39 protein-coding genes, 1 tRNA gene and 1 pseudogene (1 of these 41 cut by a window edge) are annotated in these 57,671 nt (G+C 40.6%); 21 read left to right on the top strand and 20 right to left on the bottom strand.

All coding sequences use genetic code 11. The annotated features are described in order from the left end of the window. The 16 genes from EHW67_RS02210 to EHW67_RS02135 form a co-directional block, all read left to right on the top strand. On the top strand, window positions 1-209 hold the end of the coding sequence (locus EHW67_RS02210) for an SDR family NAD(P)-dependent oxidoreductase (RefSeq protein WP_126160706.1). 568 nt of this gene lie to the left of the window's left edge; 209 of the gene's 777 nt are visible here — the last part of the coding sequence; its start codon lies off the left edge, out of view; the stop codon is at window positions 207-209. Between the two features lie 203 nt (window positions 210-412). Beyond that, the gene (locus tag EHW67_RS02205) at window positions 413-2,575 is read left to right on the top strand and encodes an alpha-L-fucosidase (RefSeq protein WP_449371723.1); all 2,163 of its coding nucleotides are present in this window, start codon (window positions 413-415) and stop codon (window positions 2,573-2,575) included. A gap of 37 nt (window positions 2,576-2,612) precedes the next feature. Continuing rightward, window positions 2,613-4,967, top strand: coding sequence for a PDZ domain-containing protein (locus EHW67_RS02200; protein ID WP_126160704.1), 2,355 nt, complete (start codon window positions 2,613-2,615; stop codon window positions 4,965-4,967). A gap of 13 nt (window positions 4,968-4,980) precedes the next feature. Continuing rightward, window positions 4,981-6,564 carry a sulfatase family protein gene (locus EHW67_RS02195; RefSeq protein ID WP_126160703.1) on the top strand — a complete coding sequence of 528 codons (1,584 nt, stop codon included), beginning with the start codon at window positions 4,981-4,983 and terminating at the stop codon, window positions 6,562-6,564. Between the two features lie 148 nt (window positions 6,565-6,712). Next, window positions 6,713-7,573 (top strand): fumarylacetoacetate hydrolase family protein, encoded by an 861-nt coding sequence (locus EHW67_RS02190; RefSeq protein ID WP_126160702.1) that lies wholly within the window; start codon window positions 6,713-6,715, stop codon window positions 7,571-7,573. A gap of 28 nt (window positions 7,574-7,601) precedes the next feature. Beyond that, window positions 7,602-9,755 carry a TIM-barrel domain-containing protein gene (locus tag EHW67_RS02185; RefSeq protein ID WP_126160701.1) on the top strand — a complete coding sequence of 718 codons (2,154 nt, stop codon included), beginning with the start codon at window positions 7,602-7,604 and terminating at the stop codon, window positions 9,753-9,755. 66 nt (window positions 9,756-9,821) lie between these two features. Beyond that, entirely contained in the window at window positions 9,822-11,222 is a 1,401-nt protein-coding gene (locus EHW67_RS02180) for a sialate O-acetylesterase (protein WP_126160700.1), read from the top strand. A 10-nt stretch (window positions 11,223-11,232) separates the two neighbouring features. Beyond that, entirely contained in the window at window positions 11,233-13,599 is a 2,367-nt protein-coding gene (locus tag EHW67_RS02175) for a glycoside hydrolase family 95 protein (RefSeq protein ID WP_126160699.1), read from the top strand. A 45-nt stretch (window positions 13,600-13,644) separates the two neighbouring features. After that, window positions 13,645-14,985: an alpha-L-fucosidase gene (locus EHW67_RS02170; RefSeq protein WP_126160698.1), complete on the top strand. Its 1,341-nt coding sequence runs from the start codon at window positions 13,645-13,647 to the stop codon at window positions 14,983-14,985. A gap of 26 nt (window positions 14,986-15,011) precedes the next feature. After that, window positions 15,012-16,571: a sulfatase gene (locus tag EHW67_RS02165; protein ID WP_126160697.1), complete on the top strand. Its 1,560-nt coding sequence runs from the start codon at window positions 15,012-15,014 to the stop codon at window positions 16,569-16,571. A gap of 7 nt (window positions 16,572-16,578) precedes the next feature. Continuing rightward, window positions 16,579-18,951, top strand: coding sequence for an alpha-L-fucosidase (locus EHW67_RS20630; RefSeq protein ID WP_238389820.1), 2,373 nt, complete (start codon window positions 16,579-16,581; stop codon window positions 18,949-18,951). Between the two features lie 21 nt (window positions 18,952-18,972). Beyond that, window positions 18,973-19,755 carry an L-fucose dehydrogenase gene (locus tag EHW67_RS02155; RefSeq protein WP_126160696.1) on the top strand — a complete coding sequence of 261 codons (783 nt, stop codon included), beginning with the start codon at window positions 18,973-18,975 and terminating at the stop codon, window positions 19,753-19,755. A 51-nt stretch (window positions 19,756-19,806) separates the two neighbouring features. Beyond that, entirely contained in the window at window positions 19,807-21,117 is a 1,311-nt protein-coding gene (fucP, locus tag EHW67_RS02150; RefSeq protein WP_126160695.1) for an L-fucose:H+ symporter permease, read from the top strand. A gap of 36 nt (window positions 21,118-21,153) precedes the next feature. After that, window positions 21,154-21,483 (top strand): L-rhamnose mutarotase, encoded by a 330-nt coding sequence (locus EHW67_RS02145; RefSeq protein ID WP_126160694.1) that lies wholly within the window; start codon window positions 21,154-21,156, stop codon window positions 21,481-21,483. A gap of 32 nt (window positions 21,484-21,515) precedes the next feature. Further along, window positions 21,516-22,796, top strand: coding sequence for a DUF6786 family protein (locus EHW67_RS02140; protein ID WP_202911894.1), 1,281 nt, complete (start codon window positions 21,516-21,518; stop codon window positions 22,794-22,796). An 86-nt stretch (window positions 22,797-22,882) separates the two neighbouring features. After that, window positions 22,883-24,043 carry an alpha-hydroxy acid oxidase gene (locus EHW67_RS02135; RefSeq protein WP_126160693.1) on the top strand — a complete coding sequence of 387 codons (1,161 nt, stop codon included), beginning with the start codon at window positions 22,883-22,885 and terminating at the stop codon, window positions 24,041-24,043. A 651-nt stretch (window positions 24,044-24,694) separates the two neighbouring features. On the opposite strand, the gene EHW67_RS02130 is transcribed toward EHW67_RS02135, so the two are convergent. From EHW67_RS02130 to EHW67_RS02040, 19 genes are all read right to left on the bottom strand, one after another. Then, a complete protein-coding gene (locus EHW67_RS02130; RefSeq protein ID WP_126160692.1) occupies window positions 24,695-25,708 on the bottom strand; it encodes a LacI family DNA-binding transcriptional regulator in 1,014 nt (337 codons plus the stop codon). Between the two features lie 269 nt (window positions 25,709-25,977). Continuing rightward, on the bottom strand, window positions 25,978-27,462 hold the full coding sequence (locus tag EHW67_RS02125) for a sodium:solute symporter (RefSeq protein ID WP_126160691.1): 1,485 nt from the start codon (window positions 27,460-27,462) through the stop codon (window positions 25,978-25,980). A 234-nt stretch (window positions 27,463-27,696) separates the two neighbouring features. Then, window positions 27,697-28,641 (bottom strand): dihydrodipicolinate synthase family protein, encoded by a 945-nt coding sequence (locus tag EHW67_RS02120; RefSeq protein WP_126160690.1) that lies wholly within the window; start codon window positions 28,639-28,641, stop codon window positions 27,697-27,699. 274 nt (window positions 28,642-28,915) lie between these two features. Further along, a complete protein-coding gene (locus EHW67_RS02115) occupies window positions 28,916-30,928 on the bottom strand; it encodes an FG-GAP repeat domain-containing protein (RefSeq protein ID WP_202911893.1) in 2,013 nt (670 codons plus the stop codon). Window positions 30,929-31,047: 119 nt separating this feature from the next. Continuing rightward, complete coding sequence (locus EHW67_RS02110; RefSeq protein WP_126160689.1) at window positions 31,048-31,662, bottom strand: YhcH/YjgK/YiaL family protein; 615 nt, start codon at window positions 31,660-31,662, stop codon at window positions 31,048-31,050. A 622-nt stretch (window positions 31,663-32,284) separates the two neighbouring features. Then, window positions 32,285-33,418 carry a sialidase family protein gene (locus tag EHW67_RS02105; RefSeq protein ID WP_126160688.1) on the bottom strand — a complete coding sequence of 378 codons (1,134 nt, stop codon included), beginning with the start codon at window positions 33,416-33,418 and terminating at the stop codon, window positions 32,285-32,287. Window positions 33,419-33,565: 147 nt separating this feature from the next. After that, window positions 33,566-34,984 (bottom strand): sulfatase, encoded by a 1,419-nt coding sequence (locus EHW67_RS02100; RefSeq protein WP_158285053.1) that lies wholly within the window; start codon window positions 34,982-34,984, stop codon window positions 33,566-33,568. 32 nt (window positions 34,985-35,016) lie between these two features. Then, a complete protein-coding gene (locus EHW67_RS02095; protein WP_126160686.1) occupies window positions 35,017-36,663 on the bottom strand; it encodes a RagB/SusD family nutrient uptake outer membrane protein in 1,647 nt (548 codons plus the stop codon). Window positions 36,664-36,680: 17 nt separating this feature from the next. Further along, the gene (locus EHW67_RS02090; protein ID WP_126160685.1) at window positions 36,681-40,010 is read right to left on the bottom strand and encodes a TonB-dependent receptor; all 3,330 of its coding nucleotides are present in this window, start codon (window positions 40,008-40,010) and stop codon (window positions 36,681-36,683) included. Between the two features lie 119 nt (window positions 40,011-40,129). Beyond that, the gene (locus EHW67_RS02085) at window positions 40,130-41,311 is read right to left on the bottom strand and encodes a FecR family protein (protein WP_126160684.1); all 1,182 of its coding nucleotides are present in this window, start codon (window positions 41,309-41,311) and stop codon (window positions 40,130-40,132) included. A gap of 469 nt (window positions 41,312-41,780) precedes the next feature. Continuing rightward, the gene (locus EHW67_RS02080; protein WP_126160683.1) at window positions 41,781-42,302 is read right to left on the bottom strand and encodes a sigma-70 family RNA polymerase sigma factor; all 522 of its coding nucleotides are present in this window, start codon (window positions 42,300-42,302) and stop codon (window positions 41,781-41,783) included. Window positions 42,303-42,477: 175 nt separating this feature from the next. Then, entirely contained in the window at window positions 42,478-42,717 is a 240-nt protein-coding gene (locus EHW67_RS02075) for a hypothetical protein (protein WP_126160682.1), read from the bottom strand. Window positions 42,718-42,892: 175 nt separating this feature from the next. Further along, window positions 42,893-44,275: a sulfatase family protein gene (locus EHW67_RS02070; RefSeq protein WP_202911892.1), complete on the bottom strand. Its 1,383-nt coding sequence runs from the start codon at window positions 44,273-44,275 to the stop codon at window positions 42,893-42,895. Between the two features lie 113 nt (window positions 44,276-44,388). Continuing rightward, window positions 44,389-45,567: a glycoside hydrolase family protein gene (locus tag EHW67_RS02065; RefSeq protein ID WP_126160680.1), complete on the bottom strand. Its 1,179-nt coding sequence runs from the start codon at window positions 45,565-45,567 to the stop codon at window positions 44,389-44,391. Between the two features lie 368 nt (window positions 45,568-45,935). After that, window positions 45,936-47,153 (bottom strand): exo-alpha-sialidase, encoded by a 1,218-nt coding sequence (locus EHW67_RS02060; protein ID WP_126160679.1) that lies wholly within the window; start codon window positions 47,151-47,153, stop codon window positions 45,936-45,938. Window positions 47,154-47,306: 153 nt separating this feature from the next. Then, window positions 47,307-48,467, bottom strand: coding sequence for a sialidase family protein (locus EHW67_RS02055; protein WP_202911891.1), 1,161 nt, complete (start codon window positions 48,465-48,467; stop codon window positions 47,307-47,309). A 64-nt stretch (window positions 48,468-48,531) separates the two neighbouring features. Then, the gene (locus EHW67_RS02050; RefSeq protein ID WP_126160678.1) at window positions 48,532-49,710 is read right to left on the bottom strand and encodes a sialidase family protein; all 1,179 of its coding nucleotides are present in this window, start codon (window positions 49,708-49,710) and stop codon (window positions 48,532-48,534) included. A gap of 87 nt (window positions 49,711-49,797) precedes the next feature. Further along, a complete protein-coding gene (locus EHW67_RS02045; RefSeq protein WP_126160677.1) occupies window positions 49,798-51,579 on the bottom strand; it encodes an L-fucose isomerase in 1,782 nt (593 codons plus the stop codon). A 49-nt stretch (window positions 51,580-51,628) separates the two neighbouring features. Beyond that, window positions 51,629-53,329 carry a ribulokinase gene (locus EHW67_RS02040; protein ID WP_126160676.1) on the bottom strand — a complete coding sequence of 567 codons (1,701 nt, stop codon included), beginning with the start codon at window positions 53,327-53,329 and terminating at the stop codon, window positions 51,629-51,631. A gap of 291 nt (window positions 53,330-53,620) precedes the next feature. On the opposite strand from EHW67_RS02040, the gene EHW67_RS02035 reads away from it, so the two are divergent. Then, window positions 53,621-53,692: transfer RNA gene (locus EHW67_RS02035), tRNA-Arg, on the top strand. A gap of 405 nt (window positions 53,693-54,097) precedes the next feature. Here the strand turns inward: EHW67_RS02035 and EHW67_RS02030 are convergent. After that, a complete protein-coding gene (locus EHW67_RS02030; RefSeq protein WP_126160675.1) occupies window positions 54,098-54,556 on the bottom strand; it encodes an Lrp/AsnC family transcriptional regulator in 459 nt (152 codons plus the stop codon). A gap of 152 nt (window positions 54,557-54,708) precedes the next feature. Between EHW67_RS02030 and EHW67_RS02025 the strand changes: the two are divergent. From EHW67_RS02025 to EHW67_RS02010, 4 genes and pseudogenes are all read left to right on the top strand, one after another. Then, window positions 54,709-55,836, top strand: a pseudogene (locus tag EHW67_RS02025) (histidine decarboxylase); the annotation flags it as partial. Between the two features lie 530 nt (window positions 55,837-56,366). Then, window positions 56,367-56,726 carry a hypothetical protein gene (locus EHW67_RS02020; RefSeq protein WP_126160673.1) on the top strand — a complete coding sequence of 120 codons (360 nt, stop codon included), beginning with the start codon at window positions 56,367-56,369 and terminating at the stop codon, window positions 56,724-56,726. A 205-nt stretch (window positions 56,727-56,931) separates the two neighbouring features. Then, window positions 56,932-57,114 (top strand): adenylosuccinate synthetase, encoded by a 183-nt coding sequence (locus EHW67_RS02015; RefSeq protein WP_126160672.1) that lies wholly within the window; start codon window positions 56,932-56,934, stop codon window positions 57,112-57,114. 179 nt (window positions 57,115-57,293) lie between these two features. Beyond that, window positions 57,294-57,620 carry a DUF6660 family protein gene (locus EHW67_RS02010; RefSeq protein ID WP_126160671.1) on the top strand — a complete coding sequence of 109 codons (327 nt, stop codon included), beginning with the start codon at window positions 57,294-57,296 and terminating at the stop codon, window positions 57,618-57,620. Window positions 57,621-57,671 lie beyond the last annotated feature (51 nt).

The raw sequence follows: 57,671 nt of genomic DNA, 5'->3' as shown, positions 1-57,671 counted from the left end.
CTCCGTTTGTAGATGGGTTTATTAAGGCCAATTACCCTGGTAAAGAGGCCGAAATGTTTGATAAACTCTCCAAATCCCAGCCTATTGGCAGAATGGGGAAACCTGAAGAGGTGGCTAATTTGGCAGTTTACCTTTGTTCGGATGAAGCCTCATTTATAACGGGTACCGATTTTCCTATTGATGGGGGGTATATTAAATTGAACGGATAAGTTTAATTTAGACATTTGCCCATTTAGTTATAAAGAATATGGTTCCTAAGTGTGAAGCTGGGAGCCATATTCCAATCCTTTTCCTAGGGATGGGTGTGATTTTAAAAAGTAACCATTGCTTGATGAGTAAAATATTTTGTTGCCTAGCTTTAACTGCGCTTGTTGTTGCATGTTCACATAAGACGGAGCCCAATGCCTTGGTGATGCCCGTAGACAATACCATTGTTGTGGATGAGGCCGATACCAAGGATACCATATTGCTAAAAGCTGCCCATGTGGTTCCTACCGACAACCAATTGGATGCCCTAAAGAACGAGTTCATTGCTTTTATCCACTTTGGCCCCAATACTTTCACAAGGATGGAGTGGGGCAATGGTATGGAAGATCCCAAAATATTTGACCTTCAAAACTTGGATACAGATCAATGGTGTAGTGCCATGAAGGATGCGGGAATGAAAATGGTGATTTTTACAGCTAAGCATCATGACGGCTTTGTACTGTGGCAGAGCAGGTACACCCAACATGGGGTAATGTCCTCACCTTTTAAGGATGGTAAAGGCGATGTGCTAAAGGAATTGTCCGAATCCTGTAAAAAATATGGCCTTAAGTTGGGAGTCTATCTATCTCCGGCAGATTTATATCAGATAGAGAATAAGGAGGGGTTGTATGGAAATTTAAGCGAGTATACGGAGCGGACCATTCCAAGAGCTATAGAAGGTAGGCCATTTGAGAATAAAACCACCTTTACCTTTAGAGTTGACGACTACAACGAGTATTTCCTAAACCAATTGTTTGAGTTGTTAACGGAGTATGGACCCATCCACGAAGTATGGTTTGATGGCGCACATCCGAAAAGAAAGGGCGGGCAAACCTATAATTATCTGGCATGGAAGAAACTTATTAAGGCATTGGCCCCAAAAGCGGTCATCTTCGGGAAAGAGGATATTAGATGGTGTGGCAATGAAGCTGGACAAACTAGGGATACGGAATGGAATGTAATTCCATATACCGAAAACCCAATGGAAATGAATAGTTTTCCCGACTTAACAAACGAATCGCTTGGAAGTAGGGAAGATTTATATGAAGGAAAGTATCTACATTATCAACAGGCAGAGACAAATACCTCTATTCGTGAGGGTTGGTTTTATAGGGATGATGAAGACCAAAAAGTGCGTAGTGCAGATGATGTATTTGATATCTATGAGCGGTCCGTAGGCGGAAATTCTACGTTTCTGTTGAATATTCCCCCTAATAGGGAAGGTAAATTTTCACCTACAGATGTATCGGTATTGCAAGATGTAGGTAAACGTATTAACGAGACCTATAAGGCTAACTTGTTATCTACTGCACAGGGCCCAAAAGAAGTATTGGACAATGACCTAAGTACTTTTAAGCTTTTAGGTGATGATACCAATGAAATTGTTCTTGAGGCCCCCAAGCCAATTACCTTTAATAGATTGGCCATACAGGAGGCTATAGGGACCCATGGTGAACGCGTGGAAAAACACGCCTTGGATATTTGGGTAGATAATGCTTGGCAAGAAATTGCTTCGGCTACCAATATTGGTTATAAGCGTATTTTGCGTTTTCCGGAAGTAACAGCCAAAAAAGTACGTATAAGAATTTTGGAATCCCGTTTTTATCCTGCGATAGCCAAAATATCGGCACATTTTTATGCCTCAAGGCCTCCTCAACTTAGCATTGAAAGGTCGGTTGATGGAGAAGTTAGCATTATGCCCAAAAAAGATACTTTTGGGTGGAAGCCCCATGGGGAAGATATTGCCGGAAATATAAATGCTGGATACAGCATTAGGTATACTACAGATGGCAGTGAGCCAACAGCTGCCTCGGCCACCTATGATAGGCCTTTCGTAATTTCTTCTGGAGAAGTGAAGGCAGTGGCGGAAGTGAATGGGAAATTGGGCAGTATTGCATCGCAAATGTTCGGAATTGTTAAGAGAGACTGGAAAGCCGCTGGGGAAGATAGTGTGATGGGCGAGCATGTTTCCCAAAATGCCTTTGATGGCGATGCCAATACCTACTGGAGCTCTAAAGCAAAGGGAAAAAATCATTTTATAACTATAGATCTAGGGAAGGAATATACTATTAAAGGTTTTGCCTATACCCCTCAAACCGATACTTCGGAGGGTATGATTGAGGCGGGTATAGTCTTAGCTAGTCCCAATGGAAAAAATTGGTCGCCAATAGGTGATTTCCGATTTGGGAATTTAATCAATGATCCCACGACCAGGACCCATATGTTCCGCCAAACAGTGAACACAAGATATGTGAGGGTGGAATCCAAAGAGATTGCCGGGAATGGAAAAACAGCCGCCATTGCCGAGTTGGATTTTTTAGTGGAATAATAGGCGGTACAGGTTATTGATAACTACAACATTGAAAATGAAAAAAGTACTTCTTAACATATTGACGGCCCTATTGTTAATAGGCTGTGGTTCTAAGGTTTCTGATATATACGTTACCTCTAATATTGGTAATTCGGATTATGGGGATAAGGAACTGGTTTTTGGCTCTATAGAGGAAGCATTCCAAGCCTTGGCCGATCTTAGAAATGAGGGGCGCAAAAATAATATCAACATTCATTTGGAGGAAGGTGAGCATAGGATAAGTAAGCCAATAAGGATTAAACCGGAATTGGGACCCTTAAAGTTGCTGGGGGAAGGGTCTTCACAGACTGTGGTAAAGGGATCTTTTGTGTTGCAGGCCCAATGGAAGAAATATAACGATCATATCTTGGTGGCCCAATTGCCGAAGGGCCGTAATTTTGATCAGCTTTTTGTAAACGGGGAACAGCAAATTTTAGCCCGTTATCCCAATTATGATGAGGATGCGGGGCACTGGCAAGGCCACGCCGCAGATGCTATTTCTGCAGAAAGAGTAAAAACCTGGGCCAAGCCTGTAGGGGCCATAGTGCATGCCATGCACCGCGGTGAATGGGGTGGGTTTCATTATGTGGCCACAGGAGTTGATGAGCAGGGCGAACTCCTTTTGTCTGGTGGTCACCAGAACAATCGCCCTTCAAAAATGCACCCAAAGTACCGTATGGTAGAAAATGTGTTTGAGGAATTGGACGCTCCGGGAGAGTGGTTTTTGGATGCCGATAACAAATTGTTCTACTGGCCAAGTCCTGGAATGGATATGAAAACAGCCCAATTGGAAGGGGTGAATCAAAAACATTTGTTGGAAGTAGTGGGAACGGAGCAAAGTCCGGTCAAAGATGTTGAAATAAGCGGAATTCGTTTTGAGCATGCCCAACGTACTTTTATGGAAGAGTATGAGCCATTGTTAAGAAGTGATTGGACCCTTTATAGAGGGGCTGCCATTTTGCTGGAAGGCACACAAAAAGTTAGTATCAGGAATTGTGAACTCACCAATTTGGGTGGCAATGCAATATTGGTCAGCAATTTTAATAGGGAGGTAACCATAGCGGACAACCATATTCATGACTGTGGGGCATCGGGTATTAGTTTTGTAGGAAGTCCCGAAGCTGTGAGATCACCCGCCTTTCAATATGGGGAATTTGTCCCCTTGGCGGAAATGGATACCGTTCGCGGACCAAAATCAAATAAATACCCCAGCAACTCCATAGCCGACAACAACCTGATATATCGCATAGGAAGGGTAGAAAAACAAACGGCAGGGGTGCAGATTGCCATGGCTATGGATATTACGGTAAGCCATAACAGTATTTATGAGGTGCCCAGAGCTGGCATTAATATAGGTGATGGCACCTGGGGGGGACATATTATTGAATACAATGACGTATTTAGTACGGTCTTGGAATCTGGAGATCACGGTGCTTTTAATTCTTGGGGCAGGGATAGATTCTGGCACCCCAATAGAGGGGAATTGGAAAAGCTGGTCGCAGAAGACCCCGATATGCCCAAATGGGATGCCATACATACCACTGTTATTAGAAATAATAGGTTTCGTTGCGACCACGGTTGGGATATAGACCTGGATGATGGTTCCTCCAATTATCACATTTACAACAATGTGTGTTTAAACGGAGGGATTAAACTGCGTGAAGGTTTTTATCGTACCGTGGAAAACAATATTATGATCAATAATGGCTTTCATCCCCATGTATGGTTCAAGAATAGTGGGGACGTTTTTAGGCAGAATATAGTATTTACCCAACATAAGGATATTAGGTTGCAGGACTGGGGTAAGGAAGTGGATTATAACCTTTTTCCCGATGAGGAAACCCTGTTGCAGACCCAGAAAAAAGGAGTGGATCTCCATAGTGTTTTTGGTGATGCAATGTTCGTAGATGCGGAATCTGGGGACTATACGGTTAAAAAAGGCTCAGCCGCCACTAAGATCGGCTTTAAGAATATTGACATGGACAGCTTTGGTGTAACCAATAGCAGTCTAAGGACCAAAGCAAAGACACCTTCTATTCCACCTTTGTTTTTTGGTAATAAAAATGGGGAGGACCTTGTGTTTAAATGGCTGGGGGCAGAGTTAAAAAGCATTACCACTATGGCCGAAAGGTCGGCTTCAGGCTTAAATAAGACTGCGGGTGTATTGTTGGTGTCTTTGGAGACCCCTAGTATTATTGGGAATTCTCCGCTTCAATTGGGCGATGTTATTATAGCTTCCGAAGGTAAGGAGGTAAATACCGTGGAGGATTTAATTAAATCCTATCAAAATAATAATTGGAAGGGAAAATTAAACTTGGTTGTTGTTAGGAACCAAAAAGAAAAGCAGGTTACAGTAATAACAAAAAAATAAAAAGGATAGCGAAATGAAGGGAAGGTATGCGTTTGTTTTAAGTGCCATTATAATTGTAGGCGGATTGTATTCATTTGGTTTCAAAGAAGCTGAGGTAAAGGAAAAACGCCCCAATATTATTTATGTTTTGGCCGATGATCTGGGTTATGGTGATATTTCCATTTACAACCCTGGAGGGAAAATAAAAACACCTAATTTGGATGCCTTGGGAGCGGCCGGAATGATATTCACGGACGCCCATACCTCTTCGGCGGTCTGTACGCCTACCCGATATGGGATTATTACCGGAAGATACAATTGGAGGAGTCCGCTAAAAAGTTCTGTGCTTACCGGTAAATCCAAAGCCTTAATCCCGAAAGGTAGGACTACTGTAGCTTCCTTGCTTAAAAAGGAAGGCTACGAAACCGCATTTATTGGCAAATGGCATTTGGGGTGGGATTGGGCCCTAAAAGATCCGAGCAAGGATTCTGGCGAAGGTTGGAATGCAAAGGATTTTGAGAATATAGATTTTTCCAAAAAAGTCAAGAATTCGCCAAAAACCCTTGGTTTTAAGTATTCTTACGGACATTGTGGGTCCTTGGATATGGCGCCCTATGTATATGTGGAAAATGAAATGCCCACAATGGTACCGGATACAGTTACCGAAAGTAAGGATAAATACGGTTGGTGGCGAAAAGGCCCTACCGCCGATGATTTTGTTTTTGATGATGTTACGCCCAACTTCTTTAGAAAATCCTTTAGTTATATAAAAGAAAAGTCCAAGGGCAAATCACCCTTCTTTCTATATCTACCCTTGCCGTCCCCACACACCCCTATCCTCCCAACAGAAGAATGGCAAGGGAAAAGTAATCTAAATCCTTATGGCGATTTTATGATGATGATAGATGACTATATGGGACAGTTGTTGGCCGTTGTAAAGGAAGCAGGTATAGAAGAGAATACCATGATAATCTTTACCAGTGATAATGGTTGTTCCCCAGCAGCCAATATTGTTGATATGAAGTCCAAAGGCCATAACCCAAATGGTATTTTTAGGGGTCACAAGGCCGATATATTTGAAGGAGGGCATAGGGTTCCTTTTATGGTGAAATGGCCTGCCAAGATTAAGGCGGGTAGCCAATCGGACAGGACCATATGTACCACAGATCTGTTGGCAACCTGTGCAGATATAGTGGATGTTGAATTGGCGGATGACGAAGGGGAAGATAGTTTTTCCTTTTTACCCCTGTTGACAGATTCCAAGACAGAAGAGTATAAGCGGGAAGCAACGGTGCATCACTCCATAAATGGGAGTTTCGCTATAAGGAAAGGGAATTGGAAAATGATCTTTTGCCCGGGCTCCGGCGGTTGGAGCGCTCCCAAACCAAATTCAAAAAAGATTGCCGATCTGCCAAAGTTTCAATTGTATGACCTGAGTAAGGATCCCAAAGAAGAACATAATCTATACGGTCAGTTCCATGAAGTAGAAAGTGATCTTACCAGATTAATGGTTTCCTATATTGAAAATGGAAGGAGTACCGTAGGGGAAAAGCAAAAGAACGATCCGGAAGGATATGGCAGCAAACTCTGGAAACAATTGGAAGTGTTCAATAATTGATGGGTTAATTTAAAAATTCGTTAATTTGGAGGATTTTATCAGTCCAATTCCATAATGAGGACAGGCGTAGCCTTGGATTCTAATTATAGAAAGGCCGTCTCTAGTAAAATAAACAATCAATAAATAAGCAATAATTAAATATAAAATCATGAAATTAATACGATTTGGCGAAATAGGTAAGGAAAAACCGGGTGTTCAATTAGAAAATGGTTCCCGCTTGGATGTATCTGGCTTTGGCAGGGATTACGATGAAGATTTTTTTGGAACGGACGGATTGGAGCAACTAAAAAAATGGCTTGCAGAAAATGAAGACAGTTGTCCTGTTGTGAACGATAGCGTAAGGTTGGGAGCACCTTTGGTACGACCGTCAAAAATAGTATGCGTAGGGCTTAACTACGCCAAACATGCGGCGGAAAGTGGTATGGCCGTTCCTAAGGAACCGGTATTGTTCTTTAAGGCAACCTCTGCCATTGTTGGTCCCAATGACGATGTTGTTATTCCTAAGGGAAGTGAGAAGACCGATTGGGAAGTGGAATTGGCGGTAGTTATAGGAAAAAAGGCCTCTTATGTAAGTGAGGAAGATGCCTTGGATCATGTTGCCGGATATGTTTTGCACAATGATTATAGTGAAAGGGCTTTCCAGATAGAACGTGAAGGACAATGGGTAAAGGGAAAGAGTTGTGATACTTTTGCTCCTGTAGGACCTTTTATTGCTACAAAAGAAGAAATAAAAGACCCCAATAACCTTCACCTTTGGTTAAAACTAAATGGGGAAACGGTACAGGATAGCTCAACCTCCGATTTTATTTTTAACGTACAAGAGGTAGTAAGTTATATCAGTCAGTTCATGACCTTGTTGCCAGGGGATATTATCTCTACTGGTACACCATTTGGGGTGGGATTAGGTTTTAATCCACCTAAATATTTAAAAGCAGGTGATGTAGTAGAATTGGGGATCGAAGGATTGGGGAGCTCCAAGCAAACTGCAAAGGCCTACAGCGGTAAATAGTTAAATCAAATTTAAAGTTGCCAGCAACATGAATTTTAAATTCCATGTAATTATTTTGTGCCTTATATCCACCTTATATATCCATACAGGATATGGTCAGGAATTGGAATGGGTTGAAATAGAAAATGGAATTTGGAAAAGCAGTGTTGGCCAACCAGAGGATATTAGTTTGTTAAAGGCAGTTGATGTGAAGCCCAAAGAGGAAGCTCTTCGTCAATTGCCTTTGGCAAATTTCCCAATAGATAAGGCTAAGATTAAAACCAAGCTCATTGACGGGAAGACCTATTTGCAATTCCCTTTATCACGGGAAGAGCAAATCTATGGTTTGGGGCTCAATTTTAAGACGGTACACCAAAGAGGGCGCATAATGCAATTGCATGTGGATCATTATGGTGGCAGGGATAATGGGCGTACCCATGCCCCTGTTCCGTTCTATGTTTCCTCCAAAGGGTATGGAGTGCTAATTGATGCGGCAAGGTATATTACCGTTTATGCCGGGACAGCTGTCCGGGTAAATGCTGATGACAAGCCCGTACTACGCGATAGGAATACCGATAGGCAATGGCAGGCCCAACCTTATTCCGATGCCGTTGAAATCCTAGTACCGGCCAAAGGAACCGATATTTATGTGTTTGGGGGATCTTCGCCCATGGAAGCAGTACAGCGCTATAATTTATTTAATGGCGGGGGTTATCTTCCTCCAAAATGGGGACTGGGATTTACCCAGAGAGTCCCTACGCTATATAGTCAGTACGATATTATAAGGGAAGCCAAAGAATTTGAAGATCACAATTTTCCATTGGATTTTATTGGGGTAGAACCGGGATGGCACAGTATGTCCTATCCCTGTACCTTTGAATGGGACAAAACAAGGTTTCCAGATCCGAAAAAATTTAACCAAGAACTGCTTGGTCAGGGAATCCGTACCAATTTATGGTTTAATCCCTATGTATCTCCAGTAGGGTCATTATATCCCAAAATAAAGGACCTTTCAGGGTCCCATACCGTTTGGAACGGGATTGTTCCCGATTTGATGCTTCAGGAAACACGTGATATCTTAAAAGATCATTTTGTGGAAAACCATTTAAACATAGGGGTCAGCGGTTATAAAATAGATGAGGTTGACGGTTATGATTCATGGTTATGGCCAGATGTTGCTACCTTTCCTTCAGGTTATAGCGGGGAACAAATGAGGCAGGTCTATGGCTTGTTGGTCCAGGATATGACCTCAAAATGGTTTAAGGAAAGGAATCAGAGAACCTACGGTCTGGTAAGGGCTTCCAATGCAGGTGCCAGTGCACTGCCCTACGTACTTTATAACGATTACTACAGTCATAAAGATTTTATAACAGCCTTGGTAAACAGTAGCTTTATTGGGGTATTATGGACCCCTGAGGTACGGGCTTCCAAAACTGCCGAGGAATGGTTGCGTAGAATGCAATCGGTTTGTTTTTCGCCAATGGCCATGCTCAATGCATGGGCAGACGGTACCAAGCCCTGGTCCTTTCCCGAAGTGGAAGAGGCCGTTAGGGACGTGGCCAATTTAAGGATGCAATTATTGCCGTATATCTATACCACCTTTTCACAATATCATTTTAAAGGCTTGCCTCCCTTTAGGGCCATGAATCTGGTAGAAGGCTTTTCTTATGATGGTAATAAGTCCGAAGGTAAACTGGACTCTACCAACAATCCCTATAAGCTGGCAGTTAAAAGTGAAATTAAAGATCAGTACATGATGGGCGACAATATTTTGGTGGCCCCCATGTTTGAAGGGGAAAAAGAACGGAAAGTTATCCTACCACAAGGAAAGTGGTTCGATTTTTACGATGGCAGTTTCGTTGGCGAAAATGAAGTGATTACCGTAAGACCGGGATTGGAAAAAATACCTTTGTATGTTAGGGATGGCGGAATAATTCCCATGAGACCTGTTCAAAGACAGGCTCCAGAATTGGGAGAGAAAGTAGATTTGATTATCCGTCACTATGGGCACAAGGAGGGTGAATATATCCTATATGATGACGATGGCTTAAGCTTTGATTTTGAAAAGGGCCAATATTCAATGGTCGATATTAAAGTGAAAAAGGACAAAAAAGGAAATCTAAGAGGTACTATAGGCCGTCCTGAAAAGGGCAAGCCTTATAGCTACAACAAAAAAGTTAGTTGGGAATTTAAAACAAAGTAAGATCCAACGGCAAAAGGGTGTGCCTATAAAATGCTTTGAGGCTTAAAAACTATAAAATTTATTTAGATGAAAAAATTATTGGGATTATTGCTCTTTCTGTCCGTTGTCAATTCTTATGGAGAAATTTGGCTTCCTTCCATACTTTCCGATAATATGGTGCTGCAACAAGAATCAGATGTTACCATTTGGGGGTGGACTACCGCTACCAGTGAGGAGATTACAGTTTATGGGACTTGGAACAATGAAAAAGTGACCACCAAGGCTTTTCAAGGGGTATGGTCCCTACAATTGCCAACACCCAAGGCCGGAGGCACCTATACCGTGGTGGTGGAAGGTCACGAAAAATTGGAGCTCAAAAATGTTCTTATTGGTGAAGTTTGGTTGGGATCTGGGCAAAGTAATATGCAGTGGACCCCAAAAAATGGATTGGATAATGTTGAAGAGGAAATAGAAAATGCAAACTATCCAGAGATACGCTTTTTTCAAGTAGCACAGCAGATATCCGATACTCCCCAGGATCAACTAAAAGGAAAATGGGAGGTCTGTACACCTGAAACCATGAAGAAGTTTAGTTCTGTGGCTTATTTTTTTGGTAGGGAATTACACCAAAACTTAAAAGTCCCTGTAGGTGTTATTAATTCCAGTTGGGGAGGTACGCCAGTGGAAGTCTGGTTGAAAAAAGAATTGATTACCGAAAATGTGGAATTAAAAGAAGCTGCTAAAAAACTCAACGAAGTTGCCTGGTGGCCTACTAATGCTGGTCTGGCCTATAATGCCATGATACACCCAATAACCAAATTTGATATAGCCGGTTTTATTTGGTACCAAGGAGAGTCTAACAGAGTGAATCCTAAATCTTATTTTACGTCTTTTCCCTTAATGATCAAATCATGGCGAGAAGAATGGGGCAAGGATCTGCCCTTCTATTTTGTGCAGATAGCCCCGTATAAATATGACGATCCCTTTGGTACCGATGCGGCCCATGTCAGGGACGCGCAGTTGTATACTATGAAAAATGTAGCCAACACGGGTATGGTAGTCACCAATGACATTGGGAATTTAGAAAATATACACCCTACGAACAAGCAAGATGTAGGGCATCGATTGGGGCTATGGGCCTTGGGTAAAACTTATGGAAAAGAGGGGCTGCAATATTCAGGACCAGTCTACGAGTCCATGGAAATAAAGAATAAAAAAATAGTACTTCAATTTAATCATGCCGACAAGGGATTAATGAAAGAGGGAAAGGAATTGCGCGAATTTTATATTGCAGGAGAAGATCAGGTATTTTACCCTGCTAAGGCCAAAATTAGTGGTAGTACGGTGGTGGTTTCCTCCTCCAAGGTTAAAAAACCAGTAGCGGTTAGGTTTGCCTTTACCAATGGTGCCCTGCCAAATCTATACAATGTGGAAGGTTTGCCGGTATCCGCTTTTAGAACAGATGATTGGGAGTTAAAACAGCAATAAAAATTTGGAAATGAAGCAGGTCAGGATATTTATAATAGCACTTCTTGGACTAACATTTTTTGGTTGTCAGCAACAACAAAGGACACGGATATCCAATGAGCTATGGTATGCACAACCAGCCAGCAAATGGATGGAGGCCTTGCCTGTAGGTAATGGCCGCTTGGGGGCTATGGTCTTTGGCGACCCACAAAACGAACGGATACAGCTCAATGAAGATTCTATGTGGCCCGGAGGTCCGGATTGGGGCAATTCCAGGGGCAGTGTGGAGGATCTGGAGCATTTTAGGGCATTATTGAGAGAAGGCAAGGCCCATGAGGTTGATGCCCAATACATGGACAGGTTTTCTTATAAGACCGTGATAAGGTCGCATCAGACAATGGGAGACTTATTTATCGATTTTAAAGAAGATAAAAAGGTTGAAGATTACAAAAGATCATTGGACTTAAACAATGCCTTGGTAGAAGTTGATTATACCAGTAAGGGTGATAATTATTCCGAAAAAGTTTTTGCTTCCAAAGTAGACGACGTTCTGGTAATTAATTTGAGCACAACGGCCAAAGGAGGAATGGATTTTGATCTAAGGTTGGACCGTCCGGAAGATCACGGTCATAAAACTATAACCACCTCCAACCCCTCTGATTCGGAGATCAGTATGATGGGAATGGTAACCCAATATGGAGGAAAAAAAGATGCCCAACCATTGGAGATAGATTATGGCGTTAAATTTGAGACCAGGCTAAAGGTTGTAAATGCAACTGGTCAAGTCAGGGCCGTGAATGGGTCCCTATCCTTGGAGGGAGTCAAGGAGGCCACAATTTATATTGTATGTAATACTTCCTATTATTCGGATGATTATGTTGCCAAAAATGACAAAAGTTTAAAAAGCCTGGAAGGTCAAAGCTTTTCTGGAATTTTGGAAAAACATATTGCGGATTATTCCGCCTTGTATGACCGGGTTTCCTTTGAGCTAGGAGGCAATGAATTGGACTCCCTTCCTACAGATGCTAGATTAAAAAGAATAAAAGATGGTGATGAGGATGCTGATTTGGCAGTAAAATTATTTCAATACGGCCGTTATTTGTTGATATCCTCTTCCCGGCCAGGTACCAATCCGGCCAATCTTCAGGGTATTTGGAATCAGCATATTGAGGCTCCCTGGAATGCGGATTATCATCTTAATATCAACCTGCAAATGAATTATTGGCCAGCGGAAGTGGCCAACCTCTCTGAACTTCATATGCCTCTATTCGATTTTGGGGACCGTTTGCTGGAACGGGGAAAAATTACTGCAAAGGAACAATACGGTATTGATCGTGGAGCCGTAATGCATCACGCTACGGATCTGTGGGCTGCGCCATGGATGCGTGCCGATATGCCCTATTGGGGGGCTTGGATCCATGGTGGCGGGTGGTTGGCACAGCACTATTGGGAACATTATAGGTTTACCCATGACAAGTTGTTTCTACAAGAGCGTGCCTATCCCTATTTAAAATCAATAAGCGAGTTCTATTTGGACTGGCTTCAGAAGGACGAAAATAGTGGGAAATGGATCTCCTATCCAGAAATGTCGCCCGAAAACTCCTATTTGTCGGCAGACGGAAATCCGGCGGCCATGTCCTTTGGGGCTGCCATGGGACATCAGATTATAGCTGAAGTTTTTGAAAATACCTTGGAGGCTGCCAAAGTTTTGGGGATAAATGATGGCTTTGTTAAGGAGGTGAACACTAAATTGGAAGATCTTTATCCGGGAGTTCTTATTGGGAAGGATGGTAGGATCTTGGAGTGGAACCAGGACTATGAAGAACCGGAAAAAGGACATCGGCATATGTCACATCTTTACGCTTTGCACCCAGGTGATGCCATAACCTCCAAGGACAAGGAAGCTCTTGCTGCAGCTCAAAAGACGATCGATTTCCGACTGCAGCACGGGGGAGCCGGAACAGGATGGAGCAGGGCTTGGATGATCAACTTCAATGCCCGGTTACTGGATGCCAAATCTGCACAAGAGAATATCAATAAATTGATGCAGATTTCCATAGCGGATAATTTATTTGATGAGCATCCTCCATTTCAAATAGACGGTAATTTTGGGTATACCGCAGGGGTGGCTGAGCTTTTGCTACAGTCACATGAAGGTTTTCTTAGGCTGTTGCCTGCCTTACCGGCAAACTGGGGGTCTGGAGCCATCAATGGTTTGGTTGCCCGTGGAAATATAACCGTGGATTTGGAATGGAAGGACGGTAATTTGGAAAAAGTAGGGTTGCTGGCTAAAAACGATACAGAGGTACCATTGGTGTATGGGGATATCAATACCGAGATACACTTGAAAAAGGACCAAAAGACCTGGCTGAATGCCAAATTGGAAAAAGTTGATTAACACCTGGATGCAAACATTATTTTTAATTAATACATATTTATCTACATGAAAAAACTGCTTACCTCAATTTTTCTTTTGACCATCTCCGTAAGTCTGGCCCAAGATCAGCCGGCGGACAGCATTATGCACAATGAACAGAAAATGCAATGGTTCAAAGATGCCAAATTGGGTGTGTTTATCCATTGGGGGCTGTATGCCGTTAATGGTATAGATGAATCTTGGTCTTTTTACAATGGTTATATCTCACATGAGGATTATTTAAAGCAGACCAAGGGATTCACGGCTAAAAAATATGATCCACAGGCTTGGGCAGATTTAATAGAACGCAGCGGAGCCAAATATTCCGTAATTACTTCAAAGCACCATGACGGATTTGCCCTATGGGATACTAAGTATGGGGATTTTAATGCCGTGGAAGCGGCAGCTGCCAAGCAGGATGTGCTAAGCCCCTTTGTATCGGCCTTACGCCAACGAAAATTAAAGGTAGGAATCTATTTTTCATTACCAGATTGGTCCTATGCAGACTATACGCATTTTACCAGGGACTCCGTTAGGTACAAGGCGGCTGATGAACCCAAAAGATGGAACAAATATTTAAAATATTACCAAGGCCAGTTAAAGGAGCTTTCAGACAGATATAACCCAGACCTATATTGGTTTGATGGGGATTGGGAACACAGTTCTCAAGAGTGGCAAGCTCCTAAAGTAAGGGAGATGCTCTTGGATAGGAACCCCAATACAATTCTTAATTCCCGATTAAATGATCAGGGGGATTACGCCACTCCGGAACAAGGAATGCCCATCACTAGACCTGAGAACAAGTACTGGGAGTTGTGTCTTACCATGAACGACTCTTGGGGGTATCAAAAAAATGATCACAACTATAAGACAACCGATCAAGTCATTGGCATTTTTGCCGATGTAATTGGAAATGGAGGCAATCTTTTACTTGATATAGGTCCAAAGGGCGATGGTAGTATTCCTGAGGAACAGGTAGCGGTGCTGGAAGGGCTGGGACGTTGGACCAATAAACACAAGGAAGCCATCTACGGAACCCGCTCCGGAATACCGAAAGAGCATTTCTACGGCCCTACTACCCTGTCCAAAGACAAGAAGATCCTCTATCTTTTTGTAAAGGGCAATCCCAATGGAGAAGTGGTTGTACGCGGACTAAAAAATAGGATCAATCGCATATGGGTCGTTGGTGAGGGGACCAAGTTATCGCACCAGGTCATAGGCAAAGTGTTCTGGAGCCACTATCCAGGAATAAACTATATAAAAGTACCGGACCATGTACTGGATGAAAACATGACGGTATTGGCCGTTTTACTAGATGGAGAGGTAGATCTCTACCGCGAGGATGGAGCAGTAATAGAGAGTAATTAAATTAACCCATGAATAAAGGTACAACTATGAAAAATATTATGTTGAGGTTGGCATTTCTGGCCTTGTTGTTTACTGGCTGTAAAGAAAAGGAGGGGCCCAAGAATGACGGGCCGTCCACTCCCCCAAACATAGTATTGTTTTTTGTGGATGACATGGGATGGCAAGATACCTCGGTTCCTTTTTGGACACAAAGAACTACTTATAACGACCTTTATCAGACCCCAAATATGGAGCGTTTGGCAAAGGAGGGGATGAAATTTACCCAAGCATACGCTACCGCTGTTTGTTCGCCCACACGGGTAAGTCTTATGACAGGAATGAATGCGGCGCGCCACAGGGTAACCAATTGGACCCTATACAAGGATAGGCTACAGCCCATGGAAACCAATCACAAGACCCTTGCCTTTCCGGAGTGGAACGTAAACGGATTGAGTCCGGTCGCAGGTATAGATAAGTCGGTACATGCCACCCCCTTGCCACAGCTATTGAAAGAGGCGGGCTTTTACACCATTCATGCCGGAAAGGCTCATTTTGGTGCTATAGGTACCCCTGGGGCCGACCCGATCAACCTAGGTTTTGAAGTAAATATTGCCGGTCACGCGGCAGGGGCACCCGGGAGTTATCTGGGCAGCGAAAATTTTGGCAATGGTTTGGAAAAAAGAAAAGTATGGGCGGTACCTGGATTGGAAAAATATCACGGTAAGGATATATTTCTGACCGAAGCCATTACCCAAGAGGCTAAATTGGCAATGGATTCAGCCTTGGAAAAGAGGAAGCCCTTCTTTTTGTACATGGCACATTACGCGGTTCATACGCCTATAATGGCCGATGAGCGATTTGTGCAGAAATACTATGACAAAGGTATGGATTCCACGGAAGCCAAGTATGCCTCCTTAGTAGAGGGAATGGATAAGAGTTTGGGCGATGTCTTGGATTATCTGGATGACAAAAAGATTTCGGACAATACCATTATCCTTTTTATGTCCGATAATGGAGGACTAAGTGCAGTGGCCAGGGGAGGGGAAAGGCATACCCATAACAAACCACTTAGTAGTGGTAAGGGCTCTGCCCATGAAGGGGGAGTTAGGGAGCCTATGCTAGTGAAATGGCCCGGTATAACCAAACCCGGTTCGGTGACCGATCAACAACTGATAATAGAGGATTTTTACCCTTCCATTTTGGAAATGGCCGGCATTAAAGATCATAAAACGGTACAGCAATTGGACGGGGTTAGTTTTTTGCCGCTGCTTTCCGGGAAAAGCAATGATGACAAAAGGCCCTTGTTTTGGCATTACCCCAACGAGTGGGGTCCTTCAGGGCCGGGAATAGGAGCTTCTAGTAGTACTAGGCTGGGGGATTGGAAATTGATCTACTATTACAAGGATAGCAGTATGGAATTGTTCAATATTAAGGAAGATATAGGGGAGACCAAGAATTTGATGAACGAGCAGCCGGCAAAAGCATGGGAATTGGCAAAAATACTATCGGACTATTTGCGAAAAGTGGAGGCGCAGATACCGGCAAGGAAAGATACCGGCGAGCAAATTCCCTATCCTGATGAGGTGTTGAATTCTTATAATATGTAATATGGAAATGAAACAAAGATTTTTCTTCCTCTTTTGCTTTAGTCTACTCGTTGCCCATGCCCAAATAGGGGAGGACGATTTGTATTTGTTTGATAATTTTAAGGCTGTGTCCCAACAGCATGTTTTTAAAACGGAGGGATACTACAATTGGGGAGGTTCCATCATTAAGGAAAGAAATAATAAATACCATCTCTTTTACTCCCGATGGAAAAAAGAATACAGTTTCCATGGCTGGCTTACCCATTCGGAAATAGCCCATGCTACCGCCAAAAGCCCGTTGGGACCTTGGAAATACCAAGAAACGGTATTAAAAGGCAGGGGCAAGGGATTCTGGGATGCCATTACGGCCCATAACCCAAAAATAAAGTATTTTGAGGGCAAGTACTATTTGTATTATATAGCCACCAATATGGGCGGGGAGGATTATACAGAGGAGGATTTGATGGAAATTGCCCATACCGGATATACTCATCCCAATTGGAAAACTTTACGTCCCAACCAGCGTACAGGAGTGGCCGTGGCCAATAGCCTAAACGGACCATGGTCCAGAACGGATATGCCATTGGTTGAGCCGTCAGGACCCATTACAACGCTTACCGTAAATCCGGCAGTAGACAGGGGCAAGGATGGTAAATACTATTTGATTGTAAAAGGCGATAAGCCCAATGAAACGCGGTTTATAAGGAACCAAGCGGTGGGCGTTTCCCAACATCCGGACGGACCCTTTGAAATTCAAGAGAAACCGGTAATAGATTATTTGGATACCGAAGATATGTCGGTTTGGTACGATAAAAATAGGGACAGATTTTATGGCGTTTTTCATGCTCATAACTATATAGGTCTTGTGACCTCAAAAAACGGAACCGACTGGGAAAAAGCCAATGAATTTGTTCTCAAGAATAAAGAAATTTTAATGGAAGATGGGACAACCCTGGAGCCGGATAGGATGGAACGACCCTTCGTTTACCAAGAGGATGGCATACCCAAAGTATTGTCCGTAGCCGTTAAGAAGGGCAATGATTCCTATAATGTATTTATTCCAATAGCCGAAAATAAAGTCCCCTTGCCCAATAAGAGGCAATTGGCATGGCAGGAGGCAGAGCTAGGGGTGGTCTTTCACTATGATCTTCACGTATTTGACGGGATTAAATATGGGCAGGGAAATAATAGGATAGATCCAGTGGAGGACTATCAGATTTTTAACCCAACAAAACTGGATACAGACCAATGGGTAAAGGCTGCCAAAGCAGCCGGAGCCAAGTTTGCTATTATAACGGCCACCCATGAGACGGGATTTGCTTTGTTTCAATCTAAGGTAAATCCGTACAGTGTTAAGGCCTTGGACTGGAAAGACGGAAAAGGGGATGTGGTGGCAGATTTTGTGGCTTCTTGTAGAAAGTATGGTGTTAAACCAGGAATCTATCTGGGGATTAGGTGGAATTCATTTCTAGGGGTGCATGATTTTAAGGTGAATGGAGAGGGCGCATTTAAGGAAAACCGTCAAGAATGGTACAATAAGATGGTAGAGGCAATGGTCAAGGAAATTTGCACCAATTACGGGGAGTTATTTGAAATTTGGTTCGATGGCGGTGCAGACCATCCCAAAAATGGAGCTCCGGACGTATTGCCAATTGTACGTCAATATCAGCCCAATTGCTTGTTTTATCACAATGGACAATTGGCAGAAGCCCGATGGGGCGGATCCGAATCCGGAACCGTGGCCTACCCCAATTGGTCTACCTTCCCGTATAGGGCTACCGGGGCCGGGGAGAGTGCCAAAAAGAATATAGCCAAGAATAATTTCCAATTGTTAAAGGAAGGGGACGTAAATGGTAAATTTTGGGTACCTGCAATGGCCGATGCCCCGTTAAGAGGTTATAATGGTCGCCATGAGTGGTTTTGGGAACCAGGCGATGAGGCCCATATATTTCCCGTGAAAAATTTAATGGAGATGTACTATAAATCGGTGGGGAGGAATGCCACCCTGATCATGGGGCTTACCCCGGATCCGGACGGACTCTTACCAGAACCCGATGTGCAACGATTAAAGGAATGGGGTATGGAGATAAAAAGAAGATTTTCCAACCCTGTGGCCAGTACGGCCGGTGAGGGCAATAAGGTTGAATTGCGCTTTAAAGAGCCCACAGACATAAATCATGTGATAGTGCAGGAGGATATTGCTAAAGGGGAGCGTATTAGGGAATATCAGATCGAAGGTTTTAGAGAGGGGCGTTGGCAGACTCTAACAAAAGGGAAGAGTATAGGTAATAAGAGAATAGCGCAATTTGATAAGGTAAAATTAAGTAGATTGCGGATTAAAATAATGGCTTCGGATGGGGTTGCACAGATCAAAAATCTGAGTGCCTTTTATGTTGAGTAAAAAAATAATTAAAGTAATATCATGGATTTACAACTTAAGGATAAGGTAATATTGGTAACTGGAGGTTCCAAAGGCATTGGACATGGAATCAGCACGGTTTTGGCAGAGGAAGGCGCTATTCCCGTGGTGGTGGGAAGAGATAGAAAAAGTATGCTCGAGGTGGTGGCAGCCATAGAGAAAAGTGGTGGCAAAGCCTCTTTTGCTACGGCAGAACTTACCGATCCCGAGCAATGTAGATTGGCTGTTGAAAGTGCCATTAAAAAGTTTGGAAGAATAGACGGAGTGGTCAACAATGCTGGGATTAATGATGGGGTTGGATTGGAGAATGGGAATTACGAGGAATTCCTGCGATCTATAAACCGCAACCTCACCCATTATTATTTAATGGCCCATTACGCCTTACCGGAGCTTAAAAAAAATAAAGGTGCCATTGTAAATATAGGATCCAAGACCTCTGTGACCGGACAGGGAGGTACATCGGGTTACGCCGCGGCCAATGGAGGGCGAAATGCCGTTACCCGAGAATGGGCATTGGAATTGCTACCGTATAATATTAGGGTCAATGCCGTTATAGTGGCCGAATGTTATACCCCTTTATATGACCGGTGGATAAAAACCTTTGATGACCCGGAAGCAAAATTGAAGAGTATAACCGATAAAATCCCATTGGGTCAACGCATGACAACGGCAAGGGAAATTGCCAATACCGTTGCCTTTCTGCTATCAGAAAAATCCAGTCACACAACAGGGCAATTACTCTTTGTAGATGGAGGGTATACACACCTTGATCGCTCAATTTCTTAATCAAACCCTATAAACATATCATTCAGTAAAAAATCAATAATCAACAATAAAATGAAAGACCATTCACAAGCAGTAGTATCCAAAAAGGTACTTATTCCATTTATTTTAATTACCTCTCTATTTGCCCTTTGGGGCTTTGCAAATGCCGTTACCGATCCTATGGTACAGGCCTTTAAAAAAGTTTTGGAGCTATCCAATTCTCAGGCAGCCTGGGTGCAAATGGCATTTTACGGGGGCTATTTCTGTATGGCCTTGCCAGCAGCCCTATTTGTACGTAAGTACTCCTATAAGGTGGGTGTGTTAATTGGTTTGGCCCTCTACGCGGGGGGAGCCTTATTGTTTTATCCTGCCGCTATTACGGAACAGTTTTGGTTTTTCTGTTTGGGGCTTTATGTGCTTACCTTCGGACTGGCTTTCTTGGAAACAACGGCCAATCCTTATATTTTGGCCATGGGTTCCCCGGAAACGGCCACCCAACGTCTTAATTTGGCCCAAGCCTTTAATCCGGTCGGACTTTTACTTGGTTTGTTGGTGGCCCAACAATTTGTACTCAAAAAATTACAGTCGGACGATATTGAGAATTATTCCGCACTGGCAGAGACAAAAAAAGCGCTTATCAGGACTACCGACCTAATGGTAATTAGGGATCCCTATGTAATTTTGGGACTGGTTATACTTGCTGTTTTTGTTTTGATTGTCATAAGCAAGATGCCACAGGCCAGGGATGAAGGAGGCATACCCAGCTTAGGGGATACCTTTAGTGGCTTGTTCAAGAACAAGAAATATGTGCTGGGTGTTGTGGCCCAGATTTTTTATGTAGGTGCCCAAATCATGTGCTGGACGTATATTTATCAGTATGCCGAAGCCATTGGGATGTCTAGTGAGGATGCTGCCACCTATCAATTTGCTGCTTTTATACTATTTCTTGTGGGTAGGGCCATAGGTACCTATATGCTAAGGTTTATGAGCCCAGGGAAGTTGCTGATGTACTTCGCCATTTTTGCAGTTCTTTGTTGTTTGGGTACTATTTATATAGAGGGTATGATAGGACTGTACTGCCTAGTAGGGATTACTTTTTTTATGTCGCTAATGTTCCCAACAATTTATGGTATCGCTTTAAACGGACTCAATGAGGAAGAATCTAAAATTGGGGCTGCAGGCCTTGTGATGGCCATTGTAGGAGGAGCGCTAATGCCAAAATTACAAGGTATGATCATAGATGCCGGAGGAAATGCCGTAAACGATATACAGATCATGGGAGTTCCTGAAGTTAATTTTTCTTTTATCCTGCCCTTGGCCTGCTTTGTTTATATCGCCTGGTACGGACTGCGTGTATTTAAGAAATACGAATTACAATCTTAATAGTTAACCACAAATAGTAACCAAATATTAATAAAAATGAAAAGACATTGTTTGGCATTGGATCTTAAAGATGATCCGGAGTTAATAAAAGCGTATGATGATTATCACAAAGAGGTATGGCCAGAAGTACTCCAAAGCCTTAAGGAATCAGGAATTCAGGATATGGCGATATATAGGGTAAGGAACAGACTCTTTATGATCATGTATGTTGATGATAATTTTTCTTTTGAGAAAAAGGCCGAAATTGATGCAAAATACCCAGAGAACGAGAAATGGGAAGAATTGATGCTTAATTACCAAAAGCCACTTCCATTTGCAAAACCAGGTGAGAAGTGGATGCTAATGGAAAAGGTTTTTCAGCTTTAATGTATAAAGGGGTAAACCAAAAACGATATATAATGGAAAAGTGTAGCGTTAGTTTACGGAATATAAGGATCCACAATTCCTTTATAGTACTTTTTATGGCACTTTCCCTAGTGGGCTGTAAAACGGACAAGGGGCAGCCCAAAGGTTCGGAGACAGAACAGAAGGTTGTTTATAAGAAAGGTTCTTTTGGCTATGATAAGGCTTTTTTGTCCGGGCATTACAAGGATTTGGTAGTTCTGGAAAATGGTGTGTCCAGTGTATTGGTTTCCCCGGAACTTCAGGGCCGTGTTATGACCAGTACGGCAGGGGGCGATGACGGACAGAGTTTTGGTTGGATAAATTACGATTTAATCGCTTCCGGAGAAAGCAAAGAGCATTTTAACCCTACCGGTGGTGAGGAGCGATTTTGGCTGGGCCCCGAAGGAGGGCAGTTTTCCCTTTATTTTAAAAAGGGTGCCCGGTTTGAATTCCAGGATTGGTATGTACCCAAGGAATTGGATACAGAGCCATTTTCCCTAGTAGGCAGTACAAAAGAGGAGGCCCGATTTGAGAGGGAAATGAAGTTGGAGAATTACTCCGGTACCATTTTTAACCTATTGGTGCAAAGAACCATTTCACTTATAGGGAAAGACCAGGCATCAGAGGAGTTGGGGGTTCTAATCCCTGATGGGGTAAGCATGGTAGGGTTTGCCTCAGAAAACAGCATAACCAATATTGGGAGCCAAGACTGGACCAAAGAGACCGGCATGCCCTCTATTTGGATATTGAGTATGTTGAACTCCTCTGATGAGACCACTATTACAATTCCTTTTAAGAAAGGAAGCAGGTCCGAGTTGGGCAAGAAGGTGACAGATGACTACTTTGGGAAGGTTTCACAAGACCGTTTAAAGGTAATGGATAGCGTATTGTTTTTTAAAGCAGACGGACAGTCGCGTGGTAAAATTGGGATTTCCCCTGAGCGGGCCCTGCCGGTATTGGGTAGTTATGATGCTAAAAACAAAGTACTTACAATAGCCAAATTTAGCTTGCCCGAAGGAAGAACGGACTATGTAAATTCATTATGGGAAATACAGGAGCAACCTTTTAAAGGGGATGCGGTAAATGCTTATAATGATGGCCCCTTGGAAGATGGGGGACAACTGGGCCCGTTTTATGAGCTGGAAAGTTCCTCTCCGGCCCTGGCATTAAAATCTGGGGAGCGCGATACCCATAGGCATCAGACCTATCATTTTATAGGAGATGTAAAGCATTTGGATGTTTTGTCCAAAGAGATTTTGGGAGTGCCCATAAATGAAATTGAGATAAAGGAGTAAGAAGTTCCACTACCAACTCCGCAGATATGGGGAGGTGTAATAGAGGGAAAAAATAATAGATAAGTATAATTAAGACCATGGCAGCCATGCAGCAAAACAAAAAGGAAATTAAGATCAACACCAAGTATCCTTCTGTTGATGATTTAAGGAATAGGGCAAAACAAAGGATACCCAAGTTTGCCTTTGAATATTTGGACGGAGGGTGCAATGAAGATGTAAACCTACATAAGAATACCTCCGAAATTAGGGAAGTAGAGCTATTGCCTTATTATTTAAGTAAGCATACTGGCTCTAGTATGAAGACAGAATTGTTCGGACATGTCTATGATGCTCCCTTTGGGATAGCACCTGTAGGTCTGCAGGGACTAATGTGGCCCAATGCCCCTGAAATATTGGCAAAATCTGCCTTTGAACACAATATTCCCTTTATTCTTAGTACTGTTACCACTAGCAGTATAGAGAGGATTAGTGAAATTACGGAGGGGAAGGCTTGGTTTCAGCTCTACCATCCCACTGAGGACAGTGTTAGGGACGATATAATTAAAAGGGCGGAGGCTGCTGAATGCCCGGTATTGGTAATTCTCGCCGATGTGCCCACCTTTGGTTTCCGTCCTAGGGATATTAGGAACGGTTTGGCCATGCCACCAAAAATGTCCGTTAAGAATATTCTTCAGATATTGGGCAAGCCCAACTGGGCCATGCAGACCCTAAGGCACGGGCAGCCTAATTTTGAAACGTTAAAACCCTATATGCCCAAGGGCTTGGATTTGGCGCAACTTGGAAAGTTTATGGACAAGACTTTTTCAGGCCGATTGAATGAAGAAAAGATTAAGCCCATCAGGGATATGTGGAAAGGAAAATTGGTAATCAAAGGGGTTGCCAACGAAGCCGATGCTGAGAGTGCCATTAGGTTGGGGCTAGACGGTATAATAGTCTCCAATCACGGAGGTAGGCAGTTGGATGCTGGGGAATCTACTATTAAACCTTTGGCAAGAATCGCTGAAAAATATGGAGATCAAATCAAGGTAATGATGGACAGTGGCTTAAGAGGTGGTCCGGATATTGCCAGAACTATGGCCAGTGGGGCAGAATTTACCTTTATGGGACGTTCCTTTATGTACGGGGTGGCAGCCTTGGGCGCCAAAGGTGGTGACCATACCATTTCACTGTTAAAAACAGAATTACAACAGGTCATGGAACAGATTTGCTGTGAAGAGGTAAAGGACTTCCCTAATCACCTTATTTAAGATATTGGATGCCGAGTAATGTAAGTTAATGTTGTCTTATTGAGTCTGCCTGTAATAGGTGGACTCTAGGAGACAGCAGCATTGACTTCAATTATACTGGGTGATCAGTTGATTGCAATTCAATTAATTTTTAAGTCTTTGTTCGGGCGTTCAATGAGAATATTACTGATAGGATTTTTAAATTCTTGATATAATTTGTTGGAAAAGATAGTGTTTCCTTTATGTAGGAATTATCATTTTGAAGTGAAATCGACGCAGGAGGTTCATGAATTCATATTTAGGAAAATAACGAGACATGAGTAAACAAACCTGCTTACCGCATGCAGGAACAAAAACCCCTTTTCACTATGGTTTTTTTGATCGATGCCATGACCTAAATTTTTCCCAAGGTTTCAATAATTCAAAACGGGCATGCCTGCTCAAGTACGGGAGAAGATGGGCAAATGAACAGACTTTGAAGCCTTCTTAGAGGGAATGGAATAGCGGATAGTGACTTACAGTATTAGGTTTTCGGAACTAAGAACCAACTTAGGATAGCATATTCTTACTAGTCATAATTAACAAATAACTTTTGCAAGTTATCCTTTCATTTATTTTTAAAAGACATATGACAATTTAATAGGCCCAGTGGCCATTGGAGCGCTCATTGAATTAGGGTTTCAAGCTATTGTTCTCCAATCTGGTAGCAAAAGATATTTGTTCCAGCTCTTGGTCTGGTTCCTTGATCTGTTCTATGAGGATACGCAATGCTTTTTGACCAATTTCCTTTATAGGTTGATGCAGATAGGGGATAGGGTCTTCCAAGAAATTGTAGGATGAATTTTGGTCAAATACCACAACATCCACCTTTTTTAGGATCTTCCTGTCCAAAGCTAGCATTTGCGTTAAACCCTCCTCTGCCAAAGTGTTGGTATGAAAATAGATGGCATCTGCCCCAGCATCAGCAACTAGTTCTTTTACCACCCTTTTCATTTCTGTTTTTAAGGAGTTGTGATCTATTTTTTTTATGCAGCTCTTATCTATGGGCACCCCTGCTTGTTTAAGGGCCTCTAGATAGCCCTGATGTCTTTCTTGGTAATGGTGCAAACTAGAGTCGTATAGCACGGCCCCAATCTTCTTGTTGCCTTTTTTTAACAAATAATTAGTGGCCTGCATGGATGCCTTAAAATTGTCTACGGTAACATAGTTGGTTTTTAGGTCTTTGAAAAACCTATCGATCAATACGAAGGGGATACCCAATTTGCTGAGGTCGGAAATAATTTCCTTGGATCCTTCCGGCGCGGCAATAATAAAGCCGTCTACCTGCCTCATTTTAAGAAAATCCAGCACCTTGCTGAACTTTTCTACATTTTCATCAGAGGATCCAAATATTACGGTATAGTCCTGGGAGAAAGCCTCATCTTCAATATTTCGGGCCAAATTGGAAAAAAAGGGATTGGAAATATCGGCCACGATTACCCCAATGGTCCTTGTTTTATTGGTTTTAAGACTCCTGGCATTCCAATTGGGATGATAGTTTAATTCTTTGGCAACCTCCCTGATCCTCTTGGCTGTTTTTTCAGAAACCCTATTCTCCTTCCCTTTGTTACTTAATACATAAGAAACCAGGGGAATGGAGACTCCCACAATTTTAGCGATATCTTTTAAGGAAGTTTTAGGTTTCATTATTGTTTTACCCTTATGTGAATGAAATACTTTAAAATACACGTAATGATTTGATAATCTATACGTTAGTGTTCTTTATGGTCAAAGATGCCCAGAAGGCAAAATTACTAAATATTAAACAAATGAAAGTGGTGGTAATGGCTCTTCCATTCTAGTGCTTGGCCAAAAGGCTTAAATGCTATTTAAAATAGACGGTAAACATTCTTTAATACACAATTGCTGAAAACCAACTATAGTACAAGACATTCGTTTTTTACTTAAAATATTGATTATACCTGATATACTTCATCGGTCTTTTTATTTGCAATTGAAACAAGGAAGCCCACAATAAATATGGCGACAGTACCAAATACTATGGTTAAATAGGTATGAAAGGAAGCCCCGAGGGAATCTTCTCCAAAAAGGGTTCCCGATAGACTCATCCAGATAATTACCAGAATCCCAACCAATACCCCTATAAGGGCCCCTTTGATGTTTTTGGTTTTAGAGAACAAGCCCAATAGTAGCAGGCCTAACATGCCCCCGCTAAAAATTGAGGAGAGTTTCCACCATGCATCCAGGGCACTTTTAACGTTTATCATGGCTATGGCAATAATAATTCCAATAACACTTATGATGGCCGATGAAATATAAAGTACGCGCATACCTTCCTTGTCCGATGCGGTCTTTTTAAAGTATTTGTTGTAATAGTCGGTCAAAAACACCGTAGCAGAACTATTAAAGCTCGTGGAAATAGTACTCATGCCCGCTGCGAAGATAGAGGCAATCAATAGACCGGTCATTCCGGCAGGCAGGGCGTTTACAATAAAATATGGGAATACACTATCACTTTTGTTAATGTCCTGTAATGCCTCTGGTAGGGTGGCGGCCGACTGATAATAAGCGAAAAGGGCGGTACCAATAAAGAGGAATATAGCAGATATGGGGAGATAGATCAATCCGCCTATCAAAGCCGATTTTCTAGCTTCCTTATCTGATTTAGAGGCCATATACCGTTGTACGTAGTTTTGATCTATACCATAATTCTGTAGGTTGATGAATACCCCGTATACCAAAACTACCCAAAAAGTGGGTTCGGTAAGCTTAAGATCAAAGCTTCCCAATCCAAATTTATCGTTGTCAGCAGCTATGGAGAAAACCTGTCCTGGGCCTTCCGGCATGTTAAACATTATAAACCCAACACAAACGATGGCCCCAGCAATCAATATAATGCCCTGAATGGCATCTGTCCAAAGAACCGCAGTAATACCGCCCAACATGGAATAAATGGCCACGACCAGTCCCGTAAAAACAATTATGGTAACCATATCCCAGCCTACTATAGCATTTAAGGTAAGCGCCAATAGGTATAGGATGGTCCCTATCCTCATTAATTGGGTTAGAAGATAACAAAGGGAAACATAAATACGTGCCCAAGCGCCAAAGCGTTGTTCCATATAGGTGTAGGCAGACGGACTGTTGATTTTCCTGTAGAGAGGTACAAAATACTTAACCGCGATGACCGATGCAATGGGTAGGGAGAGACTAAATGCCAAGGCATTCCAATTGGATTGGTAGGCATTACCTGGGAGTGCCAAGTAACTAATACTACTCACAAAGGTAGCAAAGATAGACATGGTAACTACCCAACCCGGAATATCCTTGTTACCTACGGTATAGGAAGAGGAAGTACGGTTCTTTTTAAAAAAAGAACCTCCAAAAAGGGCTATTCCCCCTATGTAAATAAAAAATACGATTAAATCTAAACTGTTCATGGTAACTGGTTATTTAGGTATTGTGGTATATTTTTTAAAAGTAGGGCATTCCCCTTACTTAAATGTTGGTTTAACGTAAAATCCGATAAAGGAACCAATGGCCTAGCTTTATTGATCTGGAAAAATAAGTATCATTGGTTATTTTAGCCCTCTGCTTTATCGATTAAGCAATGATAATTAATTATTTTGAAATATCAAAAGAAAGGGGTGGATTTAAAGAAGGTGGTGAGGATCCTAGACATAATGTTCCGTATTGCCGGAAAGCCCAATTTTTTCCATATTGATTTTAATAGTATCCAGGTTTTTGGAAATGGTTTCCATTTCAGCTTCCTTGAAGTGTTTGAAAGGAGGTGCAAGATAAGGATTGCATAATCCCAGTAGTGAAGCAGCCCCTTTTAGTCCCTTGAGATAGCTTGAGCCATATTTACCAATATTGTAAAGCATTCTGGCTACTTCCATAACCTGCTTTTGTAATTGCACCATTCTTGGGAAATCCCTGCTCAACGAAGCTTGATACAATTCAACGTATAATCGTGGGAATAGGTTGGCCCCACCGTTGACACCACCGTCACCGCCCATAAGAACAGTTTCAGCTGTAATTTCTTCGGGACCTACAAAAAGTCCAAAATCTTCTCTTTGAATACCGTGAATGAGAGATTGGAAATAAACTGTATTTGCAGAGCTGTCTTTCAGCCCTATTATATTGGGGTTTTTAGAAAGCTTTATTGCTGTATTGGCGTCTATATGCACCTTGGTCAACCCAGGCATATTATAGAGGTACAAGGGTAGGGGTAGACAGGTTGCCAAATCCTCATAATACTCCGACAATTCTTGCTGACCTAAATTAAAATAGTAGGGTGGTGCTGCAACCACAGCCTTTGCTCCATGTTCTTTGGCAAAATTGGCTAGTTTAAGGCTTTCACCCACTGATGTATCGGTGATACCTACCATTACAGGAATTCTATCTTTTGCAGCACTACAGGTTTCCTTTATAATTTCTTGTCTTACATCGTACTTTAGGCCTGTGGCTTCTCCCGTAGTTCCTAAGATGAATACCCCATGTACTCCGCCTTGTACCAAATGTTCAATTAATCTATGTAAAGCCAATACATCCAAATTGAAATCATCGGTTAAAGGGGTCAATAAAGGTGGAATTATTCCTTTTAGTTTTTGTGTCATTTTGATTTTTTTTAGTTAAAGTTTATTTGGGTCTATAACGATATGTTTTACCGATTGTCTCAGGTAGGTGTAATTTTATTTTAAAAGAGCGCCTTCGTTACTTCCCGATATGATTGTCTACAATTGTTAATATTTTTTTAATCACCCAGCGCAGTTGGGATAAGGTCTAGTTTTTTGTTTGATCAATCGGTTTTGTTATTTATAATTTTATCGATGGCTATTGAATTGTTATCATTGAATGTTGTTAGCATTACGGACCACAATCCTATAGGATTCATTTTAATGTGTTTTTTAGATGATATAAAAAACCGTCCTCTGCGCCCAGAAGTAAATCTGGAACACCATTCTTGTCCCAATCAACTATAGTAGGGGAAGTTGTATGGCCAGCAAGTTTTTGTTCGGATAAGTCGCCCTTGAACTTCATTAGTACCTTTCCCTTTTCTGTACCAAGGTTTTCAAACCATGCTGCATTTTTGCTGTTTACAATTAAATCGAGGTCGCCATCTTGATCCCAATCCACAAAGGTTAACTTTCGCCTTCCACTTTTGCCATATTTACCGGAATTTAACCTTAAGGGGCCAGAAGCCGTGTTTAGAGGGTTGTTCTTATTATCGTATTCCGATACATCGAGACCCCAAAAAATACGTTGTCCTGGTTTAAGCATTAAGCCATTTTCTCGAGTCCGATAGCGCTCGTATAAAGCTAAAAAACCTTCATGGTCCAACATGACCAAATCCATTAAACCATCTTGATTCCAATCGATAGTATAAGGTGTGGTGCGCCATTGTGTGGCTAATTCTGTCTTTGAAGGACTCCACCAGTTCCACTCTGGTTTGGGAATATCACTTGATTGCCAATCTACTGCAACAGGTTGTGCAGGCAACAATTCTGGATTACCTTTTTTACCAATATTTTTGTGCCATTCTATTTTGCCCCAAATGGAATTTACTATGATATCCTTTAATCCATCTCCGTCCCAATCCGACACGGAAAGTGTTGTGTAGCCCCACTTTTTTTCTGCAGGACCTTGGATAGATCCGCTATCACCCGCTAAGTATCGTATCTCATTGCCTAGGGTATTTCTTAATCTCATGGGATTAGCCCATTGGGGATTGCTTAATCCACCAAGGTTTTCAATGAAACCAATATAACCGGCCGAGTTTCCAACTATTAGATCCTCGTCTCCATCGTCGTCCCAATCCACGCTATTCGGAGTTGCTAAAGCACCAAATTTCACATGTTGGGACTTTTGTTGGAAGTATTTTGGCGACTTAAACACCGGCATGTTATTTTGTTCAACACCCGTATTCTCAATAAAGGCAACCCTACCATCTTCATCTCCTACTATAAGGTCCATGTCTCCATCTTTGTCCCAGTCCACGGCCGATGGGATAATCATTTCCAGGTCCATTTTAATTATGCCTTCCTGATTGGTTAAAAACCGTCCTTTGGCAAAAAAGGGCTTTTCCCTTGTCCCGGTATTTTCAAACCAAGTTAAACGGTCCAAGAATTCTCCACATATTAAATCTAGATCAGCATCTCCGTCAAAATCATACATGTTAGGAGAAGGAGCCCCATACACGTCAATTGGTTTCCCATCTGCTTCGATTTTACCTTTTTCGACATATTTTCCATTAATATTTTCCAGAAGGTAAACATGTCCATGAAGCGGGCCATTAGTCCATTTGCCATTGCTGTCAAATGCATTGTCCCAACCGTAATCGCTCCAGTCATCAATGCCTACCAATAGATCCAGGTCACCATCATTTTCATAATCTACATATGTCCATTGGCTAAACCTAAGTTTTTGATGGCCTTTTTCCAATTGATCGTTTGGGAATAATTTTTTTGGATTTGAGAAAATACTGTCTTTAAAATTTAAATACTCAATTCCCCGTCCTAACACCCTAGTGTTTTTGGCAGTTGAAAAAACTTGAAGGTTTTTCATACCCTGCCCAATTTTCTTCGGTGCTTCAAAAATTGGCATTTTTGTAGTGCCATTGGAGGTGTTTTCAAAAAAATACGTGCCATTGAACGGCGTATCAGGACAAGAAACAATTAGGTCCATATCGCCATCATTATCATAATCCATGGGCAATGGCCAAGCCCATAATCCTACACCTAAGTCGGTTGATAGTTCTGGATTGTTATATGCAACCATTTCAAAGTCTTTTGATTTGGCATCTTTTTTTAATGTGGAAGTTTTAGAATTTGAACATGAGAATAGTGCAAATACGATAAAATATGTGCTATAAATATTAAGATTTTTCATATTCTTTAGGTTCATATTTCTATCTAGGTTTTGATAAAGGATTCCAATCACATCTACCTTTTTAGATTTTTTCTGTAGACTCAAAATAACTCCAATGGGGCCAACCCAATTTTACTTGGTTAAAGTACCCAACATTAATTTATTCTTACTTTTACAACAACTTTCCGAACTTTACTTTTTTTGCCTGTTTTCACACAGGGACGATGGGCATCTTCGGGAAAAAAAATGAAAAATGTTGAAGGTGAAGCAATCTGATAATTATTATACTTGGCAGTAAAAAATGAGATATCTTTCAAATTGTCATAGGGAATAAGTTCTGTTGTATTTTTCAATTGTGAAATTCCAATTCTCTCTTCACCGAATACCAAATATTGGATGTCGACATATTTTTTATGTGCCTCAAAACGGGCATCGTTTTCGTCTTTGGTTTCATATTCTTCCACTTTTACAAACAAATTATCCCCATCCAAGTCGTACCTCCCAATACTAAGTTTTTCTAAATCATTGCTTGCCAAGAACTCAAAAGCTTGTTTCCAGCGTTCCTTATTCTTAAAAAATTGTATGGCCAATTCCTTTTTATTTATTGACTTATTGGGGGAAATATCCCACCCTGACTTCCATTCCCCAGCATGAAACCATTGTGAGAGTTCTTTGTCATTCCAATTTTTTGGATTTTTTGTTAATGAGCTGGAACAAGAATTTGTCATAGCTGAGATTATTAAAATGATTAAAAAAGTAGTGGTTTTCATGATTTATGTAATGCTAATTAATCGTTATTGTTTTTTTAGTAGTTAATGACAATAGCGGTAAAAAAAATGGGAATATATTTCAATCTCCAATTAACACTCCTTCATTCTATTCAGTACGCCCAAACTCAATTATAAATACTGGTTCAATTTTCTTTTTATAAATAAAACCCATAACATGGCACAGAGCATATTCATACTACTTCTAGTCTATAAAATAGATAGTGAAATCTTTCATCTTAATTAATCTAGGTATATAAACCTCTATTTTCACCATCCTTCCGAATTTAATAGTAACCATTTCATGTGCCAACACATCGTGAATAAAAACAAGGCAAAGCTATCTGAGCCACTTTACTCTAAACTATTCTGGTTGTTTGTTAGAGGATTACCTCAGGAGTAACTACCACTCCCGAGGCTTCCTTCCTAACTAAACCAACTAACTCAAAAAATTAATAAATCATATTCGTTTAATTCTATTTTGATTAAATGTCACTTTAACGTTTAATATCAAGCTAAGCTCTCAGGTTTTAAAATTCAGTTATAGTTGCCAAAAAGAAATATATGTACAACTTTAGAAATAATATGTTCAATTAACCGTTTTAGTCTTTATCTTGGATATATTTCACTCAACTTTTAATTTACCAAAATGTATTTTTGTTCTACTTTGGTCATGGGTTCCGCTATCCCATACGATTCTCAAATCCCCTGGATTTACTTCAATAACTGATGGGTAAGAATTTTTAATTCCTGCATCGAAGAATATTTTTTCGCCAGTCCATTCTTGGTTGAATCGTTTAGTTTTATATTTCAATGTCATACGGCTCGACTTTGGACCGTCATTATAAATATAATAGTAGGTACCGTTAGCCGTTTTTCCAAAGGCAGCTTCAGAAACTGCATTATATAATTTTGGCTCTTCTTTAGGAAAACTCCAAGTTCTCCCGTTGTCTAAACTCGTAGTTGACCATGCTCTTGGGTTATTTAAAGCTTTGTTTCCCTGCATTGTGGATGTACGCATTACCATAGTAAGTTCCCCATCTGTCTCACCTTGAGCTATATGACCCTCATGTACCCAAACATCGTCTGGTTGGGGTACAAAACCTGCGATATCCCACTCTATAAGATTTTTGCTCTTGAGAACGAAATGTACACGAGCACCACCTACCGGCCCGTTATCTAACGAATTTCTATGTGCCGGCAGCAAATAAACTGTCTCACCATTTTCTTTAACAGTAATAATATTGCCGGCGAGAACCAACGAACCGGAATATCCCATGATTGGTTCAACATTGTACCATGACCTTCCTCCATCTCCACTATAAGCAGCTACAAGATACGATTCTTCACTATTTGGTTGATATAAAGGATTCCTCATGGCAAAACACCATAATATGTCTTGCCCCTCCGGCTTAAATAATATTGGATTTGCGTAAGCAAATTGCATATTGCCAAACTTTTCATTTTTGTCGAATATATAATTAGGTGTTTGCCATGTAGATCCGTCATCAGTCGAAACAACGGAAGCAATACTGGCCATGTCAGTCTTACCATGCAAAACTTCCTCATAGGCCACAATCAAATGATTGGGTTTCCACTGAACAATATGTGGGATAGCTAATTTTGCAGCATTCGTTTCCTCAAGTGAACGAATTAACCTTACATCGGTGACATCTCCTTTGTAATCAATGCTCTGCGAAAATGAATGACCATAAATGAGTATTAATAATAGTATTATTATTTTTGATTTATTTGACATATGCGATTGATTTAAATATTATTGGGTGAAATATTTTGTTTTTACCCTTTATAAATTCTTTAATCTTTAAGTTCAAAAAAGGTTAGCAGGTAAGGATTAAAATAAAAACTAGACATCCTTGCTTGTTGTCTTGCCTATTTTTAAAACCTAATGCGTTACCTCCAAATCTGGTACCTGATCAGCATTTTTATTTGGAATGTATTTTTTTAGTTTTTCAATGACCGCTGCATTTTTTTCTTTTCCCGCTACATTAAACCATTCATTTGGATCATTCGAGTGGTCGTACAATTCTTCTGTTCCGTCTGAATACTGTATGTATCGCCACCTTTCCGTTCTAACTGCATGGTTTCCTTTCATATATGTCATTAAAGCCGGTGGAATTTTAATATCCGGATTTTTCAATAACGGCACTAGACTGATACCATCCGTATCTGAGGGAATTTTCAATCCGCATAATTCTGCCAATGTTGGGTAAATAGAAGCCATATCCACTGGTTTATCAATCACCATATGCGGCTTAGTGACTCCGGGAGCAATCACAATAAAAGGAATGTGAGTGGTTTTCTCCCACAATGCAAATTTCTCGAAATGTTCTTTTTCACCTAAATGAAAACCATGATCTGACCACAATATGATAATTGTATTTTCCTTATGAGGACTTTTATCAAGTGCGTCGATGATTTTCCCGATCATATCATCAGCAAACGAAGCACAAGCCTGGTAGGACCGGACATAATTCTTGTAAGCATCTGGATCTTTTTCCAGTGCCTTAACCATACCGCTCCAAAAATGGTCCGAGGGTTTCAACAACTCGTTGGCCCCATCCGGTAGGTCTTTCCTGTCATCAGGCAAAAGCACCGGCATTTGTATTTCAGAAGGGTAACGATCAAAATACTCCTGTGGGGCAAAGAACGGGGAATGGGGTTTATAAATACCCACATTGAGAAAAAACGGTTGATCGAAATTTTGCTCAAGTTTTTGAATAGCATACTCTGCTGTACGGTAGTCTGCCGTTTTGCTGATATCATCGGGCCAAGCACCCCAGTCGAGATTTTTTGAGCCATATTCTTCCAAGCCGTTTAATTTCTGGTCCGGGTAGGGTTCATTGATAGCCATCATCAAAAACTCATTAAACGAAGCATTATCATGATATGCCCAGTCGTTAAAATGATGAAAAACTTTTCCAGAACCACAAACAAAATAGCCATTATCTCTAAAATAGCGTTGAATGGTTTTGGATGCGGGCAGCGTATTTCGCCAGTCCGATTTGTTACCATAAATTCCCGTTTTATGTGGCCGAGTTCCCGTCATTACTGATGCCCGGGAGGGGTTACATGCTGGTGATGAAACATAGGCATGAGTAAAAAATGCGCCGCGTTCAGCCAGTTTAGCGATATTGGGAGTTTTAATAGGATTGCTTTTATTGAATACCGAAGTCCAGTCATTCATATCATCAATCGTGATAAACAGCACATTTGGTTTTTCAGCAGATTGGGAGTACGAATGAAAGGAAGATACCCCTAGAGCTAAAACTACAACTAGTTTTGAAAAGGAAGTTAATGTCATAATTAACATTTAAATTGTTTTCGTGGATAATTTCAATAACCTGGATTTTGCTCTAATTCTGCTCCAAAATTTGCGTCGATTTCTACTTGGGGAATGGGCCAAAGTTCGTGATAGTCTTGAATACTAGTACGAGATGATTCGAAATCTGAATATTTCCTTACCCTTTCCACCAATTTTCCCATTCTGACGAGTGTCCTTCTTCGAGGTTCTTCCGCAATTAACTCCCTTGCGCGTTCGTCGAGTATATAATCTATAGTAACATCACTGGAAGATACAGGTTTTGCATTTGATCTTGATCTTACCATATTAATGTCTTCAGCGGCATTAATCTTATCTCCCTTATTCAAATATGCTTCGGCCCTTAGTAAATAAGTCTCTGCCAATCTATAAACAATCATGTCTTTTGCTGATCGACCATTAGGCTGGGAAGCTGTTGATAACCTTTCTCCTTCAATTTTCCGGATTGTGGGGTAAATGTTTTGTAAAGTATCAACTGCTTCAGTCCTTTCTTCAACTAATTGGCCATAGTAGTTGGAATTAGGATTATTATACCAATACTTTCTCTTAATGTTGTACTCCGAGTTCCTTAAATCGTTATCCCAATTATCTTTCCATATATCATATAGTACATAATTTGTAGGCCGAGTAAATGCAACCCCCCTGGACAAGCTATCAGCAAGTATCATTCCTGATACACCATCGGGATCCGATAGGCGAATATAAAATGGACCCCAAATCCTATGTAACAAATTTTCACCACCACCGGCTATTCCGTCTTCAAATTGCCACACATAAATGGATTCCTTATTCCCGGAACTCCTGTTTTGATTACCTTGTATAAAAAGGTCGGAGAATACATCGCCAGGTTGGTCCATATTTACTCCAAATCGTTCCGTCATCAACTCATAGAGTCCGGAATCAATTACCCGTGAAGCACTGGTAATGGCATTATCATATTCACCAAGACTAATGTATATTTCTGTTAAAAGATGGTCTGCAGCTGCCTTGACAATCCTTCCATCTTTGTCCCCCGACACTGTTTCCGGCAACCATTGTGATGCAAACTCTAAATCTTTTTTGCAGTGTTCATATACTTCTTTGCGCGTGTTACGGGTAAAATCGTTCTTCGGTACTAGATTTAAGGTGTCCATTATAGGGATACCCCCGTATAAATTAGCCAGTAGGTTATGTCCGTATGCCCTGAAAAATTTGGCTTCGGCTACGATTGCATTTTTTTCAGCTTCTGATTCAAATAAATTCGCACTTTCGGGTTTTTCGGCATACGTTATTATGGTATTTGCACGGATTAGTAAAATTCGATAACACCAGCTCCATGTATCTACCACAATATCCCTAGTAGGTGTTAAATATGTACCATATTCCTCCCATTGCGTCTCGAAGGAACTTCCAGCTATCCCCACATCCGTACCAGTCCACTGTGAAGCATGCCACGCCACCCTATTATAACGGGTATGTTCTTGTCTTGCAGCTTCATGGAGAGATACGATGTAGTTATCAAATCCTGCCTCGTTGCTAAATAAAACATCCAAAGAAACCTCGCTTAAGGGGTTTTCTTCAAGAATGCTGTCATCGCACGAAGCAATCAAAGCAATAAAAACAAATGCTATTGTTGCTCTTACTATATTATTCCTTCTCAATTTGTATATTTTATCTTTCATGATTCTCATCTTTTTTATTAAAATTCTATATTGAACCCTACCGATACGGTACGGGGAACGGGAAATTCATTATGTAATCCTCCGGTCTCGGGATCGGTTCCAGGCCACTTTGTTAACGTAATTAAGTTTCTCCCACTTAGATATAATCTCAAATTCTGTATCCCACTCTTTTTAAGAGTATTAGATTCAAAATCATAACTAAGGGAAACGTCTTGTAGCCTTACAAAATCTCGACTTTCATGAAATTCATGTCCAAGGGGGTTATCATACGTAAAAGAAGGTCTCTCATTAGATCTATTTTCAGGTGTCCACCACTGGGAATCAAAAAAATTCCATGGCCGTAACGTACCGAATCTATATGCAGGTCTATACCCAGGGAATTCAGATAACCAACCTAACATTGAATTAACAAAGAATGAAAGTGATATATTTTTGTATCGAAATGTGTTGCCAATCCCTAAACGAACTTTGGGTTCTCCTGTTTGTCCTAAAACAGTTCGGTCATTAGCAGGATCTACTGATCCATCTCCGTTTAGATCCTTGAATTTTGCATAACCTGGCTGATGGCCTGGAGGTAGTTCTTCTCCCTCCTGATAAATTCCGTCGAATACAAAGTCATAGGCAATATTTATGGGTTGACCTATCAGCCATCCATTTCCAATATCATCGTCCTCTTTACCATCTCCATCTACATCTGACCGGTATAAATGTTCTATTCTATTCTTATTAGTTGAAAATACTAGGTTACTATTCCATTCAAAATTGGTGTTTTTAACATTTTGGGTGTTCAATGTAACTTCAACCCCTTTATTGGTTGTGGCTCCCAAGTTAGCAAGGACAGATCTATAACCTGATGCAAAAGGCAATGACCGTCTTACCAGTAGATCTTCAGTTTTCATATCATAATATTCTATGGCTCCACTTAGTCTTCCTTTAAAAAGTTCAAAATCCATACCGATGTTGCTCGAGTATGTTGTTTCCCATTTCAGGTCGGGATTACCCAAGTTATTCGGGATTGATCCAATGGAGGAACTCCCACTGTTGCCGAAAACATATAAAGGGCTGCTAGAAACCATTGTCAAAGATTGGTATGGATTTATTGCCTGGTTACCCACTGAACCGTGAGAAACCCTGAATTTTACATTATCCACAAACGAAATATTTTTCATAAAAGGTTCATCTGAAACTATCCATGCAAATGCGCCCGAAGGGAAAGTTGAGTATTTATTGTTGGCAGCAAATACCGAAGATGCGTCACGACGGGCAGTTAACGTCAATAAATATTTATTCTTTAATCGGTAATTTAGACGAACCATTGATGAAATACCATCGGTTGCACTGGCACTTGACTCGTTAGTAAGGACATTTCCTACTGCTAAATTGTTCCATCCTGAAAAATCCATAGAAAGTTGAACTGCTTTGGCAGTGGTTGATTCCCAACCAAAATGGTTCCTGCCATATAACAATGTAATGTCAAAACCATGATTTTCATTTATTTGTTTGTTATAAGTGAGTATGTTCTCTACAACCCAATCAAAATCTTGACGATTGAATTTTCGAGCACTAGAAGTGTTGGAATCAATATTTGTATTTATAGGGACAAAATTGTAATTGTGCTGCCATCTATAATTTGGTGAATAATTAAACCTATACTTTAGTCCTTTTATGAAGGGAATGTCAATTATACCATAGAAGTTAGCAAAAAGATTATGGTAAATTTCTTCGTTTTCTGTCTTTGTGGCAGTCCAAACCGCATTTGAAAATAAGTTGTCCTCATCAACGTAACCTTGCATTTTAGGTTCACCATTTTCATGATACCAGGTTCCAAATGGGGAAGCATGATATGCCGTGTCGGGATCCGCAGGATTTCCAGAAAGATCCCTTTTAACAAATGTTGCGTTTGTGCCAATCGTGAGCCAATCAGTAACTTTATTCTCAATGTTAACTCTAGCTGATATACGTTTTTGATTATCATTTAAAATCAATCCCTTTTCGTTGATAGCAGCGAATGAAAGAAAATAATTTGTTAGGTCTGTTTTTCCTGACAAATTTAAATCTACAGAATTAATATTTGAGAATTGAGAAATTTCATCCCAAGGGTCGGTAATTACACCATTCCTATAATTCTCAGCCTCAGAAAAGGTTAGATACTCAGTAATTTTATCAGGATCGCCCTCTCGTCCGAACTGGGTTCTTGCATCCAATGTTTTTTGTATGTACCGTTCAGGAGTAAGTAATTGTACTTTTTTGCTCCATTCAGAAATTCCTGAAAAATGGTTTATTCTTATTGTTGGTTTGTCTGTAATCCCTTTTTTTGACGTAATAAGAATTACACCATTGGCTGCGCGTGAGCCATAAATAGCAGTTGCGCTCGCATCCTTTAATATTTCCAAAGACTCAATATCATTGGGGTTAACATCAGCCATGCTGCCATTAAAAAATATTCCATCCAATATTATTAAGGGGCTATTATCACCGCTTAAGGATAATGGTCCCCTTATTAGCATTGTCCCATTCTGCCCAGGTCTGCCATTGTCAGTAAATTGCACTCCAGCAACACGTCCACGAACAGACTGAGTTATATTTGTAATAGGGAGGTTCTCGGTCGTTTCCATATCAACTTTAGATATTGACCCGGTTACATTTCGCTTTGATTGTGTTCCATACCCAATAACAACTACTTCATCCAAACTTGCTGAATCTTCCTTCAGACTTATATAAAGTTCGGTCTGGCCATCAACAGCTATCTCTTGTGTCGAAAAACCAATGTACGAAATAATCAATATTGGCGATTCTTCTGTAAGAGTTATAGAGAAACTACCATTAAAATCTGCGGTAACACCATTTGTGGTTCCTTTTTCAACAATGTTGGCCCCCGGCAAGGGTTGCCCTTTATCATCAGTGATGGTTCCTTTAACAATATTCTGCGGCAATTTTAGTTCTTCTATAATCACACTTTCTTCCTTGCTTTTTGCAGGGATTGCAGTAGGGTGTATTTTTAATACTATTTGTTTGTGTCTAACCAAATAGTAAATTGAAGTGTCCTTAAACAGATTATCAAGAATCTCGGAAATCGTTCTGTGTTTGACTTTTACAGAAACTAATTTTTCTGCATCAATTTTTTTATTATCGTATAAAAATTTAAAATCGGTGAGTGATTCTATTTCTTCAAATACCTTTTGCATAGGTACCCTTTCCAAATTTAAGGTCAACTTGGTCTTTTGGGAATAGGAGTTGGCCTGTACGGTAAAGATTGAAAGGATTAAAAGGATGGTCGTTAGTTTCATGGCTAAACTAAGATTGAACGAATAAGGCCTAGTATAGCCTACCCTATTATTTTTTTCCATAATTTTGTAATGTTTTTAGTTGACTAGTAATAGTTGATTATCGCTAATCGGGAAATGGTGCAACATTTTCCGATTTTTTTATGGATATCAACAGTATTTAATTGATTAAATATTATAAGTTATTCCATAGGCGCTTCGTTTTCTTTTTTAGGTTGATATATTTCAATGTGGTTTTCTATTTTGGTGTACTCAAAGGGTGTTTCTAGTGCAAATGTAGCGAGCACATCATCAATGGATTCTATGTCGAATGTTGCAGTGAAATCTAGGTTATCCAGTTGTTCGTAAGTATTGTTTATGGTAACCTTATAATGGCGTTCCAATTTTTGGATTATATTCTTAAAAGGCATTTTTTTGATTACCAATTTACCATTGATCCAGCTGGTATAGATATCGGTATCCACGGTTTTAATAGTAACATTATCATTTGATCGATTCCAAGAAGCTTGGTGGTTTGGCTTCAATAGACTGGATGTTTCGGTATTATATTCGTTCTCATTATTGTAGAGACTAACAGACCCTTCAACCAAAACAGTGTTTATTTCTTTGTCTTCTGGATAGGCCGAAATATTGAATTTTGTTCCCAATACCCTTACATCCATTTGTCCATTTGTGACTATAAAGGGATGCTCTTTATCCTTATGAACATCAAAGTAGCCTTCGCCGGTCAAGAATACCTGTCTGTTTTGGCCCTTGATAAATTTTGCTGGATATTTTAAAGAGGAGCCGGCGTTTAAGTATACTGTGGTGCTGTCCGAAAGTATGAGTTTAAATGTTTTACCATTGGGTACAGTTAACACATTAAACGAGAGCTTGTTAATTTCGGAATTGTTAAGATAATTAAGTTGGGTGCCATTTTGTATGCCGAGAATTTTTCCAGCACTATTGGTTATAGTTTGAATCTTTTCGGTAGATATTTGCTGAATTTCTCCATTATCCAACTGCAAGGTTATGGAATCTGCATTGATAAGTTCCACAGACTTTTGAAGGGCTGTTTGCCAGTACCATATAGCTGCAAAGAAAAGTCCTATAAAAATGGCAGCATACTTATATAATTGGATGAGTTTAAGTCTTTGTGAACCTAATTTTTTTATTTTAGAAACCTTTAATACATCGTTCCAAGCTGAATCAATATCAATGTCATCTACTTTAGATATTATTTTTCCGTCATTATGCAGTGACTGAAGTCGTAAAAAAAGATTTCTATTTTCATTAGATTTTTTTATCCAATTATCAAAATACTTCTGTTCTTCAACAGAGATAGTTTTATTGAGCTTCTTTACAAGTAGTTGGGCAATTTCCATATTAGCTTTTTTGGATAAAGACTAAATTATATTGGTCTCTTATAGTTAAGAGCCAAAAAAAACAAATAGGGTGATGTTTAATTAAGAAAAAGTAAATGTAAATGTAGAATCAGTTTTATAAGGGGAGGGAATAATTAGTAATGGTGTTCAATTTTTTGAATTAAATTTTTGATCGGTGTACTTTTATATCGGGGTCATCTACTTTTGAAATATCATAGCCATTATTGTAGAATATTTTTAAACGTAAAAACATAAATCTATGATTATCAGATTGATGGATCCAATTATCAAACACTTTCTGTTCTTCTACAGAAAGTGTTTCATCAAGCTTCTTTACAAGTATGTGGCCTATTTCCATTGTTTTTCTTATGCGTTGTCAGATTATTTATTATGACTGCCTAATAATAGAATCCGAAATAAGGAAATAGGGTGACGTTAGAACGAAAAAAATAGTAATAGATGGATTTATCTAATTTTCGAATAAGAAAAGAAAAAATAAATAATAGTTTTTTAAATCGGATCTTAAGATTTTATAGGCCTTTTTCATCTGGGTTTTTACAGTGTTCACTGAAATACCCAACTGGTCCGCTGCAATACTGTATTTATACCCGTCCAATGCACAAAGTTCAAAAACGCTCTTGCATCTAAGCGGTAAATTATTTATTGACTCTTGTAGTATGGAAGCCCGATTTGTTTCTTGTTTTAAAGGCTCTTCCTCCAAGGGTATGGACAAACAGTTTTCATCTAAGGATTCAATTTTTTTGGTACGCGAAATATATTTAATGCTATTGTTTTTTATAGCCCTCCAAACATAGGCATTAATGTTTAGAAGTACTTTGTTGTCCTCCTTAGTCAATACTTTTACAAAGACATCCTGGACAATGTCTTCGGCAATTTCCCATTGGGATACATAACTGTACGAAAGCAAACAATAAACACGATAGTTTTTTTTAAATAATTGTTCTATTTTAGTTTGCTTTTGGAGTTTCATTGTTAAAATGAATATGGTTTTTGTTGATTGGTTTAGTTATATTACGCAAATTGTATGTGGTCAAAGAAATTCTGTGACCTTGGTATAGTTATTTGCTTTATCGATTAAGCTATATTAAATATTATTTTTTAAAAAAACAACTTTATTTTGCGTTAATTTTATTTCTGTTCAGCTATTACCGTCTAATCGTTAAGGAATGTGGGTTAAAAATAGATAATTGATAATAAAGATTTGTTGTGTTCTTTGTGCGAATTCTTTGCAAATTATCCAAATCCGTAATCTTAATTTTCACCTCTTTAATTTTCTGTTTGGGATCTGTGGCAAAAGCTACCAATAAATGTCCCTCGTGCTCCAATATATTCGGGTAGCCAATGTGTCTTCCTGCATATAGATAGCTTAGTGAGGTAATTGCCATGCCCAGAGACCTAAACCTAAAAAAGCGTAATGTTTGGATTGTTAGACCCAACAATTTCAAAACCCTTTAGCAGGGAGTTCCTCAATGAATTGGAAGTACTAATATTGGAACTCGGGAATAAAGCAAATAAGCTTAATACTACAATTAAATTAATAAGATTTTCATATTTATTAGGTTAAGGTCTTTGAATGGATCCCAATAAAGGGTCTCCAATCTCTTCCATTTTTTTATAGATTTTATCAGTCAAATCAGTTATAACTCTATTGACTTCAATCGAATTTTGCTCGATTAAATTAATTCGTTCATCTGGATCTTTTGCAAGATGGTAAAGTTCATCCCTTGTTGGATCCTTAAAGTCTTTAACCAACTTCCATTCGGCTGTGCGATATGAACGCATCAAAGCGTTACTATAATTGATCATACTATATTCTGTATACAGATCGTTGTCCCAATTTTTAAGTTTTTGTCCTTTCAGAATAGGAACAATACTTCTTCCCCTCAAAACTTTGTTTTCAGGGATATTGGCTCCTGCCATTTCCAGCACAGTTGGATACCAATCCATATTAGTAAATGTTTCCTTTACTCGTAATCCAGGTTCAATAACACCGGGCCAACGGATTATTACAGGAACATGAAGCGACTGGTCATATAGATTTGGTCTGGAATTGGCAGCCAGGTTCTCAGTTGCGGGGTGGTCCTGCTTCGTGATCCAATACCCATTGCCCTTGTGCTCAATTCCATTATGCCCCATATTATAACCATGGTCAGAAGTGAATATCACTATCGTGTTAACGGATAAGCCCAAATCCTCTAGTTGCCTAAGTAGCTTACCTACATTTCTGTCTACTCCAGAGGAACTAGCCATATACTCTTTCATTTTGGTTTTGACTTTAACTATGTCCAGATCAGGATAATTAGGATGAGGGACTTTCATATCCTGGTCCCCATAGGGAGCCCAATCCTCATCAGCTACCGGTAACCATTTAGCATGAGGCGATCTATAGTGAACACTAAGTAGAAAAGGATTTTCTTTATTATTCTCCAAAAATTGCAAGGCTCTATCGGTCAAAATATCTACTGTTAATCCTTTCATTTTTCTGATAACGCCATTTTCTTCCAAATTGGGATCTATAGGCGACTCACCTCCACCGGTAATACCCATAAAATATTCATACCCTTGATTAGTTGGATGAAAATGTTGGTCAGCCCCGGGTTCTGTCCAGTCGCCCAGATGCCATTTCCCTATTAAGCCTGTTTTATAGCCCGCTAATGAAAGTACTTCAGGGAAAGTGATACTGTTTGGGTCTAGTCCCTGTGGTTTCTTAGGGTCATACAATCTGTGGCCCGGCTGAGGGATAAAATCCAAAATTCCATATTCTGATGCATACTGGCCTGTCATAAGAGAGACTCTTGATGGACTGCATACAGGTGTGGTGACATATGCATTTTCAAAAAAAGCACTCTGTTTTGCTAAGAGATCAAGATGCGGTGTAAAAGCCTGGTTATTCCCAGAGGCGCCCAATGTCCAATATGCCTGATCATCGGTATAGATGAACAAAATATTAGGCTTTTTTGACTGTCCATGTGTTTTTGAAGCATAACAACAAACACATAAAATTATCAGAATGTATTTCCCCATTGTACCTTTACATAATGTCATAAAACAATAGATTATAAATGTTTTCTGAATTTCTTAATACGATGAAAGGTTAGGAAATTTGCATCATGGTTATTTCTGGCCCCACCAACTCCATCGTCGTATGCTGTTCTCGATAAAAATATGATGTCTTTACCATCAAATTTCCAATCAACGTATTGAAATCCATGCTTTACGATGTCGGGATGTTGCAAAAGCACTTTCCTTTGCGTCCAATTAACTAGATCTGGAGAAGAATATAATGCCTGTGTATTTCTGATACTGGCGGGATTTTTACCATTAATATCCCTCTTGATCTCTTCGGGAATCACGTTCGCTATGGTCCAGTATAGTTCAGTTGCTTCATCGTATCGGATTGTGAATTTTTTACTGCCACCGGGAAACGCTATAAAACCTGTCTTAGGATCAAATGTTGCCAAAGTACCATCAGCACTAATTTTAACTCTCGCTGCTTTTTCCTCTAATGTGGATCGGTCATCAACACGCAATATATCCCACATTTGTCCATCCTTATCAACCACAGCATTACCTTCTAGCCAGCCGCCAAAATTCCCATCAAGGTAGGTTGAATCATAATATAGAATGTTACTGGAAGTCCAACTATCCGCATTCAATAAATCGGCATCAACAGGAGCTGAAAGCATAAATGCCCCATATCTTTTCCCCCATTTTTTTATTGGGCCCATTGCACTTTCCATAGCTCTCCAAATTCGTCCGTTGTGTTCAATTATTGGCATAGGAGCACAGTGATATTCCCCTTCTAAGATTAGCCCATTAGTGCCATTAGTAGGATTCGTCCAGGATTTTCCGCCATCTTCTGATAGTCTAACAAGCGTATTTCCATGATGTCTATCCGTACCTAAGAACCAAAGTTTCCCCTGTCTCACAAATAATTTAGACCAAAATGCACCATCAATTTCTGCTATTTGGACCCAGGATTTCCCTCTGTTCTTAGAGGTGTAAATCTTAGATGTTGCGCGCACATGTTCATTGGACTCAGGTCCAAAAAAATCATGAGAAGCAACATAGTTTCCATTTGGTAGAATCGCCAAGCTAGGGGAGCCAATATATTTACCTGAAGATGCAGGGCTATAGGCCACGACTTTTCCTGGCACCTTGGAATCGTCGTATTGCTGGGCAGTTAAGGAAATACTGCTAAAAAAATAAATTAGAATTAATATGATTTTTTTCATTTTGGTTAATTGTTATAAGTGTTTATAATTGAAATTTTTCTGTTATTAAATCTGACCTTGTAGGCGAGCATAGATGAGGGGAATAATAGGTTTTGGTCTTAATTTACCCATTATTTGGTGTAAATAATGGCTTAAAGATAGGTAACTGGGCATTGCGGTTATTGCGCGAAGTCATCCGCAAGTATAAATACCACATTTAATTTGTCAATATCTACTTGACCTAAAGCTTGATAGGTGAAAAAAATAAAAAGTAGAAAAGATGGAAATTTTTTAAAAATAGGTGTCATTTTAATTGGGTATATGGTGTTTTCCGATAATGATGTTTAAATTTCAATAATTCCCTTTCTTAGGCTATTCAACTTCTATATCTAGTCCATTGTAATTTTGTCCAAATCCGAAACCTTAACTTTCAGCACTTCTATTTTTTGTTTGGCATCCCCTGCAAAGGCTATCAATAAATGTCCGTCGTGCTCCAATACATGAGGGTAGTCAATGTGCCTTCCTCCTACCAGATAGCCCATTTTTGTGAAGACCATACCATCGTCACTTAAAGCCAAGGTTAAAGGATCCCTCTTTTTATAATTGGAATTGGAGACCAGGACATATCTTCCATCCTGCAATTGTAGGCCGTGAAATTTGGATCGGGCATCCGGAAAGTTGGTTTGTACCGGTGAACTCCAGCTACGGCCATTGTCCGTTGAAAAGGAGCGATACAAAAACCCGCTTTTGCGATTGTCCCTAAATAGTGCCATTAAATTTTTATTATCGGGTAAGATCCACCAATAGGGTTCCTCCGCTTCCAGATGCGTACTTGATCCAAAAACTGGGTAGACTTCCCATTGGTCAAAATTGTCTTCAGCCCCTACCATAAAATCGACACCTTTTTCAGCATAGTCATAAGACCTACGTGACATTAACCATTCGCCAGTAGGCAATTTCTTGGGCGGAAAATTATTGATCGCATTTTCCATAACCACTCCGTGGTACTCCCATGATTTGGATTCCTTCTTCCACCTAAAGGCATGTAGGCTTAGGGATGGACCAAAAAATCCTGCAGCCTCGTCCAATGAGGCCAAAGCCAGAAATTCACCTCCGTACTCCCAAAACCCTCTGGAAATCCATCTGAGGCCCTGGTCTGTCCTAGTGTTGTAATGCGGGGATTCCGGCCCTGAACCTTCGGGATAAATGGTTAGGAATTTTGGTTTGTCCCATTGCAGACCATCCGTGCTGGTGGAATACTTTACTACTTGGCCCACTCTATCTTCAACTCCAGGGCCGTCGCTCCACATAAGCCAATACTGATCGTCATAGAATGCTAAGTAATTGTGTTGGTTTACTCCATCTGGGGTAACATCGCTTACCACGGTATGCGCAACAGGGATTTTGGGAAGGTTGTCAAAATTAATTTCATGGGGGTCTTGGAACCAATCGCCATCCAACATCAATTTGGATTCTGGATTGGTCACGGGATCTGGGTAGTCATTGGTTTTATTTTCTTTGCAACCTAAGAAGATGAGGGTAACGGTAAACAACGCCAAATTAGCTGCAGTGAAATACAATTTTATTAAACCCTTTAAGTTTTTCATCTGTTTAAAATTATAGTTTATCATAGGTCAGCTGGAATTCGCCCTTGAACATCTTGGCTGGTGTCAAGAATTGTTATAGCTCATTTCATATTGATTTTTTGATAGTCATATTTGTTCCCGTTTTGGTCCAATCATCCTTTTTCCGCCGTGGATTTAAAGTTTCTTAGGATCTATGACCACGTGTTTTACCGATTGTCGTAAATAGGTATAGGTAATGTGCACCATGCCATCCTTGGTCTGGATGATGGCTGGATAGGAATAGCCTGCTCTGGCGGGTTTATTTTCCAAGGTCATTACCGGTTTCCAATTGATGCCGTCATTTGATATGGCCAGGTTTAGCATGTTTCTTCCCTTGGGCTCTTCACCCTCTTTGGTGGTGTGATTGTATATAAGTAATTGTCTGTTGTCTTTTAGGGTCACGGCATCTGTTCCTGAATTGGGGTTTGGAAGTTCGGTGGCTGTCATTTTACTCCAGGTCCGTCCCTGATCCTCGGACCAACTTTGGGAAATTACATTTTGTCTTGTTCTGCACAATACCTGCATTTTCCCATCGGGATAGGTGAGGATACTGGGCTGTATGGCGTCAAATTCCTTTCCGTCGTTTATTGGCCCTACCACTTCCCAAGTCTTGCCATTGTCCTTGCTTATTTCAAAGTGGACCATCCAATCCACATCGCCATCTTCCAATTTAATTTCTGTACTTGTAGGGCTAATGATTGTTCCGTCTTCCAACTGAATCGGTTTGTTTTTTACGGGGCCCAATAAATGTCCAATTTTTTCATCTGTTCCCATTTTTTCTGGCTTGGACCATGTTTTTCCGTCATCGGGCGAAGTAATTAGCATTCCCCACCAGGTTCTTGGATCGGGCCCTTCCTTATAAAACAACATCAGGGGCCCTTGCTTTGGCTGAAATAGCACGGGATTCCACAACGGATACCGCAAGGTGTCGTTCTGTACGCCATTCACCACTTCTTCTGGCCAGGTCCATTTGCCATCCACCATTCGCGATACCCGGATCCCCACATCGGGATTTTTCTCATGGGTACCGGCAAAAAAAGCACTAACAAGACCGGAAGGGGTCTCCACTATGGTAGAGGCATGGCATTCAGGAGTGGGTTTGTTGTCCAATGGGTAGATAAGCTCCCCACTGAGGTAAGCGCCTTGCCCGGGTTGGGACAAGGGAGGTAGGGTAAAATTACCGGTAATGTCGTTGCCATTTTTGGTTTCTTCTGTGGTTACAGTTTTCTCTGTTTTGTTCTTGCAGGAAAAAACCATAAAAGTCAAAACTGGAAGTAAATAAATGATACGTTTCATAGTTGTTTGTGTTTTGTAATTCAATTGAAAATGGATAATTGAAAGCTGTGGTCCTGTTATCTGTTTAATTGGTTGGAGGATCCCAAATAGTAGCGGCAATATAGCGTTCGGGACCGGTTTGTTTGTCCATAAAATAATAGAGGGCCACAATTTTGCCGTCTGCCCGCTGCACCACCCTTGGGTAGCCCAGGTCTTTGCCGGAGCCATCATCGCGCAGCACATAATCCTGGCTCCAGGTCCTTCCGTTGTCTGCACTGATTTTAGCCCTGATCTCACTCTTGTCCCGCTTGTTTTTGATATCCTCCTCCAAGGCCCTGTATCCATAGATCAAACATATTCTTCCATCTTTCATTTTAACCATGGCTGGGGGATTTCCCTGACCACAATTTTCTACCGGGTTGGGCAAAGGGCTCCAAGTTGCTCCATTGTCCTTAGACAAGTAGGCATCAATAAATCTACGGGATGCCTCCCTTCTGCGTGTAGTGACCAATATTTCTGTGTCCGATATTCTAACTGAAGCGGGCATAATGGAAAATCCATCCGGTTCCGCTCCTATCCATGATACAAATTTCCAGTTTATGCCACCATCGGTGGTTTTTACGCACATCACACGGCCTTCCTTCCTATTGTCTTTGGCGGCAGTAAGAAATAGCATACATTCATTTTTACCGTCAATGATATAGTCGGTCCTGGCTCCTATACCGGGCGTTCCAAAATTGGGAAGAGTAAATGGGCCGATCCAGTCCTTTCCTCTGTCATAGGAATGCCATATGCGCGATTCTGCACCATTGTGGTCTGTCATGCGCACCGTAAAGGCCAGATTGGGGTGGGTGAAATTAATTTGTTGGGCTGGAATAGGCTCAGGGGCCTTTATATCTTTTCTAATAAGGCCGTGATAACTTCCGTTATCGGGAACTACAAGGTCTCCTTCCCTGGCGCCTGGATCTTCCAGCTTCCAAGTTTCTCCCCCGTCAAGACTGCGGGCAAGTACATGGAGTTCCGGATTTTCTTTATCAAAATTATGACGATCGGGACCCAAATCCTTGTATTGGCCCTTTGAAAAACCTACCAGGATCTCATCGCCCCAATTCCATACCCCATGGTTGGCCGGCCAACCGCCAAACATGCCCTCTTCATAATATACTTTTACATGCTTAACCTTTTTCTGGAGTTTTTGACCATAGAAATTTGCTGTCAGGAATATTGACATTAGCATTAGGATTAGGCTGAAATTGATTTTCATGTTGTATTTATTTAGAGGGTATGCTCCTATTTTTCAAGTCATAAAATCCGGTTGTTTCTTCCGACTATTTCCGTCCACCCTTCTTTTTTAATAGAGGGGTCCGTAATTTTTACACGCTCTATAATCGGCTGCCTCCTGGTCCATTCCAAAAGAGGTCCAATCTTTGGGTCTAAATATTTTTTCGGGCTCTACATTGTGCATGTTTACGGGTATTCTTAGCATGGAACAAAGTGTTATGATTTCGTCACCAAAATGTCCATAACTGAAGGCACCGTGGTTGGCCCCCCAATTGTTCATAACGCTGTAGACGTCCTTAAAGGCCTCACTATTGTTTAGTCTAGGTGCAAACCAAGTGGTGGGCCAGGTAGGATTGGTTCTTTCGTCCAATGTTTGGTGTACCGCATCGGGCAGCTCTACTGTCCACCCTTCTACAATTTGCATTACGGGTCCCAATCCTTTTACCAAATTGATCCTACACATGGTTACAGGCATTTCGCCTTTGGTAACAAAGTGGGAGGAGTATCCTCCACCGCCAAAATATTCGTACATGGCGGGTGGCCAATCTGTAGCTTCCAGGCATTTTTCGGCCTCGGCCTCGGATATCTCCCAATAGGGTTTCATGGCGGGTTGTCCGTTTATTTGCTGTTGCCCCGTACCGTCCAGTGTTGAAGAGCCGGAATTGATCAAGTGAATAATGCCATTGGCGGCCTTGCCCTGTAATTTGTGGCCGGTAACCCTTTCCACAGAAGATGGGCTCCAATAGGTCCGCACATCGGAAAACATCTGCGCCTGATTGGTCAATAAGTAGCCAAACAACATGGAGATGCCGTTAAGGCTGTCATTTTCCGTGGCCATCATATAGGGGGGGCGTATTCCGTTCCAGTCAAAGGAAGAGTTTAATATGGCCTCCATAAAATCACCGTTGGGCATATAGTCGTTCCACTGGCGTTGTCCTTGGAAACCTGCTGCGATGGCACCGTGTCCCAAGGCTTCTTCGCCAAAGCCCTGTGCTGCCAATTTTGGGTTGCCTATCATAATATCTCTGGAAATCAAGGTCATTTTTATTACGGTCTCCCATTCCTCATCCATACGCTCCCTGGATTTTTGTAGGTCCTTGGCATTGTAATTTTTGCCTTCCTTGCAATGTGCCTTGGTCCATTCTAGGGCTTTTTCAAACTCTTCATGGTCATAAATGCCCAGTTGCATCCTGCGGTTTACCTCGCTCATATCTACGTATTCATTGCGCATTCCCAAGTAATTTTGAAAGAAGTTTTCATCAACTATAGATCCGGCTATTCCCATGGAAACAGCTCCAATAGATAGGTAGGATTTACCGTTCATCATGGCTACTGCCAAGCCAGCCTTGGTAAATTGTAATAAGCGCTTTTTAACGTCTTCCGGGATGTTCGTATCATCGCTTTCCTGCACCTCTTTGCCATAGATGCTAAAGGCTGGTACTCCCTTTTGGGCATGTCCCGCCAAGGCTGCAGCCAGGTAAACGGCCCCTGGCCTTTCTGTACCATTAAACCCCCAAATTGCCTTTGGACGGGTGGGGTTCATATCTATGGTCTCGGTCCCGTAACACCAGCAAGAAGTTACGGTGATAGACAGCCCAACACCTTCCCTAAGAAATTTTTCCTCACATTGTTGTGCTTCTGGAACCCTCCCTATAGTGCTGTCTGCAATGACACATTCTACAGCGGTGCCATTGTAGTTTTTAAGGTTTGTGGAAAGAAAATTGGCTACCCTTTGGGCCATGGCCATGGTAGTTTCTTCCAAGGACTCCCTAATTCCGCCCAAACGGGCATCTATTACAGGTCTGATCCCTACTTTTGGTATGGCTCCTAGGTGGTTGTGATTATTTTGCATTTTCTCTAATTTTTGTTTGGTTATTATATGTTTCTTTAATTGTATTTTACTAAGTGTTGGTTGAGGTGGCTTTTCCCAATTCTTGTTTCTCTATGAAATGGGCCAATTCTGAATACTTGGAGTATAGGGCGGTATACTTTTTTACATTTTCGGGATTGGGGAAGTACTCTTTTTGAAAGCCGCTGCCCATTGCGTTCTGGGCATCCAAAAAAGAATTATGTATGCCTGCCACTACGGCGGCTGCCATGGTAGCACCCAGTGCACAGGTCTGTTCCGATTTAATAACCCTTATTGGGAAGTTTAGAACATCGGCCAGAATCTGCATTACAAATGCCGACTTTTGGGCCACTCCTCCAATTGCGATCACTCCATCAATGCGTACCCCTTCCTGAAGAAACTGGTCTATAATTTTTTTGGAGCCAAATGCGGTGGCTTCTACCAAGGCCCTAAATATGTGGGGGGCTGTTGTGCCCAAGGTTAACCCCTGTATGGCCCCTTTAAGGTTCTGATTGGAGTTAGGGGTTCTCCTACCGTTCATCCAATCCAGTGCCACGGGAGCAGATTCCTGAATTTCTATTTCGCTTGCAGCTTCACTTAATTGTAATAACAGTTTATGGGGCATTTCTTCTATGAGGACAGCCTTGGTATGTTCGTCCAGCAGTTCGCTTTTATCTACTATTTCTTGCGCTGGCCATAGCAGGATATCCCTGTACCAGGCATAGAGATCACCAAAGGCCGATTGGCCTGCCTCGAGTCCTATCATATTGGGAAGGATGGAACCATCTACTTGGCCGCAGATGCCGCGAACAGATTTGTTGCCAATCTCATCTGATGGGGCAACGATCATATCACAGGTAGAGGTTCCTATGACCTTTACCATTTGGTATGGTTTTATAGCGCCACCAATGGCCCCTATATGTGCGTCTATAGATCCGGTACCTATAATTACCTCTTGTGGCAGGCCAAGGATATCTGACCATTCCTTGGAAAGGGTCCCTGCGATTTGATCGGAAGTATGGGTGTCTGTATACAGTCTGTCCCTCAAGCCGGATAGTAAAGGGTCTAAGTTTGTCCAGAATTCTTCAGGGGGCAATCCGTTCCAATCGGCGTGCCACATAGCCTTATGTCCTGCCGCGCACCTGCTTCTTTTTAGGGTCAAAGGGTTGGTGTTTCCAGTGAGCAAGGCCGGAATCCAGTCGCAGTGTTCTACCCAGGAATAGGCGGCTTCCCTAACGGCAGCGTCTGCCCGTAGGGTATGTAGGATCTTTGCCCAGAACCACTCAGATGAGTATTCGCCCCCACTGTATTTGGTGTAGTCTTGGCCCGTTCCACTGTGCGCCAGTTGGTTTATTTCACGGGCTTCTGCTATTGCGGTATGGTCTTTCCAAAGGATGAACATGGCGTTGGGATTGTTCTCAAAACCTGGTACCAATGCCAAGGGAACAGCCTCCTTGTTAACCGCCACTGGGGTAGAACCAGTAGTAGCTATTGAAATGGCCGCAATACCATTTATAATTTCCTTGGAAAGGGGTGCTGTAATATCTTTAATGGTTTGCTGAATCCCTTCTATATAATCCAACGGGTGCTGCCTAAACTGATTTGCCGATGGGTTGCAGTACATTCCCTGACTCCATCGTTTATAGGGGGCAACGGCCTGAGCTAGGATATGTCCATTGCTACAATCTATTAGTATGGTCCTTACGGAATCTGTGCCGAAGTCGACCCCAATGGTATATTTCCGGTTGTTCATTATATGCTTGCTTTTGTTGGATTTAAAATAAATTTAAACGTTTAAGCAAGCAATGTAAAAAAATAACTTCATATAGTTGTTATGATTGCACATTTTTAACAAATAGGGGTGTTTTATAGGAATACGATAAAATTGTTGCTAAAAAAAGATAATTATGCATAGGCCTGCTGTTTATTGTGATGAAATATATAAACTGAAGTAGATATTCGAAAACAATCCTTGAAGTATTGATTGTTTTTATGAAATAAATTTTATTTTTGCAGCCGCAGTTTAAAGCAATTAACTGCCAATAGCCTCATAGTTCAACGGATAGAATAGAAGTTTCCTAAACTTTAGATCCAGGTTCGATTCCTGGTGAGGCTACGAACCAGTCGTGCACAGCACGAAAGGCGTCAGCCTGTGAATCGAAGCCTGTGCTGAGCGTTGTCGAAGTGATTCCTGGTGAGGCTACGAACCAGTCGTGCACAGCACGAAAGGCGCCAGCCTTTGAATCGAAGCCTGTGCTGAGCCTGCCTGCGGTAGGTAGGCGGAGTCGAAGTGATTCCTGGTGTGGAAAAACCAGAGGTGTGCAGTAAGACGGAAAAAGGAAAAAAATTGAAATAGGCATTTGGGATTTAAGTGGCTGCCTTAACATAATACTTTTCATGTTCTCTAGGTGATATGTACTAAAGTATGACCCAATCACAAAATCTGTAAATGACTTGCCCTGATTCTGGAAAAGTTACGTTCGTGCCAGCAATAGGTCATAGCTGAAACGCTCTAATCCATTTATTGGAAAGATAACCTCTTATTTATTTGATGAATCACAAATGAACTTTGAATATTTGAAATAATATCTAAACGAGAAATTTTTCGGACTATGAAATTTTCAAAATCATTCATATTGCCCAGGACCACCTTTAATAAATAGTCATGACCTCCAGTTACATAGATAATTTCCTCTACTTCACTTAGGGTGGAAACAAATTCCTCAAATTCTTTAAAATATTTTTCTTGATGCTTTGTTAGGGTCACAGTACAGTAAACCGTAAGTCCTTTTCCCAATGCAATAGGATTTACAACGGCGACATATTTATCAATGACCCCTTGAGCTTCCAGCTTTTTTATTCTTTCACGAATTGGAGTAATCGAAAGATTTAACTTTTCGGAAAGTTCTTTAATTGGTTGTTTGCAGTCTTTTTCAAGTTCTGCAAGTAATCTTAAATCTATTTCATCTAGTTTTTCCATAGTTTATTAATCTATTTTCCATTCAAGGATATTTATAGAGCATAACATAAAACTAATAATTTGTGTTTTAGCAGTTTTAAAAACCAAATATACGCAATGTTTAGTTCAAATCGATTTAATAAATATAATTTTACAGTTCTTTAAAACAAAAAAATATGAAGTTGATAGAAGAAGTTTTTGGCAAAATAAGTGATAGCTCTAAAGAATTTTTGGGCTATCCGCTGGCCAAAGATTTTGATTATAGACAATTCGCACCTTTTCTAAATGTATGCCTAAACAATATTGGCGACCCAGAGTCCCCCTCAACTCTTCTGTTCCACACGAAGAATATTGAAAAAGAAGTGGTCGCTTTTTTTGCGGATATTTTGTCCTCTGACATGGAAAAAACATGGGGTTATGTAACCAATGGAGGAACGGAAGGAAATCTTTATGGGCTGTACTTGGCAAGAGAAAGTTTTCGCAATCCGATAGTATACTATAGTGAAGCCTCTCATTATAGTGTAAAAAAGAATCTACATCTTTTAAATATTGATAACATTGTGGTTAGAAGCCAAGATAACGGTGAAATGGACTATGAAGACCTAGAAACTTTATTATCTATGAATAGGCATAGACCTGCTATATTTTTTCTTAACATAGGAACTACTATGAAAGAGGGCATTGATGACTTGGATCGCATAAAAGAAACAATTCGCAAATATTCTATTAAAGATTATTACATTCATTGTGATGCGGCATTTTTGGGTTGTATAGCACCATTTATTGAACCAAAACCAAAATTCGATTTTTCGGAAGGAGTTGATAGCATAGCTATTTCCGGGCATAAATTCATTGGTAGTCCAATTCCCTGTGGAATAGTTTTGGTTAAGAGAAAACATAGAAACCGAATTGTAAATTCGGTCTCCTATGTTGGTACATTGGACACCACAATAACCGGGTCTAGAAATGGGTTAACACCTTTGTTTTTATGGAGTTTTATTCAAAAGCACGGCAAAAAAGGCTTGGCTAAAAGAGTTGAAAATGCCATTGAAATAGCCGATTACGCTGAAGAAAAATTAAAAGGACTTGGAGTAAATGTTAGGCGAAACCCCAAGGCTTTGACCATTGTTTTTGATAAACCATCCGCTAAAATATGTTCTAAATATCAGTTGGCAACCGAAGACAACATTGCTCATATTATCTGTGTTCCAGGCATCGATAAAAACCATATTGATGCTTTTGTTTCGGATTACACAGCTGAATTAATAATAACAAAAACAATTGAAGAGCCAGTTTATTAAACCAATAAAAACGGTATAGGACTATCTCGAAGCGGGTAAACCCCGTAACGCAGCCAGTACTGGTGTTGACTCAATGGCTTGTCTCAGAACCTTTTGGATTTCAAGTTCTATTTTCGGAGGTAATGGCGGAAAGTAATTATACGGTTCTTTTAGGTGATACATGGATTCCACATATGCTATAATGATTGGATAGCCGGATGGTATTGCGTTCAAAAAAAATGACGTCCCGTATTAAAACATTTAAACGCAACGCATTTAGTTTAAATAGGATGCCTGTTTATATGTTTTTGTTGATCCAGAATTATATGGAAAAGGCTACAACAGTATAGTTAAGGTTTATTAAAATCTTGTAATTGGATGCGAGCTATTTAACAAATTCACCTTTCTAAGAAATCAGCTTCAACCAATGATCTGTTTCAGTTTTTGTGTAAACCAGATTTTTATCAGGTTAATTATTAAATAGTTAGAGCAAAGCTGCTACTATTTACTTTGCTAATTTTATTATATGTTAATTTTAAAATTACACATAAATGATAACTAAAAATAAGAATAAAGAAAGGAACCCCAATTCTAACGGCCTGGATAATAGGGTTCAACAAAACCGTGGACTTAATGAGGTAAGAAGCCCCAAAGAACATTCAAATGATGAAATAGGGAAACCGGTGGACAACGGAGGTGTTGAAACTTCAAAATTTGATACTCATTTGGAAAAGCAGTGGTTGGCCGTACGGGATGATTATCTTGCTAATTTTCCAGAACTAAGCGATATGGATACCAGTTATGATAAAAACAGCTTGGAAACCTTAATTGCCAATCTGGCCAAAAGAAGAAAGCAAACATCGGAGCAGGTACAACAGGAAATAATGAACTGGCCTTCTTCCAAAAAATAGCTGTTTCGTTTTACTGCCTTGTATTATGAATTCTACAGCATTTACCCGGCATGGCAATAGGAACTCTTTTTTGTTAGTTGCAGGCCTAAACAAAATACTGTTCCGCTTCTATAAGTCAACATGGGAGTGGAAGCCAGGTAGATAAAAGGAAACCAAAGTAGACATCCTATTTAATTTTATAAATTGCATAAGAGCCCTTCAAAAAATGTTAAACATATTATATCCTTTATTGTTACAATTACCAATAGGCACTAGGAACCCGGATGACAATTCCCCTATTGATCTTACCAACACATTTGATGTTGTTATGTACATAGTCCTGCCCGTTCTAATGATTATCTTTTATATCCTCTGGAGAAAGAAAAAGAAGAAGGACAAGGAGAATTAGTGATTGTGATTTATTTCTTAGAAACTAAGGTATAACCTTCAACAAAGTGCTTAGATCACCAAAATGTTCTAATATAACTATGTATCTTGGCTATGTGATAGCTTAGGTATTGGAAAAGGCATTAAAACATTCTATTTCCAGGCTACAAAAATTACCAATAAGATAGTATCTTTGACAGCGTGAAATTGGTATCATTTTTACTTGCCGTTTATATTGTTGGGCTGGCCATAAGACCTTGCTGCCAAGACAGCTATTGTAGTGACGGTGATACTTGCCAATTGGAATTGGTAGATAGCCATCACGGGGAACAGCATCAGGACAGTGAACATCAAGGGTCTTGTTCCCCATTTTATACCTGTGGAAACTGTGTGGGTTTCACATTTCCGATGGTAAGTTTTTCTTTGACTCCACAAACCGTTTTATTGCCAAATCTAGTGGCTACCTACAACCGCACATTTCTTTCGGAATTTCATATGGCAATTTGGCAACCTCCCAAAATAGGTTAATGTTTTGTGCCCATGGCAGAGGCTATTTCTTAAGGTGCTAGGCACCGTTAC

The sequence above is a fragment of the Arenibacter aquaticus genome, from assembly GCF_003957295.1.
Taxonomy (GTDB): domain Bacteria; phylum Bacteroidota; class Bacteroidia; order Flavobacteriales; family Flavobacteriaceae; genus Arenibacter; species Arenibacter aquaticus.
The sequence above is the reverse complement of the archived record's forward strand: the minus strand, read 5'-3'. Positions and strand labels throughout refer to the sequence as shown.

Excerpts from the sequence above, each read along its gene's own strand:
- EHW67_RS02205 (WP_449371723.1), top strand. The coding sequence starts at position 413 with ATGCCCGTAGACAATACCATTGTTGTGGATGAGGCCGATACCAAGGAT.
- EHW67_RS02200 (WP_126160704.1), top strand. The coding sequence starts at position 2,613 with ATGAAAAAAGTACTTCTTAACATATTGACGGCCCTATTGTTAATAGGC.
- EHW67_RS02195 (WP_126160703.1), top strand. The coding sequence starts at position 4,981 with ATGAAGGGAAGGTATGCGTTTGTTTTAAGTGCCATTATAATTGTAGGC.
- EHW67_RS02190 (WP_126160702.1), top strand. The coding sequence starts at position 6,713 with ATGAAATTAATACGATTTGGCGAAATAGGTAAGGAAAAACCGGGTGTT.
- EHW67_RS02185 (WP_126160701.1), top strand. The coding sequence starts at position 7,602 with ATGAATTTTAAATTCCATGTAATTATTTTGTGCCTTATATCCACCTTA.
- EHW67_RS02180 (WP_126160700.1), top strand. The coding sequence starts at position 9,822 with ATGAAAAAATTATTGGGATTATTGCTCTTTCTGTCCGTTGTCAATTCT.
- EHW67_RS02175 (WP_126160699.1), top strand. The coding sequence starts at position 11,233 with ATGAAGCAGGTCAGGATATTTATAATAGCACTTCTTGGACTAACATTT.
- EHW67_RS02170 (WP_126160698.1), top strand. The coding sequence starts at position 13,645 with ATGAAAAAACTGCTTACCTCAATTTTTCTTTTGACCATCTCCGTAAGT.
- EHW67_RS02165 (WP_126160697.1), top strand. The coding sequence starts at position 15,012 with ATGAAAAATATTATGTTGAGGTTGGCATTTCTGGCCTTGTTGTTTACT.
- EHW67_RS20630 (WP_238389820.1), top strand. The coding sequence starts at position 16,579 with ATGAAACAAAGATTTTTCTTCCTCTTTTGCTTTAGTCTACTCGTTGCC.
- EHW67_RS02155 (WP_126160696.1), top strand. The coding sequence starts at position 18,973 with ATGGATTTACAACTTAAGGATAAGGTAATATTGGTAACTGGAGGTTCC.
- fucP (WP_126160695.1), top strand. The coding sequence starts at position 19,807 with ATGAAAGACCATTCACAAGCAGTAGTATCCAAAAAGGTACTTATTCCA.
- EHW67_RS02145 (WP_126160694.1), top strand. The coding sequence starts at position 21,154 with ATGAAAAGACATTGTTTGGCATTGGATCTTAAAGATGATCCGGAGTTA.
- EHW67_RS02140 (WP_202911894.1), top strand. The coding sequence starts at position 21,516 with ATGGAAAAGTGTAGCGTTAGTTTACGGAATATAAGGATCCACAATTCC.
- EHW67_RS02135 (WP_126160693.1), top strand. The coding sequence starts at position 22,883 with ATGCAGCAAAACAAAAAGGAAATTAAGATCAACACCAAGTATCCTTCT.
- EHW67_RS02130 (WP_126160692.1), bottom strand. The coding sequence starts at position 25,708 with ATGAAACCTAAAACTTCCTTAAAAGATATCGCTAAAATTGTGGGAGTC.
- EHW67_RS02125 (WP_126160691.1), bottom strand. The coding sequence starts at position 27,462 with ATGAACAGTTTAGATTTAATCGTATTTTTTATTTACATAGGGGGAATA.
- EHW67_RS02120 (WP_126160690.1), bottom strand. The coding sequence starts at position 28,641 with ATGACACAAAAACTAAAAGGAATAATTCCACCTTTATTGACCCCTTTA.
- EHW67_RS02115 (WP_202911893.1), bottom strand. The coding sequence starts at position 30,928 with ATGAACCTAAAGAATATGAAAAATCTTAATATTTATAGCACATATTTT.
- EHW67_RS02110 (WP_126160689.1), bottom strand. The coding sequence starts at position 31,662 with ATGAAAACCACTACTTTTTTAATCATTTTAATAATCTCAGCTATGACA.
- EHW67_RS02105 (WP_126160688.1), bottom strand. The coding sequence starts at position 33,418 with ATGTCAAATAAATCAAAAATAATAATACTATTATTAATACTCATTTAT.
- EHW67_RS02100 (WP_158285053.1), bottom strand. The coding sequence starts at position 34,984 with ATGACATTAACTTCCTTTTCAAAACTAGTTGTAGTTTTAGCTCTAGGG.
- EHW67_RS02095 (WP_126160686.1), bottom strand. The coding sequence starts at position 36,663 with ATGAAAGATAAAATATACAAATTGAGAAGGAATAATATAGTAAGAGCA.
- EHW67_RS02090 (WP_126160685.1), bottom strand. The coding sequence starts at position 40,010 with ATGGAAAAAAATAATAGGGTAGGCTATACTAGGCCTTATTCGTTCAAT.
- EHW67_RS02085 (WP_126160684.1), bottom strand. The coding sequence starts at position 41,311 with ATGGAAATTGCCCAACTACTTGTAAAGAAGCTCAATAAAACTATCTCT.
- EHW67_RS02080 (WP_126160683.1), bottom strand. The coding sequence starts at position 42,302 with ATGAAACTCCAAAAGCAAACTAAAATAGAACAATTATTTAAAAAAAAC.
- EHW67_RS02075 (WP_126160682.1), bottom strand. The coding sequence starts at position 42,717 with ATGGCAATTACCTCACTAAGCTATCTATATGCAGGAAGACACATTGGC.
- EHW67_RS02065 (WP_126160680.1), bottom strand. The coding sequence starts at position 45,567 with ATGAAAAAAATCATATTAATTCTAATTTATTTTTTTAGCAGTATTTCC.
- EHW67_RS02060 (WP_126160679.1), bottom strand. The coding sequence starts at position 47,153 with ATGAAAAACTTAAAGGGTTTAATAAAATTGTATTTCACTGCAGCTAAT.
- EHW67_RS02055 (WP_202911891.1), bottom strand. The coding sequence starts at position 48,467 with ATGAAACGTATCATTTATTTACTTCCAGTTTTGACTTTTATGGTTTTT.
- EHW67_RS02050 (WP_126160678.1), bottom strand. The coding sequence starts at position 49,710 with ATGAAAATCAATTTCAGCCTAATCCTAATGCTAATGTCAATATTCCTG.
- EHW67_RS02045 (WP_126160677.1), bottom strand. The coding sequence starts at position 51,579 with ATGCAAAATAATCACAACCACCTAGGAGCCATACCAAAAGTAGGGATC.
- EHW67_RS02040 (WP_126160676.1), bottom strand. The coding sequence starts at position 53,329 with ATGAACAACCGGAAATATACCATTGGGGTCGACTTCGGCACAGATTCC.
- EHW67_RS02030 (WP_126160675.1), bottom strand. The coding sequence starts at position 54,556 with ATGGAAAAACTAGATGAAATAGATTTAAGATTACTTGCAGAACTTGAA.
- EHW67_RS02020 (WP_126160673.1), top strand. The coding sequence starts at position 56,367 with ATGATAACTAAAAATAAGAATAAAGAAAGGAACCCCAATTCTAACGGC.
- EHW67_RS02015 (WP_126160672.1), top strand. The coding sequence starts at position 56,932 with ATGTTAAACATATTATATCCTTTATTGTTACAATTACCAATAGGCACT.